The organism is Parasutterella sp. (assembly GCF_057870745.1).
The window spans coordinates 1-57,671 of record NZ_DBMALT010000008.1; the positions used below are offsets into that span (position 1 = coordinate 1).

Below are 57,671 nucleotides of genomic sequence, written 5' to 3' on the forward strand. Positions count from 1 at the left end.
ATGTTTATAGGAATTCTCGATTTGTAAAAACTATTCACATTTTGTTATGACTAGTTTAAAATCGGTCTGTTCTATACATGACGAACCGACAAATCAAAAGGAGAAAAAATGACTGATTACACCAAGCAGCTTGTCGAACAGAGACGTGAGCTTCATCAGTGGCCGGAAGAAGGCTGGACCGAATTCTGGACCACTAACTACATCGTCAACAAGCTGCGCTCCTGGGGCTATGAAGTCCTGCTCGGCACAAAGATCATCAATCCCGAACAGGTATTCGGCCGTAACGAAAAACTCGTTCAGGAAGGCATTAAGAACGCTCTGGCCCGCGGAGTTTCTCAGTCTTTCATTGACGAAACCGAAGGCTACACTGGCTGCGTTGCTTTGCTCGACACAGGCAAAGAAGGCCCGACAACTGCATTCCGTTTCGATATCGACTGCGTTTGCGTAAACGAAACCGATAATTCCGAACACAAACCGAACAAAGAAGGCTTCAGAAGCCAGCACGCCGGCTTTATGCACGCTTGTGGTCATGACTCCCATATCTCTATCGGTCTGACTCTGGCTCACTGGATTGCCGAGCGCAAAGACGAACTCAAAGGCAAGTTCAAGATCGTCTTCCAGCCTGCTGAAGAAGGCGTTCGCGGCGCCAGCGCCATTGCTGCTTCCGGCATTGTTGACGATGCTGACTACTTCCTCGGAAGCCATATTTCCTTCATGGCGGATTCTGGCGAAATCGTTGCTGCTCCCTACGGCTTGCTCTGCACATCCAAGTTTGACGTGACATTCAAAGGCAAACCTGCCCACGCCGGTAAAGAACCGAATGCCGGCCGCAACGCTCTTGCTGCAGCCTGCAACGCGGTTGTTCAGATGATGGGTATTCCTCGTCACGGCGGCGGTATGACTCGTATCAACATCGGTACACTGCGCGCCGGTGAAGGCCGCAACGTTATTCCGAGCTCTGCTCATATGGCTCTGGAAGTTCGCGGTGAAACCAGCTCCATCAACGACTACATGGTTGAAAACGTCAAGAACATCGTTGAAGGCATCGCTAAGGGCTTTGACGTTTCGTATGAAATTTCTCAGATGGGCGCTGCCGTTGATTTCACCAACGACAAAGAACTCTCCGACATGCTGATCGAAGTTGCTAAGACCGTTCCCGGGATCAACAACATTCGTCCGGACGGAAACTTCGGCGGTTCTGAAGACATTTCCGTTCTCGGTAGGCGTGTCCAGGCTCACGGCGGTAAAGCTGCATTCTTCATTTGCGGCGCTGACAGAGCTGCAGGCCATCACCAGGGATCTTTCGATATTGACGAAGGCGCATTCAAACAGGCCTTTGACATGTATGTCGGAATGGCTAAGAAGCTGAACGGTTAATCAGACTTAGACATAGAAATTATTTAGGTCCGGCCTCGTAAAGAGTCTGGGCCTAAATTTTTGCCTGTAACCGGACCAAAATGCGCCGCGGAGATCGATGGTAAAACAACCAGTTCCCTGTAACCAAACAGGACGCAGGTTGAGAGTATAGGTCAATCCAGGGCTTGTGATTATGGTGAATTCTTGCCCGTCACAGAAGGACGTAGGAAGGATTCTGAACAGACAAAAGAAAACGGGCGCTTAAGGCGCCCGTTTGAATTATGTACTCAGAAGAATCTGATTAGTTCTTCTTGAGGTGGTCAGGCCACCAGCTCGGGTAAGGAGCCGTCTGAGGAGTCTGCAGCCAGCCCGGAACGTAGTGAGCTTCGGGATCAAGTTTGGCAGCTTCTTCACCGGCGTTGTAGAAGCCCATGATTGTGAATGAACCCATGGCGATCATACCGACGATGAGGACGTATGTAAGCTTGCGGAGGAAGCTGCGTGTGGCGTTCGACGGACCGCACCACTTCATGCACAGACGATACAGACCGATCATGCCGTGAAGTTCAGTAACGATGAGGAACAGGAAAACAACCCACAGCCAGGAGTGATAAACCTCGAGACCGCTGCCGTAAGGTCCGATGCTGCCCGGATCCATCAGCATGGGGAGCATGTGCGGGAAGACCAGAGCGGTGAGGATAACACCGGTGATGAACTGAACCCACCACATTGTTGTGTCGGTGTGACGGAGCAGTTTGTAGTGGCCGCGCATGATGCGGAAGGCTTTGTAGTTGTTCGGGAACTTGCGGAGAGCAAGAATCGCGTGAATAACAACCAGGACGAAGATCACGCCGACGAATACGGAGTGCATCCAGAGGTGATCGACACCGTCAATGAAGTAGCCGCCGGTCAAAGAAACCAGAGACCAGAAAGTGTCTTTGCCAAGAAGGATGGAGCTTGTGAAGCCCATATGGCAGAAAAGGAAGAGACCGAGGATCAAGCCGGTAACGGACTGGAGAACGTCACACCAGGCATAAGCCTTGGATTTCTGTTTTGTTTCCACCAAGTCTTCGCCATCAATGATGGTCTTGGCAGAAGGTGTCACCTTGTAGAGGTGGGAGATGTCTTTGAAATCATCAGCCATGATAAACCTTAGAAATAGGATGAGTTAGCGTTTAACACTGAGCGTAATAATGCGCTTGAACGAACGACCTGTCTTCTAAAAATCAAGCTTTGACTGAAGAAGATAAAATAAAACCCTCATTTTTAATAAAAATACGAGGGTTTACACCTAAATTTTATTCAAGAATGCACTTATTTGGTGCCGAAAATTCTATCTCCTGCATCGCCAAGACCAGGAAGGATGTAAGCGTTCTTGTCGAGCTTTTCGTCTAAAGAGGCGACGTAGAGCTCAATTTCGGGATGAGCTTTCTGGAATGTTTCAACACCTTCCGGAGCAGAAACCAGAGCGACAAAAGTAATGTCTTTTGGTTTTACGCCGCGCTTAAGCAATGTATCGACAGCTGCGACCGCAGAGTTACCGGTAGCCAGCATCGGGTCACACAGAATGACGCGACGGCCTTCGAGTTTGGAGGGCAGCTTAACAAGGTATTCAACCGGTTTATGATCAGGGCCGCGGTATAAGCCGATATGACCAACACGGGCGGACGGCATCAAGTCCAGTAGTCCTTCTGACATACCTAAGCCAGCTCTCAGGATCGGAATGATTACCAGCTTTTTACCTTTGATGAAATTACCTTTGCATTTGCAAAGCGGAGTATCAATCGTACGAGTTTCGAGTGGCAGATCGCGTGTCACTTCATATCCGATCAGGTAAGTAAGTTCGCGAAGCAGTTGACGGAAAGAATTAGACGGGGTCTTCTTTTCACGCATGGTGCTGAGCTTGTGCTGCACGAGCGGATGGTCAACGATATGAAGTTTTGGGAAACGCGGATCAGTTTTCATTCATTCTCTCCTAAATATTCCCATCATTATGCGCCTATTGGAGTACCTCTATGAGTGCTCGGATGTTCGGTACGAGCAAATTCTTTCTCCAAATGAGCTGTGTTTTCACTTCTCCGATCACTGGAGGAAGTCCATAGATCCTAAGGAGATTTTTGGAAGAGAAGTTCTGATGTTTCCGTGTGTCAACTGGTAAGGGTATTTGTTATTTAAATAAAAGCTCCACTATCTAATTCGACTTTTAAAACCCATTCGAAGAATTATGGATCGAGATTCTTTTAAAGGCTCTGGCGTAAGATAATCCTTATCCAACAAAGAGTTGCAGACCTGCCTTGACCGTTACGATTTCTTTAACTTAAATAACTTGTCATCTTTACTGACAAAATCTTCAAGTACAAAAAGTCCTCCGGGACCGGCTGTCCTATCTTAAATGGTGAGCCTGACAAGCCTAATTTCGCGTCAGGTACATTAAAAAATCAAAGTGAATATGATTTCTCATTGGGTTTCTATCCTGCGCAGGAGGTTCCATCAGCAGCTGCCACGATGAGTAACCAACCTCCGAGCCTATTTTATTGCTCCTCATCTTTAGCGAAAATCGCAGTTGAAGGAAACGAGAAGATCTGAGAGGTTGCACGTAACAGCTTCTGTGCATATGCGCGCATATCTATTAAACTGACATAATCCTCTCTAAAAATTTATAAGGTCCCTTTATGCGCTATATCGTCCTCTTATTGGTCTTATTAGTCGGAGCCGGTTTTGTCTTTATTAATTGGCCGGCTGTAAACGCCCCCGCAGAAGTCAATCTTTTGATTACTACAGCTAAGGCGCCGATTACTCTGATGCTTCTTTTCTGGTTCAGCTTGCTTTTCGTGATCGTGATTTACATCTTGTTTGTCCAGCAAACCGGATCGTTTGCCACAATGCGCCGTCTGACAAAAGAGCTCCAGGAACAGCGCAAGCTTGCAACGGATCAGGAAGCTTCCCGACTTACCGATGTTAAGGCTGACTTTGAAAAGAAATGGCAAGTCTGGATGGAAGAACAAAAACAGATTCTTAGTCAGACCGAACAGCGCTTAACCGAACGCCAGAACAAGATCCTTGAAGCTTTCAAGGGTGCGGAAGATCAGATTGCTGCCGCCAATAAAGAATTGAATACTTCTATTTCCGGTACGCTGGATACGATGGACGACAAAATTACAAAGATTTTGATTGCTAATAAAAATCCTGATCAGCAATAGTCGCTGACAATAACAAGAAAGCGGGCTTCGGCCCGCTTTCTGTTTCTGAAGAGAACGTATTACTCGTGATAAGAAGTGACACGTTCCACTTCTTCGGCACTGCCTAAGAATACGGCCACTCTCTGATGCAGCTTCTCGGGCTGCAGGTCAAGAATATTCTGATATCCGTTTGTGGCTTTGCCGCCGGCCTGTTCGATAAGGAAAGACATCGGGTTGGCTTCATACATCAAACGGAGTTTGCCGGGTTTAGACGGATCGCGGTTGTCGCGCGGATACATGAATATGCCGCCGCGGCAGAGAACTCGATGAACTTCAGCAACCATGGCAGCTACCCAGCGCATGTTGAAATTCTTGCCCAAAGGACCAGAATCGCCGGCTAAAAGTTCCTGAACGTACTTCTGAACAGGAGCTTCCCAATGTCTCATGTTCGACATGTTGATCGCAAATTCCTGTGTCTGAACAGGAATACGGATATTTTCCTTCGTGAGGATGTATTCGCCCGTGCCGAGGTTTAGCGTGAACATGAAAACGCCGTTTCCGGTCGTTAAGGTTAGGATGGTTTGCGGCGAGTACATCACATAGCCGGCAGCAATCTGCTTGCGGCCCGGCGTGAGGAAGCTCTCATCGGTGATCTTTCCTTCGGGAGCCTTAGTAATGGAGAAGATCGTTCCAATCGGCGCGTTGATATCGATATTGCTCGAACCGTCTAAGGGGTCGAACATGATGAGATATTTGCCGCGTTTGTAAGCTGCCGGAGTGGGCAGGCAGTGGTCCATTTCTTCACTGGCCATGCCGGCTAAGGCACCGGTCCACTCAACGCCTTCCACAAAGATTTCATTTGTGATGACGTCAAGTTTTTTCTGGTGTTCGCCTTGAACGTTGTCTGTTCCGGCAAAGCCGAGAACGCCGGCAAGAGCTCCGTGGGTCACCTTATCGTTGATTTCTTTACTCAAGTCTGCAACCGCGTTGAGAAGATCGCAAAGCTGCTGATCGATGACGCCGTCGCTTAACTGTTTCGCTAAAAACTGCTGAAGGTTGATGGCCACTTTATAAATCTCCTTTTGAAAGATCGTTTGTGTTCTGCATTCTAAAAAATTCTAGACGGGTTCTGTCAGGGCATGCTCAATAATTTCTCGAACATTCGGAGAAAGATTCTTCTCCTCACTGACATATTTGAGCGCTTTGTACATGAGGCTGGACAAAGTCGGCTCGTAACGGCGCCAGTTTTCTAAAGCTCGAGCAAGGCGGGCTGCGACTTGGGGGTTGAATTTGTCGACGAACAGAACGCTGTCAACCCAAAGCTGATAACCCATTCCGTCAGGACGATGGAATTCCGGACCGCCTGTACGGAAGAATGTGCCGAGCAGGGCGTAAATGCTGTTCGGGTTGTGATCCTGATACTTCGGATGCTGAGTCAGGGCACGAATTAAATCCACGGTCGGACGCTTGCCGCGCTGAGTGCGGAGCTGAGTGCTGAGCGCCAGCCACTTGTTGTTCAGAAGCGGTTCAGACTTCCATTCAACGTCTGCCTTACTCAAGAGTTCTTCTCCGATCGGCAGGGAAGCCTGCACGGCAATATTGACGGCACCTAATCGGTCGGTCAGGTTGTTTGCATTCTTATAGAGATTGCGAACCTGCTGCATAGCCTTGGCATCCTGAGCATAAGCCAGATAGCTCAGGGACAGCAGCTTAAGCGCACGGCGACCTGCGTCCGCAGCATCCGGTCGATAAAGACCCGGTGTCTGGTTGTTTTTAACCTTGTCTTCAAAAGAGCCTCTTAGGCGTTGACCGATTCTGCGCTTGATCAAGTCGCAGGCCTCGCGAATGAGCGCTGGTTCGATCAAAACACGGTTCTCGGCGATGTAATTCTCGCTCGGCATTTCCAGAACTTTGGCGCGGTAAGCCGGAGACAGAGAGTCGTCGTTCAGGATGTCCTCAAAGGCGAAAAGATAGGACTCGGACGGCATTGCGTTCTGAGCTCCGCGTCTGCTCAGATCCGTGATGAACTGATCGACCATCTGGAGCGTGAGTTTTTCAAACGCATCGGCACGGTTGAAAAGATCGGAATCGTGGCGGGCTAAGAAAGCCAACTGTTCGCGGGTGTATTCGGTATTGAAGATGACCGGAGCGGAGAAGCCTCTTCCGATGGAGAGCAGTGGTTTTGTCGAGACATTGCGGAAAGTCCAGCTCTGGACTGCCTCGTCCAAAATCAGCAGACGAGACGTGCCGTCTGGGGAGTCTTCACCTTCGAGCTGCAGAGGAATATCGTTTCCAGCGTCGTCCAGAATGCCGATCTTCACGGGAATCATGAGCGGCTTCGGCGCCGGTTTGCCCGGGAAGGTTCGGTTGTTCTGACGCAGTGTCAAAGTAAAGGTTTTGGCGATTTCGTCCCATTTGGTTTCGACAGAGATGCGCGGAGTACCGGCCTGTGAATACCAGAGTTCGAACTGAGACAAGTCTTCATAATTCGATTCCGCCATGGCATTTAAGAAATCGTCGCAAGTTGCTGCGGTGCCGTCATAGCGATTGATGTATTCAAGCAAGCCGCGGCGGAAGCCGTCCTTGCCGAACAGTGTCTGATACATACGGACGACTTCAGCGCCTTTTTCATACACCGTAGTGGTGTAGAAATTATTGATCGAGCGGTAAGACTCTGGACGAATCGGATGAGCCATAGGGCCGGCGTCTTCCGGGAACTGAGAATTTCTCAGTACGCGTACGTCATCGATACGTTTTACCGCGCGGGAAGATTCGTCACCCAACATATCGGCAGAGAATTCCTGCTCTCTGAAGACGGTAAGGCCTTCTTTCAGAGACAGCTGGAACCAATCTCGGCAGGTGACGCGATCGCCGGTCCAGTTATGGAAATATTCGTGTCCGATGACGGCTTCAATATTGGCGAAGTCCTGATCGGTTGCGATGTTCTCATCAGCCAGAACATATTTGGAGTTAAAGATGTTCAGGCCTTTGTTTTCCATGGCGCCGAAGTTGAAGTCGTCGGTCGCCACAATCATGAAGCGGTCTAAGTCCAGGTCCAAACCGAAACGCTCTTCGTCCCACTTAATGGCTTTGACCAGACTTTGCATGGCAAACTCTGTTTTACCTTTGTTGGCCGGTTCCGTCCAAATTTGGAGCAAGGCTTCGCGGCCGTCGGACAAGGTGACTTTCTGCTCCTGAGCGACGAAATTGCCGGCAACCAAGGCAAAGAGGTAAGAGGGTTTCGGGAACGGATCTTCCCAGATGGCATAGTTGCGTCCGTCGAGCAGTTCTCCCTGTTCGACAAGATTGCCATTGGAAAGAAGGTCTTTGTAGTCTTTCGGCGCACGAATGACCACTCTGTACTTGGCAAGAATGTCGGGACGATCGGGGAAGTAGGTAATGCGGCGGAAGCCTTCGGACTCGCACTGAGTAATGTAGTTGTTCTTACTCATGTAAAGTCCGGAGAGCTCAAGGTTGTTGCGCGGATTGATTCTCGTGACGATTTCAATTTCCGTGCGTTCCTTAATGTTGTGAATAATGAGCTTTCCGGGACGCATGTCGTATTGCCCGGGGAAGGAATCTTCGCCCGCGATCTTGATGGAGACTAGTGTCAGGTCGTCTCCGTCCAAAATCAGATCGTCACTTTTTCTGTCTTCCTGCGGGACAGCAATAATTTTGGAAGTGACTTCTGTGCAGGTAGGGATTAAATCGAAAGAAAGGTCGATCGACTCGATCTGATGATCGGGAGCTGTGTAGTCTTTTCTAAAAACAATATTTGATGCGTTTTGTGATGCCATCTTTATGTTCGCTTTTTTGAATTCGACCATTTTAGCGCGGTACCTATTTTTACAAGGAAAAAGGCGCTGATGTTTGACGCATTGTCTTAATTCTTCACATATTTTTGCGCTCGGCAAAAACTGTTTTTAAGCCTCTCTGAGCGATAGCAATTAGAATGGGTTCACTTTTTAACCAAGGAGTTGCATATGTGCACTACTTTTATCGTCGGCGACAAAGCTACGGTTGACGGTTCTTTCTTAGTTGCAAGAAGTGCCGATAGCTCTGCGCTCAAGGCTCAGTTGTTCATCATTCATCCTGCTTGCTACTATCCTGAAGGCGCGATGTATCGCACCAAGGATCACAACGGCGCAACCGATTTCAGCTATCCGCAGCCTGTGCACGCTATGCGTTACACCTCGGTTCCCAACTGGCAGACAAAACTTCACGGCGCTGTCGGCTTTAATGAAGCCGGCCTCGGCGTGACCGGCACGGAGTCCATTTTCGCCCGTGACGACGCATTGGCCATCGATCCGTACAACAAAGAAACCGGTATCACTGAAGACGACATCATCGATATCATTCTTCCTCGCTGCCATACCGCGGCAGAAGGTGTTGAGCTCTTAGGCAAGATAATCGAAACACACGGCGCAGGCGAAGGTTTCGGCGTTGCATTTGTTGACGACAACGAAATCTGGTATCTGGAAACCGGAACCGGTCATCAGTGGATGGCCCAGAGAATTCCGGAAGATGTTTACTTCGGTTCCGGCAATCAGGGCCGTCTGCGTCTTTACGATCCGAACGCTTCCGAGTTCAAAGGCAGCCCCGACCTGATCGACTTTGCCATCAGACACGGCTTCTATGATCCGAAGAAAGGTCCGTTCGATTTCGCCGCTGCTTACACACGCAACGACGACCGTGACCGTGTTTACAACGATCCGCGCGTTTGGCAGATCCAGAAGCTCTTCAATCCGTCTGTGATTCAGCCCGTCGAAGACGGCCGAGAATTCGGCGTATTTATGAAGCCCGAACGCAAACTCTCCCTCGAAGATGCCAAGCGCGTGATGCGTGACCACTTCGACGCCAGCGAGCACGATCCGTACTCTCACGGCCTTAACGGCAATGAACCCTGGCGTCCCGTCAGTGTCTTCCGTACTTACGAAGCACACGTTATGCAGGTTCGTCCTTGGCTGCCGAGAGCTATCGGTGATGTGATCTACATCGCTTTCGGTATGGCTGATCTTTCCTGCTTCATGCCTTTCTATCAGGGCCTCGAACAGGTTCCGGGCCACTACGGTATCGGTACTTGCCAGGCTGACAGTGCCTCTGTTTACTGGAAGTTCCGTAAACTTCAGACGCTTGTCATGACCGACTATCCGACTTATGCTCCGATCGTGAAGAAAGCCTTCGGCGATCAGGAACGCGCCATGACGGCTAAGCAGGAACAGATGGAAAAGCAGTACGTCGAACTTATCAAGTCCGACAAGAAAGCTGCCACTGCGCTCCTGCAGAAGACCAACCTTGAGCTTCTAGCCGAATGCGAAGCCCTGGCTGAAGACCTGACCAACCAGATCTTCACGCTGGCTACTGAAAACATTCAGAAGGCTAACTTCTTTGCCAATCGTTCAAAGAAAGACTAAGTCTTTTGAGTAGCTAAAACAAAACGCCGCGATTCGCGGCGTTTTTTTATGGGCACAAAAAACGGAGCTCACTTTCGAGCTCCGTTTGTTCTAAGAATTATTTCTTAGCAGCGGCGTCAGCCTGTTCCCAAGCTTTGGCCGGATCAGGCCATTTGCCTGTAGCCTTAATGATTTCGTCAGCCATCTTGTAGTTGTGACCGGCGGTCTTATGGCACATTATGCAGTTTGTCGGTTTGTCGATGAAGCCGGCGTGCATCTTAGCAACCATCGGGTTCTTAGCGTTGTACATATCGGCTAAGTTGTGGCAACCGCGGCAGTTGCGGAAATTGTAAGAGACCATCCAGTCGTTTACAGCCTTAGAAAGTTCAGGACGTTTTTCCAGCCACATCTGCGGTGTGTTGAGTGTGCCGCGGAGTTCGCCGAAACCGGAAATAGAACCGGCTTTTGCTTTTGCGAACAGGAGTTCAACATATGCAACAGGTGTTAACGGACGATTTGTTTCATTTAAGAGGTGGCAGTCGGAGCATCCGGCTGTGTAACCTGACGGGGTTCTGGCGTGCTGGCCTTGTTTCCATGCATAGGTAACGCCGTCCATAGAGTGGCACCAGCCTGTGCAGAATTTATCGGTACCGGCCCACTGAACAACACCGACGAGACCTGCCGTACACAGAATGCCGACGACGATGCCTATCACGAGGATCCAAAAAGTACCCCATTTTCCGGTTTGAGACATTTTGTACTCCCTTTTTTCGCTTTCCAGGGTGAAATTAGAAAGCATGTTATTGGACTTAAGAATCAAGTAGAGACGGTGTAGCGCCGCTCTCACATTCATAATATTATCTTAAGAAAACGAAAAATGCTTTTCTACCTACCTTATGATTAGGTAAATACTCCTAAGGGTTTACCTTTAGAAAAACACTTTCCTGTTGTTTTTTGTCCAGGAAATTCAAGGGGTTATTCTTTCCACCAAATTAGGCTATCAGCCTAATAAGGCTATGACAACACTTTGTTCAGGAATCTGAATATAAACTTCAGATCCGATTTCTAAGCCGTGATTTCCGCGAATAAATCCGACGACGTTTAAGCCGTTAGGAAGTCTTAAGGTTACTTCTCCGCCTTTTTCTTTCTGGGGAAGACGGGAGACTTGTCCGAAGAGGAAACAGCGGCTGCGTTCCTCAGGTTTGTCTTTAGAAACGGTGGCGGCAGACGCCTTGAATAAAGCTAAAACGCTTTTACCAACTTGCAGATCCAAGAGCTGACGGCTTTCGAGCGTAACACTTGAGCGGAGGTATTGACCTTCGCAAACTTTCATCTTGACCTTGCACATCGACATTCCGCCGTGAATGTCTTCAATCACGCACGGAATGATGTTGCGGATACTCATGCGCAGGGCAACGGAGGCCAGCGCCGCTAATTTCGGCGATTCTCCGCCCTGAATGTCCTCCAAAATTTGGTTTCTGACTTTATTTAAGGCCGCTGAGGCTTCTAAGACAGCTTCGCCGGCAGCTGTGACGTGGGCTCCGCCGCCGGAGTTGCCGCCGACCGTTTTTTCAACAAGAGGTTCACCGGCAAGCGCGGACAAGGTTTCGATTGCCTGCCATGCCGCTTTATAGCTGATACCGGCGCTTCGGGCCGCTTCCGAAATACTTCCGTACTGCTTAATACGCTGAAGAACGTCGATTCTTTTATCCACAACATTTTGGGAAAGTGCGTCGGAAATATTCAGGGCCATTTCTTTTCCTTGTCTAAACGAATATTGTTATTTTATCGATATTCATGTTTAGAATAACGATAAAGTAGTTCTTATGCTTGGTTACATTATAGCTAACGAGGATGTTATGAAGAAAATAGTTGTCGGTCTCTCTGCTGTTTTAGCTCTTTCTGTTGCCGGCGTCTCCGCTGCGGAAATTAACGTTGCCGTTGCGGCGAACTTTACCGCTCCGATTAAAGAAATTTCCGCTATTTACGAAAAGGAAAGCGGAAACAAGATTCTTGCCTCTTTCGGCGCCACAGGCGCTTTCTACGCACAGATTAAAAATGGTGCGCCTTACCAGGTTTTGTTTGCAGCCGACGCTAAAACACCTAAGAAAATCGTAGACGAGGGACTCGGTATCGATGCCAAACCGTATGCTTTCGGAAAATTGGTTCTTTGGAGTGCTGCCGATAATTTTGTTAAGCAGGATCCGAACTTCATTCTCTCAGACGAAGTTAAAAAGATCGTTGTTGCAAATCCGAAGTTAGCTCCTTACGGTGAAGCTGCATACCAGACAATGGAAAAATGGGGCAATCTTAAAAAGGCTGAATCTAAATTTGTGACGGGCGACAATATCGGAAAGACATTCCAGTTTGCTAAAACCGCCAACGCGCAAGTCGGTTTCGTGGCATTGTCTCAAGTCTTTAAAAACGGCAAAATCACTTCCGGTTCAGGCTGGATTATTCCGGCAGACTGCTACAAGCCTATTCGCCAGGATTCCGTTATCCTGAATCCGGGTAAAGACAGCAAGGCCGTGGCAGACTTTATGAAGTTTATGGCGACAAGCCCGAAGGTTCAGGCGGTTATTGATTCCTACGGCTACAGCACAAAGTAATTAAGAAATAGGACCGACATGTTTACTGCGGAAGAACTGCTTCCTATTAAGCTGACGTTAGAGCTGGCATTGATTACGACTGTCTTCTTGCTTTTGGTGGCAACACCGCTGGCTTGGTGGCTGTCGCACACTCAATCAAAATGGCGGGCTCCGATCAGCTCAATTGTCACACTACCGTTGGTTCTTCCGCCGAGCGTCCTGGGCTTTTACCTCTTGGTGGCCATGGGACCGTCAGGTCCTCTTGGAAAACTGACAGAAGCTTTAGGCATCGGACTTCTGACATTTACTTTTCCGGGGCTGGTGATCGGCAGTATTGTTTATTCGATGCCGTTTGCCGTGCAGCCGCTGCAAGCGGCCTTTGGGTCGATCGGCAAGCGCCCCTTGGAAGTGGCCTCAACGCTGGGCGCAAAGCCCCTGGATGCCTTCTTTAATGTTGTTCTGCCTCTTGCCAAGCCCGGTTTTGTTACGGCGGCACTTCTCACATTTGCCCATACCATCGGGGAGTTCGGCGTTGTTTTGATGATCGGCGGGAATGTTCCGGGTAAAACGCAGGTCGTCTCCACGGAAATTTACAGTTATGTTGAGGCAATGGAGTACAGCAAAGCGCATTGGCTGGCCGGCGGCATGGTGGTCTTTAGCTTCTTTGTTTTGCTCGGCTTAACGCTTTTGAATCGCCACAACGAGCGCGTTATGCCTTAATTTTCTCGACTTCTAATCTGTATGTCTGATTCTTTAAGTTCCGCTTCTCTGCTGCTTCTTCGTGAAGACGGTTTCAGGCTGGAATGTTCATTTGAGTTCCCGAATTCCGGAATTACAGTTCTTTTCGGAGCGTCCGGCTCCGGAAAAACAACGGTTCTTCGCTGTATTGCAGGATTGGAGCGGGCAAAGGGTTTTGTTAAGGTCGACGGCGTTTATTGGCAAAACGACGAACAAAAACTTTTTCTACCGACTTGGGAGCGGCCTTTAGGCTATGTGTTTCAAGAGGCGTCGCTTTTTCCTCATCTGACTGCGAAGCAAAATATCGAATTTGCGGTTAAGCGCAGCAAATCGACGGATGCCCGCTCCCGTATGGAAGAAGCGATTGATTTATTGGGCATTTGCGGCCTTCTCGGGCGAAAGCCTGCTCAGCTCTCGGGCGGTGAGCGCCAGCGTGTGGCAATTGCGCGTGCTGTCGCAACAGAGCCCAAAATCATGCTTTTTGACGAGCCGCTGGCGGCGCTGGATTTCAAAAGGAAGTCCGAGATTATGCCTTGGCTTGAGAAGCTCAAGACCAACCTCAAAATTCCGATGCTTTATGTCACGCACTCTGCGGAAGAAGTACTGCATCTTGCCGACAATCTCATCGTGATGGAAGACGGCAGGATCAAAACTTCCGGAGCTTTGACTGATGTTCTTGCCAATATCAATTTGCCGATCAAAATCGGTGAGGATACAGGTGTTCTCCTAAAAGGCAAAATTGTCTCCAAGGACAAAGAATGGTCACTGATGACTGTTGACTGCGGCAACATCGCTCTGCATATCGGAGATAACTGCCAGCCGATCGGAAGTCCGGCGTCGTTGCGAATATTAGCCAGAGAGGTGGTATTTGCAAAAGAGAAGCCGAGCGGTCTGTCGGTTCAGAATGCTTTCGAAGGTGTTGTCGAAGAGATTTCGGTGCAGAAGGATTCCTCGGGTGCCCTGATACGAGCAAACTGCTCGGGACAGATCATCGTCGGTAAATTAACACGCAAAGCGCTCAGCGAATTAGACATAAAAGAAGGGAGCCAAATTTGGCTCCTCATCAAAAGTGTTGCGCTGCTTTCTGTTTAGTCTTCCAAGACCTTCACTTTGTAAGAAGTCGGTCTGCCATCATCGAAACTAAACGGAATAGTGATATTGGCGGTACCGCCGCCGGTAATGAGATCAACCTTCGGATCTGTCTTGTATTCGGCAGGTTCGAAGATTTTTTGTATTCTGGAGTTGCCTGCGCCTTCAAGAGTGAGCTGAATAACGGGCAGCTTCTGACTCCGCATATCCTGATTCTGGATCTGAAGCTTTAACTCCCACTGTCCCGGAGAAATGGCATTGACTTGGTTGGACAAGACGACCGGAGTTCTCAGAGGCGGGCAGTAGAGATAATCACAGCTTTGCTGAGAAAGTGTATTCAGAGGCTCTTTTTTCAGGATTTCGGGTTGCAGGAACAGCGTTACCTGCCATGCGGCAAGAATCACAAAGCACAGGCAGATAAAAAGCATGATGGAGCGAACGATTCCCGGAGTGCGGGACGGATCCGTCGGATATCCGAGGTCATCTTCGGGCGGAAGGATAACGCCGTCGCTGCCTTTGACGCCGAACTTCTCAATAGGGTCAGGAGCAGGTTTCGTCTCAGACTTCGTTTCTTTAGGAGTCTCTTCTTTTTTCAAAGGAGCGGAAAGTTCAGAAATATCCTTTGAGAGCGAAGCCATCAATGCCTTCGGATCTTTCGGACGTTCCTGAGGAGGCTGAGCCGCCGGAGCGGGTTCGCCCGGACGAACAGAAGCGGTCGGAAGCTTAAAGTCTTCGGGAAGTTTTTTCAGGTCAGCAGGGACGATTTTCGGAATATCTCTCTGCTTCTGATTTCCGCCCAGTGAAGGTTCGGACGGGAAGTTGTAGTGATTCGAATCTCCCTCGAATTTAGGTTCCATAGCCGCCTCTTTTCTAATTAGTGAATCTGACCGGCCAAACAAATCCAGCCGTCCATAGACTTCCAAACAGAAAGCGGAGAGTCAGGACGATAAGAGCCATAAACCTCGATCAATTCTTCTGCCTGTCTTTCCAAAATGCCGGAAAGAACGAGATAACCGCCTTTTTTCACGCGCGCCAAAAGTGCCGGCGCTAAGAGTCGAAGCGGATTGCTGAGGATGTTTGCCACAACGACATCGAATTTTTCGTCCGGCATATCCTTCGGCAGATAGAAGCTGGCGTCTGCCCGGTTCACTTCTGCATTATAGTCGGCGGCCTCGATGGCCTGAGGATCGATGTCCGTACCGAGCACTTTGGAAGCCCCAAGTTTCTTGGCGGCAACAGCCAAAATTCCGGATCCGCAGCCGTAATCCAGAACGGATTTTCCTTCCAAATTATGGTCATGCAGCCACTCCAGACACAGACGTGTGGTCGGATGTGTTCCGGTACCGAAAGCAACGCCCGGATCCAGACGGATATTGATGGCGTCGGGATTGGGCGGTTCATGCCAGGACGGAACGATCCAAAGATCGCCGGCAATCTGAGTCGGTGTGAACTGGGCCTGCGTGATGCGAACCCAGTCATTGTCCGGAACTTCCGTTCTGCCCTCGAGAACTGGTTTTTTAAGACCTTGTTCTTTGAGCGCAGCTTCTAATGCGCCTTCCATGTCGAAGTCGTCTCCGCAGAGGACTTTAAGACGGGAGCTGTCCCAAGCGAAATCATCAATCTCGATTCCCGGTTCTCCGAAAATCGGTTTTTCACGTTCGGTTTCGGCGTCCGCGTCCTCGATAGAAACCGAGTAGGCGCCCTTATCCATTAAGAAGTCGGTCAAAGGCTCGACTTCCTTTTTGTCCGTCAGCAGAGAGTATTCGAATAACATGAGTAACAGCCTTATTTCTTCACAGATTCGCGGTGTGCCAGCTTCTCTTCCAGATAGTGAATGCTCACGCCGCCCTGAAGGAACTTCTGATCGATCATCATTTCGCGGTGCAGCGGAATGTTGGTCGAGATGCCTTCAATAACGGTTTCGGAAAGTGCCGTGCGCATTCTGGCGATAGCCTGGTCACGGGTGTCACCGTAAGTGATGAGCTTGCCGATCATGGAGTCGTAATGAGGAGGAATGAAGTAACCGGGGTAGACGTGAGAGTCGACACGAACACCGGGGCCGCCGGGCTGATGCAGTGTTGTGATGCGGCCGGGGCTGGGGATGAAGCGATACGGATCTTCAGCGTTGATACGGCACTCAATCGCGTGACCCTTGATCTGAATGTCGCGCTGACGATAACGAAGTTTTTCGCCTGCGGCAATGCGAATCTGTTCCTGAACCAGATCAACACCGGTGACGAACTCTGTGACCGGGTGTTCCACCTGAATACGGGTGTTCATTTCAATGAAGTAGAACTCACCGTTTTCGTAGAGGAACTCAAACGTGCCTGCGCCGCGGTAGCCGATCTTGCGGCAGCCTTCGGCACAGCGCTCTCCGATCTTTTCAATCGCGCGGCGGGGAATGCCGATGGCCGGAGACTCTTCGATGACTTTCTGGTTGCGGCGCTGCATGGAACAGTCGCGTTCACCGAGCCAAATCGCATTGCGGAAGTTGTCGGCGAGAACCTGAATCTCAATGTGACGTGGGTTTTCAAGGAATTTTTCCAGATAAACCGTGTCGTTGCCGAAAGCGGCTTTTGCTTCCTGCTTGGTGGTGTTGACGGCGTTAATCAATGCAGCTTCGGTATGAACGACTTTCATACCGCGTCCGCCGCCGCCACCCGAGGCTTTAATGATGACTGGGTAGCCGACAGAGCGGGCAATCTTGATGATTTCCGAAGGGTCATCAGGCAGGGCGCCGCCGGAACCGGGGACGCAGGGAACGCCGGCGTCGATCATGGCTTGTTTGGCAGATACCTTATCGCCCATCAGGCGGATCGTTTCGGGACGCGGGCCGATAAAGACGAAACCGCTGGACTCCACGCGTTCAGCGAAATCGGCGTTTTCAGAAAGGAAACCGTAGCCGGGATGGATCGCTTCGGCATCAGTGACTTCGGCAGCACTGATAAGAGCCGGCATGTTCAAATAGCTTTGATGAACAGGGGCAGGTCCGATACAAACGGACTCGTCGGCGAGGCGAACGTACTTGGCATCCGTATCTGCAAGCGAGTGGGCAACCACCGTTTTAATGCCCATTTCCTTACAGGCGCGCTGAATGCGAAGTGCGATTTCTCCGCGGTTGGCAATCAAAATCTTACCGAACATAGGGGCTCACTGATTATTCGATGACGAAAAGCGGCTGGCCGAATTCGACCGGAGAACCGTTATCCACAAGAATTTCTTTCACTGTGCCGCTGACTTCGGCTTCAATTTCATTGAGAAGCTTCATGGCTTCAATGATGCACAGCGTGTCGCCTTTCTTAACCTGGGTGCCGACTTCTACGAAAGGATCGGCGCCGGGGCTCGGAGCTCTATAGAAAGTACCGACCATCGGGCTTGTTACCTGAGTACCGCTCGGGGAGTTAGAGGCCGGAGCGGCAGAAGGAGCAACAGGGGCTGCGGAGGGTGCAGGAGCGGCCGGGGCCGGAGCTGCCTGCGGGATCTCGATAATCGCCGGTGCGGCTTGAGCGGCTTGGGCAGGGCGGTTTACGATTCTGACGTGGTCGCCTTCTTCATTGATTTCGATTTCGGCGATGCCGGAAGCCTGAACTAAATCGATCAATGTTTTAAGTTTTCTCAAGTCCATAGAAATGCCTTTCTATATATAAATTAGGGAAAATTATTCTGCGGTAAGGAAATAGGCGGCGGCTGAGAAGTAGCCGTGGACTCCGAGGCCGATGATGCAGCCTTCGGCAATGTCAGACAGGTAAGAATGGTGTCTGAATTCCTCACGCTTAAAAATGTTGGATAAATGAACTTCGATAAACGGGATCTGTACAGACAAAAAGGCATCGCGAATCGCGATGCTGGTATGTGTGTAAGCGCCGGGGTTGATAATGACTGCTTCGATACCTTCTTTTGCTGCCTGCTGAATCCTATCGACTAAATCACCTTCGTGATTACTCTGGTAGGTTGTAAGTGTTCCTCCGGTGGATTCAACGAAGGCTCTTAAATCGGTTTCGATCTCGGCAAGCGTCGTCGTACCGTATTTGTCCGGCTCTCTGGTTCCCAAAAGGTTGAGGTTTGGACCATTTATCAAAAGTAGTTTTTTCATAGGCGAAGCCGCGGGCTAAATCGCGGCTAAATTGGTTTTCCGCCTAGTATAGACGCTATTTGCGCCTAATTCTTCAATAAGTTAGCCTAACTTGTTTCTGATTTCTAACGTTTTTCGTCAAAAAACGGCTTAGAAATTGCACGAAATTAAAAGAAGATAAGGCTTTATTTAGGGTAAATACCTATTTCTCTTCTGTGAGCGAAATCAGTCTTTCGAGTTGTTTGATATCGGCGGTTTTTGCGGTTTCATCCTCGATTTGCCAAGAATCAGGCGCTTTCTTTGTCAGATTTTTGATCTTTGCCCGATTCTCAAAAACCTTTAAGCGAACCCAAACAGCGAGTTGCTCACGGTCAAAATAGCCGCCTTTAATGATCGGAGCTTCGAAAATGATCTCTTCGACGGGTTCGTTCTTCTCGGGCCGCTCGTTCGGCAGAACCTCAATCTCAATTTCCCGATCAATTAAATCGATTTCAAGAGATTTCGCATCATCGCACTCAACTGCAATGTAAATGTCTGAATATTTGTCTGCGCACCCGTTCAGCACTCCTCGGATAAGAAGAGGTTTGTAATCACTCACTTCTTTCATGACGATTAACGCCGCTCTTCTAAGTTCCCAAAGGCGTTCCGCATGACCTTTTGGATCAAAAATGGCGTAATGCTCTCGCAGCGCGGATTCGATGGCGTCATCGTCCGGCAGCTGCGCACTTGAAGTGATTTCATATTCTTCGGCAAGTCTGCGTCTGGCTTCGCTCCAGTCGGGTACGCCTTCGGCAATGATTGCGGCGGCTTCTGCCGCGAGCCCTCGGGTGTCTTTGCTTCTCATATTAATTACGTCGGTAGGATTCTTCCGATCAGTCGTGGCACAATGCCACACATCAATTTAGCGAGGATTTTAACGTGCACATTCATATTCTCGGTATTTGCGGCACATTTATGGGCGGCATTGCCCAGCTTGCAAAAAGTCTTGGTATTGAGGTCAGTGGCTGCGACGCCGGAGTCTATCCTCCGATGTCCGATCAGCTCAAGCAAGCCGGAATCCATTTAATCGAAGGCTACGATCCGGAACAACTCGACGCCGGTGCTGACTTATATATCATCGGCAATGCGATCAGCCGCGGCAATCCTTTGCTTGAAGAAATTCTTAATCGCGGTTTGCCCTACACGTCCGGCCCGCAGTGGCTGCAAGAGAACATTTTGAACGGGCGCCACGTGCTGGCAGTTGCCGGTACCCACGGTAAAACCACAACGACTTCAATGCTGGTCTGGATTTTGGAAGACTGCGGATTGAATCCCAATTTTCTGATCGGTGGTGTTCCTCAGAATTTCGGACACTCGGCCCGTTTGACCGAATCGGAATACTTCGTGATCGAAGCCGATGAATATGACACGGCCTTCTTCGATAAGCGCAGCAAGTTTGTGCACTATCGTCCCCGCACGGTCATTCTGAACAACCTTGAATACGATCACGCCGATATTTTCCCGAATTTGGAAGCGATTGAGCGCCAGTTCCATCATTTGGTGCGCACGATCCCGTCCCATGGAAAAGTTATTTTCAACGAAGCCTCCGAAGCGCTTCATCGAGTATTGAAGATGGGCTTGTGGACACCGGCTGAAAGTTTCGGAACGTCTCCGGTCTGCGACTGGCGTTTGGTCGAGCATGAAGGCGCTCGATTGTTTGCCGGCGGCAAAGAAGTCGGACGCTTTGAGCTGTCTCTCCCGGGCGAACACAATCTGCTGAATGCTTCGGCTGCAGTTGCAGCTGCTGTGAATGCGGGGGTCTGCGCTGAAAGAGCAGTTGACGCGTTGTCCCGCTTCGAAGGTGTTAAACGCCGTATGGAAGTCAAAGGAGAAGTTGCTGGCATTAAGGTGATCGACGATTTTGCCCATCATCCGACAGCTATTGAGGAAACCATTAAAGCCGTTCGCAGCAAATATCAAACAGGCCGTCTCTTTGCAGTTCTCGAACCACGCTCCAATACGATGAAGCTTGGCACGATGAAGGCTCAGCTTCCGGGCAGTTTGATGCAGGCCGACAAAGTGTTCTGTTATCAAGGGGCCGCCGTGCAGTGGAATACGGCGGCCGCCTTGGCACCTCTCGGCGCAAAGGCTGAAGAATTTAAGGATCTGGAAGCCCTTGTGAAAGACGTCGTGGGACGGGCAGAGCAGGGCGATACGATTTTAGTGATGAGCAACGGCGGTTTCGGCGGCGTCCACAAGAAACTGCTGGACGGATTGAAATCTAAGTTCGGAGCTTAAATTCATGCGTCCTACTCTTTATCTGCACGGTTTTTTGTCGCACCCAAACTCTGCGAAGCCCAAACTTCTCAGAAAAGCGCATGAAAGGATCGGCAAGCCGTTTATTGCACCGGAACTCTACATGTCGCCGGAAGAAGTCGCTGAGTTTCTGTCCAAACTGATTAAAGAAGATCTCAAAGGAGGGCCGGTCGATGTGATCGGTTCTTCACTCGGAGGCTTTTATGCAGCTTGGGCAAAAGAGCACCTGCCGGTGGAGAAGGCTGTATTGCTCAATCCCGCGTTAGGTAATTGGGGAAGGGTTGATTTCCAGCCGGGCTGGCACAAGGTGAGCGGCCTTGACCGCGAAATGTATGTATGTCCCGAATTCATGATCCAGCTGGAAGGGATGCTGGTAAAGGATTTGAAGAAGTCGAAGGATTATCTTTCACTCATCAGTCTCAAAGACGAGGTTCTGGATCCTTCGCAAACTTTGGATTTTCTAAAAGATACAAAGATTGTGAAGATTCCTGACGGAGATCATAGAATTACGGACTTTGCGCCTCATGTCGAAGAGATCATGAGTTATTTAGCGGGATAGCCGCTTTTAGAAGGAAAATAAACGCGGCGCCTATTCCCATGGCGGGTAACCGTCCTCAGGCGCATCGGAATTTGTGTTTGAGCTTGTTTTGAGAGGCTTAAACTTTAGCGGGTATAAGCAATTAACAGTCAAAAACGTCAGTTGAAAGGACGCTATGAATTTATTTTTTGAAGAAGACGGAGCATTCAAAGTCGGAACAGAAATGTCCGGCACCGATTCGGCCTGCCAAGTTGAACTACCGACAGGAAAAAGAATAAAAGTTAAGCGCTCCCATATCTTCGTGACGTACAACAGTCCGTCACCGGCTGAATTTTTAGCTCGAGCCCAGCAGGAAGCCGAAGAAATCGATCTGGAAATTCTCTGGGAATTTGCACCGGATGACGAGTTCGACTTTAAATCCATCGCGGCCGAGTACTTCGGAGACAGCGTTACGCCGATACAGCAGGCAGCAACGATCCTTCGTCTGCACCCCAATCCGGTTTATTTCTATCGAAAAGGCCGCGGTAAATATCGTAAGGCGCCCGCCGAGACACTGAAGCTGGCTTTAGCCGCGATTGAACGAAAGAAAAAACTCGAAGAGCAGAAGGACGCTTACGTTCAGATGCTCATCGAAGAACATAAGGCGCCGGCCGATATTGCCAATAAGGCGATTGAGCTTCTGGTTCGTCCCGATAAGAACTCCATTGAGTGGAAGGCTCTGAATGAAGCGAGCGACAAACTCAGCTGTATGCCGCTGCGTTTGCTGCTCGATGTCGGTGCGATTCCGAATGCTTGGCGCTGGCACGTCGAAAGCTTCTTCATGATTAACTTTCCGAAAGGAAAGAATTTCCCCGAAAACCTCTCTAAGCCTCATCGCGAAGCACATGACGAGCTTCCTTTATCGGACGCCGTTGCCTTCTCTATTGACGATTCGGAAACAACGGAAATTGATGATGCCTTGTCTGTGACACCGTTGGAAGGCGGGAAGACTCGTGTCGGCATTCATATTTCCGCACCGGGCCTGGGCATTCAGCCGGGGTCGGACATCGACTTAGTCGCTCGGGAAAGGATGTCGACTGTCTACGCGCCGGGGCTTAAGACCACCATGCTCCCGAAAGAATGGGTTGCGGCTTTCTCCTTGGACGAAGGGCTGATCTGTCCTGTCGTTTCGCTCTACGCCGTGGTCGATAACGAAACACTTGCCGTTCTCTCTACAGATACACGCCTTGAACGCATCAAAATCGAAAGGAATCTGCGCTATGACCTGATCGCCGATAAGGTGACGGAAGAAGCTATTCAAGAGGGCAACCTTCCTGTTCCTTACGGCCCCGAGCTCATTTGGCTTTGGAAGTTTGCCAAGAAACTTCTGAAAGATCGCGAAGAAGTTCGCGGCAGACCGGAACCGGTGGGTCGTATCGACTGGTACTTCAGCCTGAAGGGAGAAGACGAGAATGCGGAAATCGAATTGAAGGGACGCCGAAGAGGAGATCCGCTGGATCTGCTCGTGGCCGAAATGATGATTTTTGCGAACTCGACCTGGGGCGGATGGCTGGAAGAAAGAGATGTGGCCGGTATCTATCGTTCCCAGCGAATGGGGCGCGTCAAGATGACAAGCGTTCCGGGGCCGCATGACGGTATCGGTGTTCCTTATTACGCTTGGTCGACTTCTCCGCTACGCCGTTACGTTGACATGGTCAACCAGCGTCAGATTATTGCGACCCTTAAAGGCGAAAAAGCCCCGTATCGCAATAATGACTCCGAGCTCTTCTCGATCATTTCTACTTTTGATTCCAACTACTCGGCTTTCAACGACTTCCAGTCCCGTATGGATCGCTACTGGTCGATGCGGTGGATTGAACAGGAAGGCATTAACGAACTTAAAGCTACGGTGGTTAAGGGCGACCTCGTAAGGATTGAAGGCCTGCCGATGGCTCAGCGCGTCCCCGGATTGCCTGAGCTTCCGCGCGGTCAGAGCGTCCTGATGAAGGTTTTGAATCTCGACTATCTGTCTTTAGTCATGGAATGCAGTCTTATTAAAGTGCTGAACGAAAGCCATGAGGAAGATTTAGAAGAGGAAGAGATCGAAGTTGAAGTCGGGACGCCGGAAGCTGTGCCTCCGGAAGAGCCTCAGACTGAAGGGGTTGAGCCTGGGAACGAGGGGCAGGCGTGATGGATAGAAAACCTCTCTTCTATCCCGTAAAGACATGAGGTAAGATTTAGAAAAGAAATCTTGAAAGGATTCATCAATATGAAGCAGGGTACCAAATTAGGAGTTATGGGTAATCCCATCGGACATAGTCTCTCTCCGGAAATCCATTTAATGTTTGCCAAGCAGTTCGGCGACGAGATTTCCTACGATAAAGTTGAAATCCCGCTCGGCGAATTTGAGAGCGCCATCGGCGAAATGATCGACGAGGGCTATCACGGACTCAATGTCACGATTCCTTTCAAGTTAGACGCTTTCCGCTGTTCTACAAAGTGTTCGTCTCAGGCTCGTCAGTCTCGAGCCGTGAATACTCTTACTTTCCAAAACAACAAGATTCTCGGTGAAAACACAGACGGCACGGGTTTCATTCGTGATCTGGAAGAGCGTCTGAAGTTCTTTGTAGAACACAAAAAGATTCTTATCCTCGGCGCCGGCGGCGGTGTTCGCGGTATTCTCCCGGCCCTGATGGAACGCATGCCCAAGACTGTGACCGTGGCTAACCGTTCTGTTGCTCGTGCTCAGGAACTCTGCGACGAGTTTGGGATTCAGAGCATCCTTTATGATGAGACCGGTTCCGAGTCTTATGACCTGATTGTGAATGCCACGCCGACAAGCCTGCAGAATAAAGCTCCTTTGGTTTCTCCGTTCGCATTTGACGGATGCGAACTCGCCTACGACTTGGTCTACGCCGCTAAGCCCACACCGTTCATGGAACTGGCTAAACAGGGCGGCGCAAGACACGCTTCCGACGGTCTCGGGATGCTGGTTGAACAGGCGGCCGATTCCTACGAAATTTGGATGGGCCATCGTCCGGGTACCCAAGACGTTTACGCAAAACTTCGCGAAACTCTGGATAAAAGTGCAAAATAAGGGAGCAAACCGACAGGTGTAACCTTGAGCACAAACAATCCTTCTTCTCAGCTTCACGACCCTGACTATGACGTCGCAGTAAGAGACCCTGAGGCAGCAGCCCGGGGTCTGGCGCTTGTACAGCAGCTGCTCGACGAAGGGGAAGATGCGGCCGATCGCAAGGATCTAAAGGTCGGCGAAGAGATCAAAAAAGAGCTTCGCGACACGCTGTCGGAACTTCATCCTGCCGATATTGCCTACATCCTGGAAGCTCTTCCGCTCGATGAACGTCTCATCGTGTGGGACTGCGTGCGCTCCGGACGCGACGGCGAGATTTTGGTTGAAGTCAATGAAGGTGTTCGTGAAACCCTGATTGACGCCATGAACCGCGACGAATTGGTGGACGCTGTCGAAAGCCTGGACACCGACGAAATCGCTGACTTGGTCGAAGACTTGCCGCCTGACGTCGTGGCGGAAGTTCAGGAAGGTCTGTCACACGAAGAAAGGGCTCAGCTGCGCGCGGCCATGAGCTATCCGGAAGATACGGTCGGTGCCCGTATGGACTTCGAAATCGTATCAATCCGTCAGGAAGTCACACTCGATATCGTGCTTCGTTACCTTCGCCGGTTAAAGAAGCTCCCTGACCATACCGACCAGGTATTCGTGATTGACCGAGAAGAGCGCCTCATGGGTACTTTGCCGGTTGACCGCATTCTGACGCATTATCCGGAAGACGCTGTTAAAGATGTCATGCTGACGGAAGTCCTGCGGCTGTCTCCGCTTGAAGACGTCAGTGACGCAGCTCAGGCCTTCGAACGTTACGACCTGGTGAGCGCTCCGGTTGTTGACGAAGCAGGCCGTCTGGTGGGACGTCTCACCGTGAACGAAGTGGTGGACGTGATCCGTGAAGAAAGCGATGAAGAGGCTTACGGTGCGGTCGGTTTGGATGACGATCAGGATATTTTCGATTCAGTTTGGTCATCTGCGAAAGCCCGCTGGGTTTGGCTCGGAGTGAACCTCTTTACGGCCTTCTTTGCTTCCCGCGTGATTTCCGCCTTTGACGGAACGATTGAAAAGGTTGTTGCATTGGCAGCCTTAATGCCGATTGTCGCAGGTATCGCCGGCAACTCCGGCAACCAGACGCTTACGCTGCTGGTTCGTTCTTTGGCGACCGGTCAGATTACCGAAGCTAACCAAAGCGATGTGGTGAAAAAAGAAGTTTTGGTGGCTTTGGTCAATGGTTTTATTTGGGGCATTATTGCCGGTCTCTTTACCTGGGGGCTCTACTACGATTCTCCGGACGGCATGAAGCTCGGCTTTACCATGCTCTTGGCCATGATGCTGAATATGCTCATGGGCGCGATTGTGGCTATCCTCGTTCCGATTACGCTTAAGAAACTCGGCCGAGATCCGGCCATGGGCGGATCGGTACTCCTGACATTTATTACCGATTCAGGCGGTTTTTTAATCTTCCTCGGTCTGGCAACCTATATATTCGGATAATCAAGACTCAACGTTGAGAATCTGAATGAAAGCAAAAATCTGCGCTTCTTTGTGCCTACTTTCTGCTGCGGTTCTTTTATCCAATGCGCATGCAGAAACTCCCTCCGACGTTTTGCAAGCGATTCCCCATACAGAAGAGCTTCTCAATGTCGTTGTAGTTTCACGCCACGGTGTGCGTTCTCCGACTCAATCTGCAGAAAAACTGCACGGTTGGTCAGATAAGAAGTGGCCGGCTTGGCCCGTTGCTCCTGGATTGCTCACATCTCGCGGTTTTTATCTTGTCAAAGCCACGTGGAAACTCAATCGCAGTCGCGCTCCTTTTACCTACGGGGTCTGTCCGAAGCCGGAAGACGTTCAAATCATTGCAGACGTTGATGAACGAACACGCAAAACAGCCGAGGCTTTAAATGAGGGCCTCTATCCGACCTGTGGTTATAAAGTTAAGGTCACGAGTTCCGAACATTCAGCGATTTTTTCTCCGCTGAAGGCGAAAGTCTGTCGAATTGACGATCCCAAAGAGCTCGAAGAAAAACTCACCCAAAAAGTTGTCGGGATCAACGAAAAGTTTGCGGCTCAAATGGCTGGGATCTCGAAACTAACGGGACATGAGTTTACGGGGCCGATGCGTGCAAAGGTCAGTAAATATAAAGTTGGCTTTAAGGGAGCACCGTACGATTGCTCGAGCATTACCGAGATCTTTGCTTTGGAGTGGGGCCAAAATCCTGAAAAGAAGGTCGCTTGGGACCAATTGGATTGGAACGGAATACTGCGTCTCATGCCGATACGCGTTGCTGTATTTTCTGCGCTTAATCGAGATATGGAAGTTGCTCGTTACAAAGGTTCGGCTTTAGCGAACAAGATTATTGAGAGCCTCGATCACGGTCCTAAATACACCTATCTTATCGGGCATGACACGAACTTGGCTAACCTCGGCGAAATTTTTGATTTGAACTGGAAACTTCCTGGAAGAGATCAGAACGAAAATACGCCGGGCGGTTATCTGACCTTTGAGAAATGGTCCGTTAACGGACAGCCGGAAATCCGTGTGTTTTATTCGGCGTTATCACCCGAACAAATTCATGCAGAGAGGGTGACTCAGCCAACCGATGATTTCGAGATTCTTCCCCGCGGAACGAAGTTCGATGAATGGAAGACGACATATGGCCGCAGACTTCAGTCGAACTGTATAGCGGACGACAAGTACGAAAATCGAAAATAATCAACTGACTTAACTTAGGAATACTCCTGAAAATGTATCACGAGATACATTTCAGGAGTTTTTTGTGTATCGGATGATACTGACAGCCGAGGTGCAATTACCGCACAATAACACTTAACAAGACCGCCTTAAACCACGATTCAGACGGACTTGATAACAAAAAACACACCGCCGCAAATAGCGGCAAACTACACTCAAAACACGGAGAAAACAAACATGAAAAAGCTGATTGCTGTTGCAGTGCTTGCTGCATTCTCTTCTCTTCCTTATGCAGCTGAAAAAAACATCATAACAGACGTCGTCGTGGTCGGTCAGGGTGCCGCCGGCACCGCCGCCGCATTCGCCGCAGCCGAACAGGGCGCTAAAGTCATCGGCCTTGAAAAGAAAGGTATGGTCGGTGGAACTGGTAACTTCTCCGAAGGTATTTTCGCTGTAGGTTCCAAGATGCAGCGCGACTACTACATTCCTCTTACCAAAGACGAAGCCTTCAAGAAGATCATGAACTACGGTCACTGGCGCAGCAATGCCCGTCTGGTTCGTGCCTTCGTCGATAAATCTGCAGATACAGTCGAATGGATGCAGAAACACGGAGTTAAGTTCGAAAAACTGACCACCAACTATCCGGGCGGCCTCTACACATGGCACATTTATCAGGGCCGCGGCGCTGGCTGGATTAACGCCCTTCAGAAGAAGGGCAAAGACGAATACGGCATGCAGGTTCTCCTGAACACTCCTGCTGAAAAACTGATTTTCGGCAAAGACGGCACAGTTGCCGGCGTTGTTGCTAAAGATAAAGACGGCAATACGCTCAACATCCACGCTAAAGCCGTGATTATCGCTACCGGCGGTTTTGCTGACAATCCCGAAATGATGAAGAAGTACACACGCTTCCCGAACACTGACGGTATTGCTCAGACCGGTAAGAACGGTGTCGGTATCCAGATGGCTTGGTCTGCCGGCGGCGGTAAAGAAGGCTTAGAAGTTCAGCAGTCCTATCGTCCGGGCCCCCGTGCAGTTTCCACAACGAACCATGTTTCTGCTACTGCCAAACAGCCTCATCTTTGGCTGACTCCGAACGGCGAACGTTTCTGCGACGAAACCATTATGGGCGACTGGCCCGCTGCCGGTAATGCTCTTGAAAGAATCGGCGGTCAGATGTGGGTTGTCTATGACAACAAGAACCTTGACTCTATGAAGCACGACGGTATTGTCCAAGGTGTCGGCGTTATGGTTCCGATCGGAGCAAAACTGACTAACTTCGAAAAAGAATGGCCGGCTGCAGAACAGGCAGGCTGGGCTGTTAAAGCTAATACGCTTGACGAACTCGCCAAAAAGACAGGTATGGATACTGCTGTTCTGAAAGCCAGTGTTGAACAATACAACAAGGCTGCCGAACAGCGCCATGACGCTCTGTTTGCTAAGGATCCGCAGTACATCTTCCCGGTCAAACAAGGCCCATACTACGCCATCAAGAGTGTAGCGTCCTCTTTGGGAACTCTGGGCGGTATTAAGGTTAACGACCGTCTGCAGGTTGTCACAGATAAAGACAAGGCTATCCCGAACCTCTACGCAGCCGGTTCCGATGTCGGCGGTATGTACGGTGACTCTTATGACTTGCTAATGGCAGGCTCCACAATTGGTTTCGCAGTTAACTCCGGCCGTATCGCTGCTGAAAGCGCCGTTAAAGATCACAACCTTGGCAAAAAATAATCCTTAGTCAGTACTAAGGACTAGTAAGAAAGCCGCCTTCGGGCGGCTTTTCTGCGCTTAGGCTTCAGGAAAATCTGGAATGAAGATACTTTCGGCCAAAGGATGGTTCTTTCTCCGTTCAAAATTTTTGAGCGCCAATTCCGGAGCAGTATTTGCGTAGCAATAGACACAGCCGTGCAGGCAAGTGTTATACATTCCGATATCTTTGCTTTCTACACATCCGCATTCTTCGCGCTGTCTGGGATCCTTCTTAATCGTGATGATCTTTTTCTTTTTGGTCGGGAGAGCACTGAACAAATCCAATTGATCGATCTCAAACGACTTTTCAGTTGGTGCTTTTGTGAGGTAGTAGGTTACTGCCGGATCATTACCGAAAAGCTTGAGCATGAGCTGAGCATCAATGCATTTACTCGGCAATATTCCGTGATGAGACAGATCAAATTTCTCAGCGCAGACGCAAATTTCCAAGTCCCAGCCGCGCTCCTGCCAATAAGAACGAATCTTCGAAAGGTATCCTGCAAATTCTTCAACTTGTTCGGCTGAGGATTCAGCATCCTCAATAGAAGCTGAATCGTATTGAGCAGCAAAATGCTCAGAATCCTTAAGGAGGTTTCTTTGAACCTTTTTGTACGACTTGATGTCAATGAAACTAAATACCAGTCGATGGGTGCAGCCTTTAAGCTCTTTGCTGATTTTGAAAATCCTGGTAGCTACTTCTCTTGGCGTAAGCGCTTTAGTAAATAGCACAGGATCGAAACGCCATACGACTCTTTCCGGCCCGATCACAGAGGCCAGCTTCTTGAAGGTTCGAATGCGGCTCTCAACAGACGGTACATTCGGCTCAAGATTTTCCTGGTGATAGTCGTTCAGCGTGAATTGAAAATAGTAATGAACACCGGCCGCATCGAGCTGCGGACGATAAGGAATAAAAGGTTTAGGATTCTTGCTCCAAAAGACGATAACTTTGGTTTTTTCGAAAGAAACGTAAACCGGCTTTTGATTGAACGGATTGAACCATTTAACGTAGCCTCGGCCGCCGTTAAATCTTGATACGAACCATTTCGGAAAGTAAGCCGGAATGTCCGTCGAACGGCTGGCCGAGACAATTACTGGAGCAATTGCCTTCACTTTAGTACCGTTATCGGTGACAATATCAACTTTTTCTGCCGGCATCTGGTGCTCTTATTCCTAGCCTTCTTAATCTGATTAGTAATGTCGATTATCGATTACTTTACGTTGGAGTCTCGGCGGATTCAATACCTCTAAAGACAACGCTCGCTTCGGATCACTTCGGTTAACACTTATCTAGGAGACCAAATTACAATGGCCTCGTAAGAAAATGAGGAAACCATGACACCACTGATAGCCGCGAGAAGATACTTTTGGGGAGCGTACAGCTTTTCCACTCTCGGACGATTTGTCCACGGCATGGCACTGTCGTGGGTTGTCTGGACTCAGACGCATTCTCCACTTTGGCTGAGCGCGATTGCCTTATTGTCCGCGCTGCCTTCTTTACCGCTGGCACCGGTGGCCGGTTCCATGGCCGACCGTTTTCATCGGCACCATATTCTCTTAATTACACAGACTATCGGCTGTGTCATTGCAGCACTCACAGCATTTCTGTCTTTTTCCGACCATCTCAATCCTTATAACTTGGCCGTATTGGCATTGATTTTCGGTATCGTGACCTCTATCGACGGCCCGTCTATGCATTCCATGCTGGTCGAAACTGGAGAGACGGTTTCTCAAGCTGTGGCTCGGCAGTCACTGGTGATGAACGTGGCACGCTCCATTGCACCGATGTTGGCGGTTTTCATTATTGAAAGTTTTTCTGCTACCTGGTGTTTCGCGATGAATGCGATCTGCTTCATCCCGATGATCGCTGTGATGGCAGTTGTCAAAATACCGAATCGAACAACGAGCGAAGAGCGCGAAGAAAGTGTGGGCGTGACATCTCGCCAGCTCTTCATGACTTATCCCATTCTTCGAGAAGTTTTGCCTCAGGTGGCATGCCTCTCTATTTTGGTGATGCCTGCTGTAGCTCTTCTTCCTGCAATTTCGCTGAAGGGCAGTGAATTGATGAGCTTCGGCTCTATGTCCTCCGGTTTGGGATTCGGCGCAGTCGCTGCGGCCGTCCTTATGCAGAGAAACCGCCGCATTATTCATCATGTGACAACAGTCTGGACGGGGGGCTGGGTCACGTGTATTGCCTTTGTCGTACTGCCGGCGCTGGAGACCGTTACTTCACAGTGGCTCTGCGCTTTAGTAGCGGGCGGTGCCCTGACTTTTGCCTTGGCGGCAGCAAATAATCTTGTGCAGTGTAAGGCGCCGGATATCTACCGCGGGCGTTTTTCGGCGATGTATTTGGCAGTGATGCTCGGGCTGGTGCCCGTCGGGCAGCTGATATTAGGGTTCGCCTCCGAGCATTTCACGGCTGTCGTCGCCGTACGCGCTTGTGCCGTGATTGCCATGGTCCTGATGGTGTTGTTTGCTTTCCTCTTTTCAATCTCTAAAGCGGAAGAAACGGTGGGACCGGACTAATCCGTCCACCAGTCGTAGATGTTTTCAAAGAGCTTAGCTTTAACGTAGACGTTGCGGCCGCTCTTATACAAGAGTCCTTTACTGATCCAATCGGAGAAGATTCGGCTCACTGAGACACGAGTCAGATTGACGACGGCTCCGTACTGCTCATTGGTCAAATCCAACGGAATTCGGTTCCACTCGGTATCCGAGATCGGGACGTCATAGTTGATCAAGAGCACTTTGAGAAAGCGTCTCAAACGCTCTGCCGGCTCCAGCGTGAAATTAGCAACCATTGCTTCAATAGAGCATTCCTGCTTACGCGTTACATGCGCGGCTTCCTTGGCGGCAAACTCACTGTTATTTTTCATCAGGTCGGTTAAAACATGCGGCTGCATAATCAGCACTTCGCACGGTCCGATCGCACGAGTTGTGACATTTACCCGATCCCCTGTGATGACGGAAAGGTCGCATGCTGAGCATCCGGGAATCAATAAACTCAAAACGCTCGGATGACTTTTGTAACGATCTGCAACATAGTAAGCTGCGGCCCCTTTGGTGATGAGGTAGAGCTTGGAGGGTTCGCCTTTGCCCTTGAGCAGATGACCCGGCCGAATAGAGCCGGGAACCCCGTATTTGCGGAATAATTCCTGCGTCTCGGGTAACTCTTTAGGCGGAACCCAGGGGTGGGTTTTGAAAATTTGTCGCATATTTAAGTACTTAATGGGTGCATAATCATTTTTGCACTGGCGAGAAGTTTTTAACAGTCAGTCACGTATTAACACCTAGTAAACGATAGACAAACAAATCTGTCAAAGGCACTATTACGGGATGACTAAAAACCAGCAGTTTAAAAAACAAACACATAGAGGCGCTTTTTCCGTCCTACGCGCTTGTAAGGAAGAACCTGTTTTCCGGGGCAAAAAGGTTGCTGCGTCCATGACGCTGGCATTGGTCTTTTTGTTGGGATTGGGCTCGCTCGACACACAAAATGCATTGACAGTTTCTTCTCCGAAGACTGTTGCCGACTCTAAAACTCCCCAGGCCGAGCCTCCGCTGAAGGTTAAATCTTTGAGCTACTCCAATTTCGAACGCGAAGATTTGACTAAGCCGTTCGAAACCGAGGAGCAGGTCATTGATCGAATGGAAACCAATGCCGCTCGTTTTATCGCAGAGCATTATCGCGTAGATCGCGAAGATGCGGCTGAAATTGTAGAGCAGGCGTTTATTTCCGGTAAAAACCACGACGTTGACCCTTTGTTGATTTTGGCAGTTATTGCGACTGAATCCTCTTTTGACCCGAAGGCTGGCAGCTCTGTCGGTGCGAAAGGTCTGATGCAGGTTCACGCCAAAGTGCATGCCAAACGCTTCAAAGAGTTCGGCGGTCTTAAAGCCGTTCATGAAGTGGAAGCCGGAATTGAAGTCGGTACCCAGATTCTTAAAGAATATCTGAATAAGACCGGCTCTCTGAAGGGCGCATTGAAGTACTACGTCGGTGCTGCTAAGCATTCTCACGACGGCGGGTACAGCCGCAAGGTTCTCTCTATGAGAAACCATCTTCGTCTGGCTGCCAGCGGTCAGGTAGAAGCGGCAAAGATTCAGGCTCGTGCGCCGAGCAAGTTCCCTGAGAACTACAGAGACGGTCCGGTTTTTGCGACCTACGGCGCTAACTTGGCCCGTGCGATGACCGAAAGTTACAAGCCGAAACAGACGTCCGGTTCTTCCGAAAGCGGTTCGGCCTAATCTAAAGGCTTAACGAAAGTCGCCCCACAAAGTTTGAGCAAAGGAGGCGGCAGCAATAGCTGCCGTTTCTGTTCTTAGGACCCGGCTGCCGAGCTTGCGGCTATAAAAGCCGTCGTCGACCAATATCTCGATTTCTTTAGGTGACAAACCGCCTTCAGGTCCTATAGCAAAGGTGACCGCCGCGGGTACTTCTGAAGAATCGTAAGTTTTACCGACTGGACTTAAAACGAACTTGAGACCTTCAGCATAGGCTGCAGCTTCTTTAAGACTTGTACAGAAGCGGATGTTGGGAAGATAGTTCTCCCCGCATTGCTGACAGGCAGAAACTGCAATTTTGTTCCATCGCTCAACTCGTTTTACAGCTTTTTCTCCGGTAAGGCGCACTTCGCCGCGATCTGAAGGGAAAACGGCAATCTCGGCATAGCCGAGTTCGCAAGCCTTTTCAATAATCCAATCCATTTTTTCGTTGGCAACGAGCGCCTGCATGAGGACAAGCTTCAGCCCCCGAGGCTGCATGATGACTTCCTGAGGAATTACTTCTGCGAAATCTGTTGCAAAACGGATCGTCCCTTTAACAGCACAGCCTTTTCCATTGAATACTTCTACCGCGTCACCCTGCCTCATGCGCAGAACCCGCATCGCATGGTGTACGGCTTCGGGCGGCAGAACAAGCGGTGCTTCAGTGTCAGCGGAATTGAAAAAATAGTAAAAGCGGGGCATGTTTTGTTAAAAGTGCTTTCAGAGGAATACAAAATGATAAAGCAATTGGCGGATTATTAAGGAAAATAAGGAGGGTTTTTCGGCTAAACAGCTGATTTCGATAAGGGCTTAGAGTTGGTAGAATTACACTGATTATTAAGCCCGGATTTCGGGATTTTTCTTATTTAGACCATATTGACTATGTCCTCTTCCGTCTCCAGTAAGACAATGGCCAACGCCGTTCGCGCATTGGCCATGGATGCAGTCCAAAAAGCAAACTCCGGTCACCCCGGAATGCCGATGGGTATGGCAGACATTGCTGTCGCCCTTTGGACTAAACACCTTCGTCACAATCCTTCTGATCCTAAATGGCTCGGCCGCGACCGTTTTCTTCTTTCCAACGGTCACGGATCTATGCTCCAGTATGCATTGCTTCATCTGGCAGGCTACGACCTCACAATTGATGATCTGAAGAACTTTCGCCAACTTCACAGCAAGACGCCGGGACACCCCGAAATCGGAGTGACGTCAGGCGTTGAAACATCAACCGGTCCGCTTGGACAAGGGATTGCCAACGCTGTCGGGATGGCTTTGGCTGAGAAAATGCTGGCGGCCGAATTCAACGAAGAGGGCTATGACATCATCAACAACTACACCTATGCATTCTTAGGTGACGGCTGCTTGATGGAAGGCATTTCTCACGAAGTCTGCTCTTTGGCCGGTGTTTGGAAACTCAACAAACTCATCGCTCTGTACGATGACAACGGTATTTCCATCGACGGCAAGATCGAAAACTGGTTCGGCGAAAACGTTCGCGAGCGCTTCGAGTCCTATAACTGGAACGTGATCGGTCCGATCGACGGCCACGACATCGAGGCTGTTTCCGAAGCTATTGAAGAAGCTAAGAAATCCGACAAGCCGACATTGATCGACTGCAAGACGGTTATCGGATTCGGTTCTCCCAACCGCGCAGGCACAAACAAAGCGCACGGTTCTCCTCTGGGAGACGAAGAGCTTGCTGAAGCTAAGAAAGCTCTGGGCTGGGAATACGCTCCCTTTGAAATTCCTCAGGAAATTTACGAAGCATTCGACGCTCGTCAGGCCGGTGCCGAAATGGAAGAGGCATGGCTTGAAAAATATCGCCGTTATGCAGAAGCCTTCCCGGCTAAAGCGGCTGAATTAGAACGCCGCATGAAAGGCCAGCTGCCGGAAAACTGGGATGATGTGATTCTTGAAGCCATCGTCAATGCAGCCGGCGAAGCCAAGACAGTCGCGACCCGCAAGGCCAGCCAGATGGCTTTGAACGCTTACGCACCGCATCTGCCCGAACTGCTCGGCGGCTCTGCTGACCTCACAAGCTCCAACCTGACCAACTGGGAAGGGGTTCAGGCCATGAGACCCGATACTTATCTCGGACGCCATATTAACTACGGTGTCCGTGAATTCGGCATGTGCGCCATCCTGAACGGCATCGCTTTGTACGGCGGATTCATCCCGTACGGCGCTACCTTCCTTACCTTCGCAGACTACGGCCGCAATGCACTGAGAATGGCCGCACTGATGAAGCTGCGCTCTATCTTCGTCTTTACACACGACTCCATCGGTGTCGGTGAAGACGGTCCGACACATCAGCCGATCGAACAGACAGAAAGCCTGCGCATCATTCCGAACATGGATGTCTGGCGTCCTGCCGATACCTGCGAAACACTTACAGCCTGGGCCTGCGCAATTTCCCGCCAGGACGGTCCTTCTTCCCTGATCTTCAGCCGTCAGAACCTTCCGTTCGTTGAACGCGACGAGATCAATGTCGATGACATGGAAAAGGGCGGCTACATCATGCTTGAAGCTCCGAACGGTCCTTCTTCCGTTGAAGTGACCTTGGTTGCTACCGGCAGCGAAGTTGCCCTGGCAGCAGAGGCCCGCAAGCAGCTTTTGGCGATGAACATCCAGACACGACTCGTTTCTATGCCCTCTACGACAGTCTTTGATCGTCAGGACAAGGAATATCGCGACTTCGTCTTAGGCGAAGGCAGACCTGTTGTCGCCATCGAAGCCGGCAGAACCGACGGCTGGTGGAAGTACATCCGCGGCGCCGGTACTGTTATCGGCCTGGATCATTTCGGCGAGTCTGCCCCCGCTTCCGAACTCTTTAAACTTTTTGGTTTCACCGTCGATAACGTTGTTGAAACTGTTCAGCAAGTTCTTTCTCAAGGAAAATAAACATGACCATTCGAGTTGCTATTACCGGTTACGGCCGCATCGGTCGAAACGTCCTCCGTGCTTTTTATGAAGAAAATAAATGGCCGGACGTCAAGATCGTTGCCATTAACGATACTGCAAAACCCGAAGCCACCGTTCATCTGACCAAGTTCGACACAACACACGGCAAGTTCAACGGTGACGTTTATTGGGACGACGGTCATCTGGTCGTGAACGGAGACCGCATTTTCATGTGCTCCGAACGTGATCCGAAGAAGCTTCCTTGGAAAGATCTGGACATCGATATCGTTCTCGAATGCACCGGTGCATTCCGCGATAAAGAAGGCGCAATGCAGCACATTGAAGCCGGCGCCAAGAAAGTTTTGATTTCCGCTCCCGGCAAGGACGTTGACGCCACCGTTGTTTACGGCGTGAACCAGAATGTTCTCAAGGCAAGCGACGTCGTTGTTTCCAACGCTTCCTGCACAACCAACTGCATGTGCCCGTTCGTTAAGCCTTTGATGGACAAACTCGGCATTGTTGACGGCATGATGACCACCATCCACGCTTTCACAAACGATCAGGTTCTCACCGACGTTAAGCACAAAGATCTGCGCCGTGCTCGTGCCGCTGCCGACAACATCATCCCGACAAAGACCGGTGCCGCTAAAGCCGTCGGTGTTGTGATTCCCGAACTGAAGGGCAAGCTGGACGGCTACGCCATGCGCGTTCCGACTCTGAACGTTTCCGTTGCCGACCTTACTTTCAACGCCAAGCGTCCGACAACCGTTGAAGAAGTCAACAAGATCATTCTTGAAGCTTCCGAAAGCCCTGAACTCAAAGGCATTCTCGGCTACAACGAACTGCCGCTGGTTTCTTCCGACTTCAACCACACTTCCTTCTCCTCTATCTTCGATGCCACCCTGACTAAGGTTATCGACGGTACGCTGGTGAAGGCTGTTGCTTGGTATGACAACGAGTGGGGCTTCTCCTGCAGAATGCTCGACACCGCCGTTGCAATGTACAACGCGAAGTAATTCTTAAAAATAATTGATCAAACCCCGCTTCGTCGGGGTTTGGTCTAACAGGAAAGAAGATCCATGAAAGTCAAAACACTTGAAGAATTGGTCAATGAAGGCGCGCTTGAAGGGAAGCGTGTTTTTATTCGTGCCGACATGAATGTTCCCCGCGATGCAGAAGGCAACGTTACTGACGATCATCGCTTGAAAGAATCCATGCCTGCCGTGAAGATGGCTCTGAAAGGCGGGGCCGGCGTGATGGTTTGCTCTCACTTAGGTCGTCCTAAGGAAGGCGAACTCACCGAACAGGACAGCCTGGCAAAAGTTGCCGAAACTTTCGGCAAGATGCTCGGCATGCCGATCCGTTTTGAAAAAGAATGGCTCGACGGCGTGGACGTTAAGCCCGGTGAAGTCGTAATTCTTGAAAACTGCCGCGGCAACGTCGGTGAGAAGAAGAACGATCCCGAACTCGTTAAGAAGATGGCAAAGCTTTGCGATATCTACGTTAACGACGCTTTCGGAACGGCTCACCGTGCTCAGGCTACTACTGACGGTTTGGCCCGCGAAGCTGAAGTCGCCTGTGCCGGTCCTCTGCTGGCCAAAGAAATTAAGGCTTTGACTAAGGCGGTTGCCGAAGCCAAGCGTCCGCTGGTTGCTATCGTCGGCGGCTCTAAAGTTTCCACCAAGCTGACTATTTTGAAGCATCTGGCTCCGCTGGTTGACACTTTGATTGTCGGCGGCGGTATTGCCAATACTTTCCTTCTGGCTCAGGGTCATCACATCGGTACTTCTTTGGCCGAACCTGCACTTGTCGGTGAATGCAAAGAAGTCATGAAGATCATGAAAGAGAAAGGCGGTCATCTTCCTCTTCCGGTTGACGTTGTCGTGGCACATCATATCGGTTATGACGCCGGCTTCAGAATCTGTGATCTTGACGATATCGAAGCAGACGAAATGATCCTCGATATCGGTCCGAAGACCAGCAAGATGCTCGCTGAATACCTGAAAGATGCTAAGACGATCATCTGGAACGGTCCGGTCGGCGTTTTCGAAATGGACAACTTCAAAGAAGGTACCCGCGACCTCGCTGAAAAAGTTGCTGAAGCTACTGCTAACGGTGCTTTCACGATCGTCGGCGGCGGCGATACGATTGCTGCAGCCAAAGCCTTTAACGTGGCAGAGAAAGTTTCCTATATCTCCACCGGCGGCGGTGCTTTCCTTGAGTTCCTTGAAGGCAAGACATTGCCTGCCATCGCAGCGCTTCAAGAAAGAACGAAATAATCTTTTCCTCTGATGCAGCAGGGCCTGTCGATTTCAAAATCGGCAGGCTTTGTTTTTTGACAAAAGGATTGCCTGATTTTGGACTTAATAGAAATAGGAAAACTTTTAAACGTGACAAAACAAAAGCCGCCATCAAAACTGAGGCGGCTTTTTGAACAGATTTCTGTCCTAGCAGGTTAATGCTGTTTTAAAACGTACTTTCTCCAAAGCTGAACAAGAAGCGCGCAGGAGAAGGGAACCAGAGCGGCAAGGATACCGACAACCAGAATCAAAGAAAGATTGTTCTTGATGAACGGGATGTTGCCGAAGAGGTAGCCGGAAAGAACGATGCCGCCGACCCACACAATGGCACCGCCGCCGCTGTACAGCTCAAAACGCAGCGGATTCATCTTGGCAGCACCGGCAACCAACGGGGCAAATGAACGGACGATCGGTACGAAACGGGCGAGCACAATCGTTTTGCCGCCGTGTTTCTCGTAGAAGTCATGCGTTTTTCTCAGGGCATCTTGGTCAATCCAGCTAATGGAGCCGTCGTAAATCTTATTGCCGAGCCAATTGCCGATATAGAAGTTCGTTGTGTTTCCGAGGATCGCACCGAGAGAAATGATGACGATGAGGAGCCAGGGATTCAAAGCACCTGCTGCGGCAGCCGCACCGGCGATGAATAGGAGAGAGTCACCCGGGAGAAAGGCACAAATGACGATGCCGGTTTCGCTGTAGAAGATCATGAAGAGCACAAGATAGACCCACCAGCCGTAGGTTTGTGCAATGTACATGATGAAGTGATCCGCATTGCGGAACAGTTCCAAAGTAAGTGTCAGAAAGTCCATTTTCTTTTTCTGTAGTCAATGGATCGAAATTGTAGCGGAATTGTTGAAAAGGACACTGAAAAAACAAGTCGGAAATTAGAAGTCTCTCTGTTTTGCTTTGGAAAAGAAATGGTTAACCTTCACCTCGATCCTGTAGGAAAGAAGAAAGTTTTCGACCATCTCATAGAAATCGGCAAGATGTCTTCCACAGGTCATATCGGTACGCATCTTGACTGCTGCACCTGTGCACCTGAGAAACCTGAGTATGAGATTTCAGCGGTAGTTTTAGCCTGCAAGGACGGCATGCCAGATGTCGAGACGTTGGCAGAACTCGGCACCCTCGAAGGTAAAGCACTTGTCCTGCACACGGTAAATCACGAGACAAACGGCTATGGATCTCCGGAATACTTCAAGAAAGAAACTTTCGTTTCTAAAGACACCTTAGAAAAAATCTTTGAACTCAAGCCGCTTTTCGTCATCATTGATTCCCACGGTTTAGGTCAAAGCGGTCCGACTCACGTCTCAATAGATAAGAACTGCGAAGCGCATCACTGCCATGTGATCGAAAATGCCGACCTTTCTTCTTAGAAAGACGAAAAAGAAATCAAAGTCCGGATCAACGTCGATATTGACAATCCGTCTACCGGACAGCCCTGCACGGTGGTTCGTTTGGACTAAGTTGGCAAACTAAAAACGCCGGTGTGTCAGAAAATACATCGGCGTTTTGTTCGTGAAGATAAGGATCAGTTTTTCGGATCCGGATGCTGTCTCCACTTCTTAACGATATAACCGATCACAAAGGGAGCCAGACCGAGAACGATACCACCGACAAGGATGAGAGAAAGATTGTCTTTGATAAGGGGAATGTTTCCGAAAAGATGTCCGGCTGAGAGAATGATGCCGGCCCAAAGAACAGCACCTACCGTTCCGCTGACCTCGAAGTTCAGTCGATTCATTTTTGCGGCGCCGGCAACCAGCGGAGCAAAGGAGCGAATGATCGGAACGAAACGAGCAAGGACGATCGTGAGCTTTCCGTGTTTGGCAAAGAAGGCTTGAGTCTTTGCCATCTGCTGCTGATCAATCCATTTAATAGAGCCGTCATAGATCTTATTGCCAAGGTAGTACCCTATGGCGTAGGCCACGGTGTTCCCGAAACAGGCGCCGAGGGCTATGGCGAAGAACGCACCAAACGGGTCGAGGATGCCGGCTGCACTGGCAGCGCCCGAGACAAAGATAAGCGAATCGCCGGGGAGCAGGGCGCAAATGACGATTCCGGTCTCTAGAAAATAGACCGTAAAGAGAAATAGATACACATAGATGCCGTATTCCGCAGACATATGAGCAATGAATTGATCGCTGTTGCGGAACATTTCTAAGAATGCGGTAAATAAGTCCATTGTTTTCCTCGACTATTGAACTTGATTGTAGAAAAGGCATTAGGACGCATAGAACCGAATTGCCCAAAGTAGTCTGAGGATTCGGCGAGTGGAGCTCTTGCAGGCCGATCGCGACTGCTATAAGGTTAGAAAACATGCTCTCACCGTGAAGAGACGAACAGAAAGACGAATCACATGGAAGACACAACATTGGAAGCAAAGCGTCCTGAAAGAAAAATTCAGGAGCTCTCGGATCAGTTAATTAGTCAGATTGCAGCCGGTGAAGTGGTTGAACGACCCGCGTCCGTTGTTAAGGAACTGGTCGAAAACGCCATCGACGCCGGTGCCGACTCGGTTGAAGTCCGCATCGAAGGCGGCGGCATCAAGCGCATCGTTGTCTCGGATAACGGCTGCGGTATTCCGAAGGATCAGCTTGCTTTAGCTGTTAAGCGGCATGCAACAAGCAAGGTTTCCAATCTGGATGAACTCGAAAGTGTGAGCTCGCTTGGGTTCCGCGGAGAAGCGCTTGCCTCGATCGCAAGTGTCTCTGACATGAAAGTGATTTCCAGAGTTGCCGGGGAAGATGCCTTTAGCATTGCCGACGGGGAGATATCTGCAGCGTCCGGCAATAAGGGCACACGAATTGAAGTTGCTGATCTCTTCTATAAAACTCCGGCACGCCGCAAGTTTTTAAAGAGCGAAGGCACGGAGGCCGCTCATTGCCAAACGGTAATTGAGCGCATTGCTTTGGCCTATCCTGAGGTTGCCTTTTTGTTTGTCGCAAACGGGAAAGCGATTATCAATCTTCCGGCCTCTTCTATTGAAGAACGATTGACGCGTCTGATGCCCCGAGACTTTAGAGATGCCCACCGCGCATTGGATGCCAAGGCGCCGGCTCTTCGGCTTTACGGCTGGGTGTGTCTTCCAACCGCTGCACGCAGCCGTGCCGACTGTCAGTATTTCTATGTCAACGGCCGATTCGTTCGGGATAAGGTTTTGTCGCACGGCGTTCGGATGGCTTACCAAGACGTGCTGCACGGATCGAGCCAACCCAGCTATTGCCTTTTCCTTCAGATGGATCCGCACAAGGTTGACGTGAACGTACACCCGACCAAGAGCGAGGTGCGCATGAGAGACTCTCAGGCTGTTCATCAATTTATCTTCCATGCAGTTGAGGAAGCCCTAGCCAGGACGACCATTGTGGATCCTTCTAGCGGAGAAATTATGGACACGGCTCTGCCGTCCTCTCCGCGAGATGCCTCTGCTCAGGCTCCTGCCGAGGCTCCGGCGGCCGCTCCTTCAGTCAATCCGTCTCAGTTCAAGTATGCACAGCCTAAGCCTTCGAGGGCGAATACAGAAGCTTATTTGGATTTCTCATCCCCGCGGCCTAAGAGCTTCCAGAACTCCTTTCCGACGACGATTGCAGCTATGAAGGTGGATCAGGCAAGCCTCTCCACAACGAATATCACATCCAAACCTGCAGTAGAAGTACCGAAAGGACTTCAGCCGCTCGGACGGGCTGTCGGACAAGTCTGCGGAACGTTCATTATTGCTGAGAACTCAGCCGGCATGGTTTTAGTTGATATGCATGCCGCTCATGAACGTATCCTTTACGAGCGTCTCAAGAAGAGTTTTGATGAGCGCAAGATGCCGATGCAGGATATGCTCATTCCTCTTGTCTTTACCGTAACCACTGAGCAGATGGCGACCTTTGAAGATGCTCGTGAGGAATTGGAGCAGCTGGGATTGGAATTAAGTGCTGTCGGGCCGAACCAGCTGAGCCTTCGAAGCGTTCCTCAGTTGATGATCAATCAAATTTCTCAGGCCGGCCCAACGATTGTGCGTGAGGTGCTCGATGACTTCCGTGAATATGGGAAGAGCACGGCAATGACGGAGAAGCGCAACGAAGTCCTCTCTCGAATGGCCTGTCATGCTGCGGTTCGCGTGAATCGCATTCTGACGATAGAGGAAATGGACGCGATTCTGCGGCAAATGGAACAGACGGATCGCGCAGACGAATGTAATCACGGACGTCCGACCTGGGTTCAGCTGACCGCTAAAGAGCTAGACAGTTTCTTTATGAGAGGTAAGTGAAGATGTCGAATTCTCAGGCCATTTTATTGTTGGGCCCGACGGCCAGCGGCAAGACTGCATTGGCGCTTCGCTTAGCCGAAGAAGTTCCCAGTGAGATCATTTCGATCGATTCTGCCTTGGTCTATCGGCACATGGATATCGGTACGGCTAAGCCGACAAAAGAAGAGCTAGCAGCGGTTCCGCATCATCTCATCGACATCATTGAACCGACGGAAAGTTATTCTGCGGCTGATTTTGCACAGGACTGCGTAAGACTTGTTGAGGAAATCCGAAATCGCGGAAAAGTACCTCTGATTGTGGGCGGAACCATGCTCTATGCCAAGGCCGTTAGAGAAGGTCTTTCTCCGCTTCCGGCAACCGATCCGGCGGTTCGCGAAAAGATCGGTGCAGAACTGAGTGAAAAAGGCTTGCCGGCCCTTTATGAAAGGTTAAAAGAGGTTGATCCTAAAACCGCCGATCGTTTGGCGCCGGCAGATACCCAGCGCATTACAAGGGCTCTGGAAGTTTTTGAGATGACAGGTAAACCGATCTCAGAACTTACGGCTCAAAAAGGAGAGCCGCTTCTGAACCTCAGCTCCTACGCGCTGCTTCCTCCGGACCGAGCAGTGCTTCACGCGAGGATTGCAGAACGTTTTGAGCTGATGATTAAAAACGGCTTCTTAGAGGAAGTAAAAAATTTAATGGCTATGCCGGGCATGCATGCCGACCTTCCGAGTATGCGGTCGGTCGGGTATCGTCAGGCATGGAACTACCTTTCTGGTTTGGCGACCTTTGATGCGTTCAAAGAAGCGGGAATTGCTGCAACCAGACAGCTGGCAAAACGCCAGATGACATGGATGCGCTCTATGCAGAACACGCAGCTGCTCAATCCTGATGAAAAAGATGCTTCTTTGGCCGTGCTCAAAAAAGAAGCCGAACAAATTTTGTCCGGCTTGCAAAATTAAGTTTTAGTGGCTTAGAACTTCGGGAAGAGTTTGTCTTCTTTAGAGGTCAGACCTTTCAATAAGGCTAAGCCGCCTGTTCCGTGTCTGCCGAGAACAGAAACATTGGCGAGGTGTTTTCCGTTTCCGGAAATGAACACAATCGCGTGCATCTTGTTGTTGGCACTGACATAAGTAAAGCGATAAGCATTCTGTCCCGGAATCTGAACCGGATTGCCGAGAACTCTCATTCCCTGCTGCTTGTAGTTGTTTGCCATGATTTGAGCGGCTTCTTTCGGAGCTTTGTCCGAAGGAATGACGGTGATGAGCACGCCTTCCCCTGCCTTACGGCTGGCGAATAAAGTTGCGAAGGTATTCGGTGGGACAGAGCCCGGCTGCATTTTCTGCTGAGCCCAGTCACCGGTCAGCGGTAAAGAAAAGTAGGGGCAGGTGAAATCAGCAGCGGTTGCAGGAAGGCAGACAAAAGTTGCGCAGGCGGCAACGGCTGAAGTGAAAGCGAAAAATTTTCTTCTTAGCACGATGATCATCCTTAGGATTGTTTGTAACAAAGTATTTCTCATTTTAGTGCTTTTAGCATGAAAAAAGCGCCGGATGACCGACGCTTTTAGAACAAACACTCAGAGGTGCTAATTACCTGATGCAACGTTCAAAACATTGCCTTCCAAGTCTTGTCGGGAGCCGTTGTTGAGTTTTGCGCGTTCCTTATCGCGGATCTCTTCTGCACGCTCGCCGACCCAGTAATTGGCGTTCTTGATGCCGAGTTTTTCCGGGTGGAAAACCGGGTCAAGACCGATAGCAAGCTGCTTTTCATAGTCGCGCAAGCAGAGGAATGCCTTCTTGTTCAGCAGCAAAATGGCGATGATGTTCAGCCAAGCCATCAGACCGACGCCGATGTCGCCCACGGCCCATGCCAGATCCGCCGTTTTAACGGCGCCGAAGATGCAGGAGCCCATGACAAACAGCTTGAGGATGAAGAATAAGAACGGACGGTGTAGTTTTCTATTGATGTAGGAAACGTTGGTTTCTGAAATGTAGTAATAAGAAAGGATCGTTGTGAAGGCAAAGAAGAACAGAGCGATGGCAACGAATGCCTGTCCGAATCCGGGCATTAAGCCTTCAACCGCAGCCTGGGTGTAGGCAGGACCTGTGGCGACGTCTTTCAGACCGATGAACATCGGGGCATTGTCGGGACCGACAACGTTATAGCTTCCGGTGATGAGGATCATGAAAGCAGTGGCAGAGCAAACGAGCAGCGTGTCAACGTAGACAGAGAAGGCCTGAACCAACCCTTGTTTTGCCGGGTGGCTGACGGAAGCTGCGGAAGAAGCGTGAGGGCCGGTACCTTGGCCTGCTTCATTAGAGTAGATGCCGCGTTTGACACCCCAGGAGACTGCCAGACCGATGATGGCGCCGAAAGCAGCGTCTACACCGAAGGCGCTCTTGACGATGAGCACAAGGACGTCGTCCAGCAGGTCAACGTGCATGAATACGATGACTAGAGAGAAAATCACATAGGCCTGAGCCATGAAGGGCACGACCAGTGTTGTGAAGGCTGCGATTCTCTTTAAGCCGCCGAACACAATGAAGGAGAGCAGAGCTGCGATGAAGCCCGCGGAAATTGCCGGAGCGATGCCGAAGGCGTTTTCCATGGAGGTTGCAATTGCATTAGCCTGCACGCCGGGAAGGAAGAGGCCGCAGGAGAAGATGGTAACAATCGCGAAGAGCCAGGCAAACCACTTGATGCCTAAGCCGCGTTCAATGTAGAAAGCAGGGCCGCCTCGGTATTCACCGTTGATTTTTTCTTTATAGACCTGACCGAGTGTGGATTCGACGAAAGCAGAAGAGGCGCCGAGGAATGCAACCATCCACATCCAGAAGATGGCGCCGGGGCCGCCGAACGTAATGGCAGTTGCCACGCCGGCGATGTTGCCCGTACCGACACGACCTGCAAGGGTCATGGACAAAGCTTGAAAAGAGGAAACACCGGTGACGTTGTCTTTCGGCTGAAAGAGCAGCTGCCACATATGTTTAAGATGTCTGAGTTGTAAGAAACCGCCGCGCAGAGAGAGGAAAAGACCGGCGCCGAGGCAAAGGCAAACCAATGCCGGGGACCAGACAATTCCGTTGACGGTATTAATAAATGATTCCATTTGGCCAAACTCCGAAGGCTTTAAAGTTATTGCATAAAAATAAGGTACCGCAAATTAAATCAAGTTCACGACACAAAAATTAGTTTTTTTTTGATTTTTCAAATAAAAATCCCGCAAAAATTTCAATTATCTCGGTTTTTTTGCGTTATATGGACAAAACAAAAGCCGGGCGGACCCGGCTTCGGTCGAGAGCTGAATTGGATTCAGCTCCGAAATGTTACAGCAAATTAATGCTGGACTTTCTCAAGGATCGGTTCGGAAACGCCCTTCATGCCGACAAGAGTCAGAGCGGTCAGGAAGGCGACCTGAGGACCTTGGAAAGCGTCTTTGGCATTCCAGCGTTCGGACAGAGCATGGTTGTTTTCTTCCGTGCCGCCGGCGCCGAGCGTCGTAGCCGGCAGGCCGTAGAAAAGAGGCACGTTCTGGTCTGTTGCGGCCAGTGTGTATTTATCCAAAGAAATGCCTAAGGACAAGAGAGAACCGTAAGCAGCCTGGATGACGGAGGCGTCATCGGCGTTCATGCCGGCAGGACGGTCACCGATCTGTTCGATCTTCAGGGAGACCATGCCGTCGCCTTCAAGACCCCAGCGCATATTTTCTTCGTCGCAGGCGGCTTCAATGGTTTCAAGAACGGTCTTAACGAAAGCTTCGAGCGCAGGCTGATTGAAGCTGCGGATGTCGAGTTCGGCTTCAGCGCGTGCGGCAATGGCGTTGACGCTGGTACCGCCCTTGATCACGCCGAAGTTGAAGGTGCACTTCGGATCGGTCGGAACTTTGAGTTCGTCAACACGGACGATAGCGCGGGACAGGCCGTGGATAGCAGAGCCGACGATACCGAACTTGTGGAGGCTGTGGCCGCCGGGGCCTTCGAAAATAATGCGGAAGCGTTTGCAGCCGACGGCGCCGCGCAGGATGCGGTGAACGTTGGCGGAGTCGATAGCGATCATGCCGTCATAGTCGTTCTTTTCTTTGAAGAGCGCTTTGCAGCCGCGTAAGTCGCCGTTGCCTTCTTCACCTAATGTGCCGACGAAGACGATGTCGCCGACGGTTTCAATGTTGTTTTCGTTCAGGCAGCGGATAACCTGCAGCATGGAGGCTAAACCGGCCGCGTCATCGGAGATTCCGGGTGCGGCGTAGACGTCTCCGTCTCTGTGAACTTTGCAGTCGGTACCGGCCGGAAAGACGGTGTCGATATGGGCGCCCATGACGAGCGTAGGACCGCTGCCAGTGCCCTTTCTGCGGCCGATGACGTTGCCGATGGCGTCCTGTTTGACATCCGTCAAACCGTACTGTTTGAACATGCCGAGAAGAACCTTTGCTCTTTCTTCTTCATGGAAGGGAGGGGCGGGAGTTTCAGTCAAAATGATCTGGTCGGCAATGCGCTTTTCCTGCTGCTTGACGGCCAGTTCGAGGGCTGCCTCGACCTGAGCGTTAGAGCGCAGGGTTTTGATAATGTCTTGTGTTTTTTCTGTGCAGACGGGACGCGGATCGGTCATATCTTTCCTTTGAGGTTGTTCGATAAAAAGCAGGGCGCCTTGAGTCACCCATAATCCTCAATTGTTTCAGAAAGTTGCAATTATGGGAAGGTGGGAAAACAACAATGGATAAGCGAGGGAAAGTTTCTGAGAAATCTTTGGAGAAATGATTAGAGAAGCATCTGCGGGCCGAAATAAAAAGAGCGGAGTCCTTTCGGAGCTCCGCTCGGTACTGCAAGCAAAACTTTTTAGAGGGCAGAGATACGTTCGATCTGCTTGCCGGGATCGACAACGATGGCCTTCATGCCGCGTTTTTCAATGGCGTCCTTGCCGTGTTCGGTACAAATGACCGTTGCGCCCTTGGAGACCAATTCTCCGTTGAAGAGAACCTTGCGGCCTTCAATAAAGGAAGCCACCGGCATCTGTGTTGCGAAGTCGTACACTGTGATGTCTGCGTCTGCGCCGACAGAGAGGTGACCTTTGTTTGCCAGACGAAGCATACGAGCCGGGTTCAAAGAGGTCTTCTGAGCAAACTCGCTGAGACTCAGAATATCGAGTTTTACGAGAGATAAGCCCTGAGAGAGGATGACGTTGCGAGGAATGCAGCCGCCGTCCGTGGAGATCGCATCAACGACGAAGGAGCCGTCGTCGCGTTTGGTCTGAGCCAAGGCGATACGGGGCAGCGGAGGATTGATATTGAAGCTTCCGCCCACATTCGTGTCTGCAGCTTCCCAGCGGCGAAGTGCTTCTTCACCGGTCATCAGATCGGAGTAACCGCCGGCGTCATAAACCACGAAGGCTTTTCCGGCTAAGAGTGCGGCTCTCACACCGTCTTTGTCTTCTGTGAAGCCGAAGGCTCTCAGGCAGTTGCCGGTCACTTTGGACTGGATCTTGCCGTCCTTATCGCATGTCAGACGAGTGCCGTTCTTCGGAGAGACATAGCTTTCGCAGAAGATGTTGGGATTAGCTTTGAGCAGATCAATTGCAATGGCTGTTTCTTCCATGGCGTCTTTGATGGCGCCGCGGCAGTAAGCATTGATATGAGCTAAATGCATCGGATAGCCGTCAGCCATCTTGACTGCTTCAATCATGCCGTTGATGTTGGAGCCGTTCTTAGTTGTACCGGCATGCCAGGCAACGTAGGCTCTGCGTTCGAGAGCGGTGCGGATCAGCAGAGAAGAAACTTCCGGTTCGAGCGGATAGTGACCGCCGAGGAGTTTGACGCCAAGCGCGCCTTCTTCCAGAGATTTATCGATCAAGTCGATCATTTCCTGCTGGGAAGGATTGGCATCTTTGAAAGTGAAGGGAGGAGAGGCAAACTGGAGAATTGCCATGTTAATGCCGACGCCGTATTCAGGAACGTTGTCGAGGATGTTGTCCAGAGGACCGGCCATGTCCAGACAGGTCGTGACACCGTTCATTGCCAGCATTCTCGGGCCAAAGGGAGAGCCCCACATTTCACCGAGGTGGACATGGCTGTCAATAATACCGGGCTGAAGGGTTTTGCCGGTGAAGTCGATGACTTCTTTAGCTTCTTCCGAAATGTCGCGCTGGACCTTGGCAATTTTGCCGTCCTGAATGGCGACATCGGCAATGCCGTTGACGGAATTCAGGGGATCGACGACCCAAGCATTCTTGAGAAGTAAGTCGTACATGTTTTCTCCTTAGGATTAATTGATCAAAGGCAGATCAATATGTTTTGAAGATCTCTTTAATTTTTTCCTGATCGGGCCCGAACTTCTTAAGGCTTAACTGAAGCAGGATTCTTGCTTTTTGAGGATTTAAGGTTCCTGAGGGAATAATACCGTTGAGTTGCCACCGCGTCATCCCCTCCGTTACAGGGCCGCTGCCGGTTCGGCTGGAGCGGACGCAGATGACATCTTTAGCCTCCTGAAGGACGGGTTCGAAAACCAAAGGAACCGAACCGTTGCCCGTGCAGCTCAAAACAATACCGTGGAAGCCCTTGTCAACGGCCGCCTCGAGCAAGTCCGGGTTTTGGTCGGCGCAGCAAAGAAGTGCACAGACTCTCGGATATTCGTCAGCGGTGTCTGTTTCTCCGACTTCGAAGCAGGACCGCAGTGTATGCGGCTTGACGGATTCGGTCAGGAAATCAATCTGATCCCCGATGATGTATCCGAGCGGGCCGCTGTTCGGAGACTTGAAGGTTTCTACGGCAACGGTGTTGGTTTTGACGACGTCACGTGCTCCGTGAATCGTGCCGTTAAGCGAAACGAGAACGCCTTTACCGGCCGCTTTAGGAGAACCCGCCAAACGGACGGCATTTAGAAGGTTTAAAGGACCGTCGGCGGAAACCGCTGTAGCCGGTTTCATGGAGCCGGTAAAGACAACAGGTTTCTCAGTCTTTAATGTCAGATTCGCAAAGAATGCGGTTTCTTCCATCGTGTCGGTGCCGTGTGTTACGACAAAACCGTCAAAGTTTTCCTTGGAAAGTTTGTTGATCAGACACACGAGCTCCAGCCAGTTGGAGAGCTTGATGTTGCTCGAACCGATATTGAAAACAGAGAAAGTAGCGATTTCAGCGATGTCATTAAGCTCAGGCAGAGCCGTCACAATTGTATGAATGTCGGCATCCGTGATGCTGTAGCCCGTCATTTGCGTTGCATTTGCACCGCTGCTGACGATGGTGCCTCCGGTTCCGATGACGGCGATTTTCGTTTTTTTCATAGCGGTCTCGTATGTCCGAAAAATAGAGCGCGGAAAGGAAGCCCTTCCCGCGCCGGGGAGAGCTTCTTACCTCATAAAGATGGCAAGAAGAATAACTGCAACAACCATCGGAAGGAAGGTTCTCTTTGCAACGTCAAAAGGATTGGCCTTAGCCAAGCCGGCAACAAGAATGGTGATGCCGGCAATCGGGGAAGCCGTGCGGCCGGCAGCGCCTGCTAAGAAAGCCAGAGAGCCGAGGCTGTGGATCTGCATACCGAATTCCTGAGCATGCGGAGTGACGGCACTGTTGAAGGCCATGGCGCCTGCGTCGCCGCTGCCCATCAGAACGGAGAGGACGAATGGTCCGATCGAGCCGCCCCACTGTGCAATTTCCTTGGACTGAACCATCAAAGCGATGAGGCCTTTAATTAACCCGGAAGCGGTTAAGCCCGCAGCCAGCACGCCGGCGGCAATGATGATGCCCATGATGCTGCCGTAGGAGTCGCCCATACCTTTGAAGAACTGCTTGGAGAACTGCTGCGGGTCGCACATAGCAACGATCAGGCAGACAATCGTACCGATCAGCATGGCTGGTGCAACGCCCATCTTGACCGAGGGAATCCAGAACGTGAACACGAGCATGAGGATGATCGGGATCAGCGGAACGAAAGCCTTGATGGGGCTCGGCTTAAAGGAGGACGTTTCTGCATCGGCGGCAGGGTTGGCTTCCGCCATTTTTTCGCCTTTGTTGTCGCCCAAAACCCAGCAGACAATGCACAGGCCAACGGCGCCGACCACACCGATCATCAGGGAGTAGATGCCGTGATAGCTGATCAGGTCCATGATGGACATATGAGCCATGTCGGAAACATAGGCGTTGTGAGACAAGCCCGGAGAAAGTAGAGAACCGGTGGTGCCCATCAGGACGGCTGCTGCAGCGGCGGCCGGTTTGAAGCCTGCTCTAAGCAGCAGAGGAATCAAGGTCGTACCGACAACGGCGCCCACACCGGCAGCTGAGGGAATAGCGATGTTGATCGCAAAGGTAAGCAGCGAGGTGATCGGAATCATCAGGATGCCGAAGTTGCGGATCGGACGCGTCAGATAATGCACTAAGGAACGGTCGCACTCTGTATAGGTAACGCAATAGGCAAATCCGGTAGCCGAGCAGATGGCCGTGATCAAAGCACCGTTGGTCATGGTTTTGGCAAAGGCGTTTAAGCCGGCCATTGGGGCGAGGGAAATACAGCAGAGAATGAAACCGCCTCCGAACAGCACCATACGGGTTTCGTACTGTTTGATCAGCATGTAGCACATGACGATCAGGACGAGGATGGCAATCCAGCCTGTGATTGGCATAGTTTTCTCCTTTTTATGGGAATTTTGGTTGGAAACCTCTTTGTGGTTTGAGGCTATACCAATATTTTAGGATCAGGCTTCGGAAACCGAAGAATAAAATCTATGCCGCGTTGGAATACTTTATGATTTGTAATTGTCTTTTATTTGTATGAAATTAAAGGATATTTGCCCTATCCGACCGTAAAATCTTCTTTGACCCAAGGTGCGAATTTGAGACTTTCGGGAATAATGTTTTCTTGAACGAATTGCTTAGCAATGTCGGCAATGATCTCGGATTCCACGACAAATTCCTGTTCCCGGCCGATTAAATACACTTCTCGGCTAAAACTGGGTTTTTGCATTTCTCGGACGATGAAATGAGGATGCATGTGAATGTTTTCCAGGACGGTAGTCGGCCGAGAAAATCCCCAGCCGATGCCCTGGGAGACGAGCGTCACTAGAAGTGAATTGGTGTCGACGGAGATTTTGTCCGGAAACCTGAGGCCGTGTGTTTTCATGAACATCTCATTGATTTCTCCGGCGCCGCTTTCGTTCCAGTAGCGAATGAGCGGCAGTCCGCAGACGGCAAGGCGCTGCCAAGTCCAGTTTTGATTAGGGTCTTTTTCAAAAGATTTGGGAAGGATTAGCACAGAAGGTTCATGAAACAGCAGCCTTCTGAAAACATGCGACGGCTCGGTGGAAACGTCGTTCGTGATAATGAGATCGAGCTTTCGCTCAATCAGTCTTTGTATCAGGACATTGGCGCTGGCCGTCAGCATGACGACCTGAGACAGGTTGGGCAGAAGATTTTTGAGGATCGCCACGCCCAGATTTAAATGAAGACTTTCTAAGATCCCGATACGCAGGATCGGCTTAATGTAGTTCTTGCTTTGCAGCGAGGACAAAGAGCGTGTCATCTCGCCTTTGAGACCCCGAAGCTGTCGGTGCAGCAGATGGGCTTCCGGGGTGAGTGTCAGCGGCCGGGAGTTGCGGATGAACAATTCAAAGCCGATGGAATCCTCAAACTTCCGAATGATCTTCGAAACAGCCGATTGAGTGATGCCGAGAGCGTGGGCAACGGCAGAGAAGCTTCGAAAATCACAGCACATGAGAAAAACGCGGGTCTCATTGCTCAAGATGGACTCTGTAATGGGTTTGCTCATGTTTATCCTTGAAACCGGTTTCTGTTTCTTTTCAGTGTAATGAAATTAAAAACAATTGAGCCTCCCGAAGGAGGCTCAATTAGCGAGAATACTAATGCTTAGCGCACAGCGCAGGCGGCTTCGCCGGCCGGCAGCGCTTCAATGACACCGATGCGATAGACGGTTTCGCCGGCAGCTTTCAAAGCTTTCTGAGCTTTTTCAGCATCTTCAGCGGCAACGATGACGGCCATGCCGATGCCGTTATTGAAGACACGGTACATTTCGTGGTCTTCAATATGACCTTCCTCCTGGAGCCAGTCAAAAACGGCCGGACGCTTCCAGGAACCTGCCTTGATCACGCACTGAGTGCCTTCGGGCAGAACGCGGGGAATATTCTCAAGCAGTCCGCCGCCGGTGATGTGGGCCATGCCTTTAATGGTCACGCTCTTCATGGCTTCAAGAACCGGCTTGACGTAGATGCGTGTCGGTTCCATAACGGCGTCTGCCAGAGTCTTTCCGTCGGAAAGCTTGGTTGTCCAGGGTTTGCCGGAAACTTCAACAACTTTGCGGATTAAAGAGAAGCCGTTGGAGTGGGGACCGCTCGAAGCCAGTCCGAGAACGACGTCGCCCGGTTTGATGCGGCTGCCGTCAATAATTTGGCTCTTTTCGACAATACCGACGGCAAAGCCGGCAAGGTCGTATTCACCGGCCGGATACATGCCCGGCATTTCGGCCGTTTCGCCGCCGATCAATGCGCAGCCGGCCAGTTCGCAGCCGTGTGCGACGCCTTTGACAACGCGTTCGGCAACGTCGACATCAAGATGACCGCAGGCGAAGTAGTCAAGGAAGAATAAAGACTTAGCGCCCTGAACCAGGATGTCATTGACGCTCATGCCGACCAAGTCCTGGCCGACGGTGTCGTGACGATTCAGCAGGAAAGCGAGTTTGAGTTTGGTACCCACGCCGTCCGTTCCCGTAACGAGAACCGGTTCCTTGTAATCTTTAGAAATTTCAAACAAGGCACCGAAGCCGCCGATGGAACCGAGTACCCCGGGAATCAGGGTCTTTTTGGCAAAGGGTTTAATGCGTTCAACTAACTCGTCGCCGGCATCAATAGAAACGCCGGAGTCTGCATAGGAAAGAGGTTTTGTCATCTTTAACAGCTTTGAGATTGAAGATTGGGAATTGCTCAATTCTAGAGGAGAAAAAGCCGCTGAACGGCATTTCAATTCCGCGCATGAGGATAACAGCTAACAAGACGTTTTCTCAAAGACTGTGTAACAGCACGCAAACGAAAAGCCGGCAGTAAGCCGGCTCTTTGAAGCTAAAAAGGATGGTTTAGTAATGTTCAGCGGAAATGATCTTGTGCGCAAGAGCTTTGGCGCTCATTGCGCCGAACGGGCCGCGGCCGTCGGATAAGAAGATTGCAGGCGTCCCCTGCAGTCCGAGATAATCGGCCAGCGCGATGTTTTGTTCAATCATCTCTTCCGAATATTCATTCGGCATTCCGGTGGGCATCTGATCGTATTTCATCCAGCGAACCAAGGCGTCTGCCTTGTCGGCGCTGGAGTAGATGCACCCGGCGATTTCTTTGGATTCTTCGCTTAAGAACGGCCAAATGTAGCAGTAGATGGTGACGTTCATTAAATTGGCGAGCGTTTCGCGGCTGAGCCGTTTGCAGTAAACACACATCGGATCCATGAAAACAGCGAGCTTACTCACACCGTTGCCTTTCACTACCTTGATTGCGTTTTCTTTAGGCCATCGTGATTCATTAAATGTCATTGTCATGGAAATTTCTCCGATCGAGTACGGCCTAGGATAAACCCGAGGAAAAGGCGACGGGGTATACCTGTTTCGTTTTGAGTAGCAAGCAGAATGATCTCAGTCTTATCGAGAAACCTTTAGAATCCGAAAAGTAAACAAACAGACTGATGCAGGTTAACGATTTGGTTGAATCCGAGAAAGACAAGAAGGAACAAATAAGGGGCCAGCTTCCTTTGGATTTTTTCCCTGAAAAACAGCCGACTCTCTCTAATTTTATTGTGGGGTCGAACAGCGAAGCTGTGGCCGTGATTTCCGAGCTGAAGGAAGGACGCGGACCGCAGTTTACTTACCTTTGGGGATATGAAGGTGTCGGCAAAACACACCTCGTACGCGCTTTGGGCAAACAAAGCGAGGGCGTTCCTGCTTTCGACGAAAACCGCACAATCTACGCCGTAGACAATGTTCAAGATCTGACGCCGGAACAACAGCAGGAGCTGTTCGTTCTTTACAACACCGTGCGCGAGCATCCCGGAACCCATCTTGTCGTGACTGCAGACCGCAGCCCGAAAGATTTTGAACGTCAGGGCTTCCGTAAAGACCTTACCAGCCGCTTCAGCTGGGGCGTTGTTTTTGAGCTATCTCCGCTGTCTGACGAACAAAAGCGCCAGGTTATTTTGGAGGCGGCGTCTCAGACCGGCCTGAAAGTGGCGCCGGAAGTTCTGAACTGGATCGAGAATAATTTTCCGCGCGACATGCACACGATGAGTAATCTGCTTCACAGCTTGGACCGTTATGCCATGTCAGCCAAGAGAGCCGTGACCATCCCCTTGATCAAAGAATGGCTCGAACGCAATCAAGATACAAAGGAAGATCGGTGAAATACGCGTTTTTTGATTTAGACGGCACCTTGATTCCCGTCGACAGCTCAATCCTGTGGGCCGAAACCTTGCTTTCCCACGTCGGCAAAGATGAAAAGCAGCTTCGCGCCGAACGAATTCAATACGACGTCGACTATAAAAACGGCTGCCTCGATATCAATAAATTCGAAGATTTTGAAATGAAGCTGCTGGCGCGTTTCCCGCGTCGCGAACTCGATGAACTCCGAGTTCAGTATCTAAAGCGGGACATCATGCCGCACGTACTGCCCATCGCAGTGGATCTCGTCAAAAAATACCGTGAGGCCGGTGCTAGAGTTGTGATGATTACTGCCTCGTACCGTTACGCGGTGGAACCGATTGCCGAGCTTTTGGGTATCCGCGATCTGATCTGCGCCGAGCCGGAGGAAAAGCCCGACGGAGAGTTCACAGGCCGCTGGATCAGTGAAAACTTTGCAACGCAGAAGGTTGTCAATGCCGAACGCTTTATACAAAAGTGCGGAGGCTCGACAGCCGATCTTAAAGAATCGGCATTCTTTTCCGATTCCATGAACGATTTTCCGCTGCTCGAACATGTGGCCCGTCACGGAGGAAAGGCAGTAGCAACGAATCCCGATGACCGGTTAAGAAGTACGGCTCAGGAGAGACATTGGGAAATTCTAGAATTATTCAGCGAACATAAGCTGTTCTAAAAGCTTCTGTCCGTACGGAGTACGAGAGTTGGTTAAAGAAAAAGAGGGCTTCAAAGCGAATGTGCCGACAAAAATTCGGAAGAAAGCTCATATTGTTCCGAGAGAAGAAAACGGAATTGACCTCTTGGCCGTGAGCCCTTTTGCAATATCCGTCTGCCAAAAGCTTCAGGACGCCGGATATAAAGCTTTTATTGTCGGCGGCGCCGTACGAGATTTGCTGATCGGAGCCAAACCGAAAGACTTTGATGTCGCCACCGATGCGACCCCGGAAGAAGTCAAAAAAGTCACAAGACGCGCCATCATTATCGGAAGACGATTCCGCCTTGTTCATGTCAACAAGGGCGCCGAGACGATTGAAGTGGCGACTTTCCGCGGCTTTGCTAAGCAAGGCGTGACAAAAGACGAGGACGGCGTCATTACCAACGACAACGTTTTCGGCGAGCAGTATGAAGATGCCGCCCGCAGAGACTTTACCGTCAATGCGATGTATTTCGACCCGATCAGCGGCGACCTTTACGATTATCACCACGGATTAGACGATATCCGCGAGAGAAAAATCCGCATGATCGGCGATCCGGCCACTCGCTACCGCGAAGATCCGGTTCGCATCCTTCGTGCGATACGAATTGCTGCCAAACTCGGTTTTACGATCGACGAGAAAACCGCCGCTCCGATGCACTACATGCAGACGCTGCTGCTCTCGGTTCCGAGTGCACGTCTGGCAGATGAATTCTCAAAGATGGTTTTAAGCGGATCAGCCGTTGCCTGCATGGAGCTCATGAACCGCTATGACATCAGCATTCCGATTCCGCTTTTTGATGTTTTGAAGCGCACCTTTGATCTTCCCTTTGTTCGTAAGGGGCTGGAGCGCTGTGATGCTCGTGTCGCGTTGGGCAAATCAATTTCCACCAGCTTTCTTTTCGCTGTTCTGCTGTGGCATGAGATGAAGGAAGAAGTGGCTAAATCTACCGGTAAAACATCCGGACAGATTTACGAAGAAGCCGCCAAGAACGTGGCTGATAGTTATCGCTGGGATGGACTGCAGTCTCGTTATGTTAGCGACATGGCCATCATCTGGAAGCTTCAGCCGAGATTTTTAGTCAGAAGCCGCCGCGCTGCAATGAAACTTCTTCAGCATCCGCGTTTCCGTGCTGCTTATGACTTCCTTTTGCTTCGCGCTTCCAGCGGCGACGCCTCTCATGAACTTGCCGACTGGTGGACGGCCTACGAAGGCGCAACGGACGAAGAGCGCCTGGAAATGAGTAAAGAAGCCGAGCAGCAGGACCGCAAAGAGCGCGAACGTCTGCGTCAGGAAAGAGCCGCCGAAGGTAAAGAAGAGGGCGCGGAAAAAGATAAGAAGAAACGCCTACGAAGGCGCAAAAAACGCTTTGACAGAAGCAAGCCGTCCAAATCGGAGAAGGTTCCCTCTGATAAAGAAAAGACAGCTGAGTAAGCCATGATGCAGCAGGTGTTTATCGGGCTCGGCGCAAATCTCGGCGAGCCCGAATCTACATTAAAGGAAGCAGTTCTCCGAATTGCCGATATTCCGGGTGTCCGCTTCGTTCAAGTCTCCTCACTTTATAAAACGGAACCCATTGACTCGAGCGGTCCGGATTACACCAATGCCGTCCTGGAGATAAAGACGGAACTATCTCCCCGATTATTGCTGACACAACTTTTAGCAATTGAATCGGACTTGGGGCGTGTGCGCCCGGCGGGCGTCCATAATGCGCCCCGGACGATTGATTTAGACCTTCTTGCCGTCGGAGAGCAGTGCTCCGAAGATCCTTTTGTTCTCCTTCCGCATCCGCGCATGACGGAGCGGGCCTTCGTGTTAGTTCCTCTTGCAGAGATAGCGCCGCAGTTTAATATTGCGGGAAAAGGTCAGGTTCAAGCCTTTTTGGCTTCTACGGCTGACCAGCGAATTAACCGATTTAAATCTGCCGAGGAGTGGTTCGGCAATTTAGGAGAATGCAATGGATCAGAAAACGGAACGCAAGCCCGTTAGACTCAGCACCATCAAGAAGATGTACGAGGCAGGAGAGCCGATCGTGATGCTCACCTGCTATGACGCAACTTTCTCTTCCGTTGAAGATGAGGCCGGTGTAGACATCAAACTCATCGGAGACTCTCTCGGCATGGTGATGCAGGGACG

The 57,671-nt window shown here is 50.5% G+C and carries 52 protein-coding genes (1 of these 52 running past the window's edge); 26 read left to right on the forward strand and 26 right to left on the reverse strand.

Translation table 11 applies throughout. From position 1 onward, the window contains the following. Positions 1 to 108: 108 nt before the first annotated feature. A complete protein-coding gene (locus ACZND6_RS03390) occupies positions 109 to 1,377 on the forward strand; it encodes an amidohydrolase (RefSeq protein ID WP_293737006.1) in 1,269 nt (422 codons plus the stop codon). Between the two features lie 280 nt (positions 1,378 to 1,657). Here the strand turns inward: ACZND6_RS03390 and ACZND6_RS03395 are convergent, their stop codons facing one another. Both ACZND6_RS03395 and upp read right to left on the reverse strand, forming a co-directional pair. Then, a complete protein-coding gene (locus tag ACZND6_RS03395; RefSeq protein WP_008863660.1) occupies positions 1,658 to 2,500 on the reverse strand; it encodes a fumarate reductase cytochrome b subunit in 843 nt (280 codons plus the stop codon). Between the two features lie 170 nt (positions 2,501 to 2,670). After that, positions 2,671 to 3,321 carry a uracil phosphoribosyltransferase gene (upp, locus tag ACZND6_RS03400; RefSeq protein WP_293737005.1) on the reverse strand — a complete coding sequence of 217 codons (651 nt, stop codon included), beginning with the start codon at positions 3,319 to 3,321 and terminating at the stop codon, positions 2,671 to 2,673. Positions 3,322 to 4,028: 707 nt separating this feature from the next. Between upp and ACZND6_RS03405 the strand changes: the two genes are divergently transcribed. Further along, entirely contained in the window at positions 4,029 to 4,556 is a 528-nt protein-coding gene (locus tag ACZND6_RS03405) for a LapA family protein (protein ID WP_008810639.1), read from the forward strand. A 59-nt stretch (positions 4,557 to 4,615) separates the two neighbouring features. Here ACZND6_RS03405 and ACZND6_RS03410 read toward each other — a convergent pair whose 3' ends face one another. Further along, on the reverse strand, positions 4,616 to 5,602 hold the full coding sequence (locus ACZND6_RS03410) for a class 1 fructose-bisphosphatase (protein ID WP_293737004.1): 987 nt from the start codon (positions 5,600 to 5,602) through the stop codon (positions 4,616 to 4,618). A 51-nt stretch (positions 5,603 to 5,653) separates the two neighbouring features. Further along, entirely contained in the window at positions 5,654 to 8,332 is a 2,679-nt protein-coding gene (pepN, locus tag ACZND6_RS03415; protein ID WP_489524392.1) for an aminopeptidase N, read from the reverse strand. 186 nt (positions 8,333 to 8,518) lie between these two features. Between pepN and ACZND6_RS03420 the strand changes: the two genes are divergently transcribed. Further along, on the forward strand, positions 8,519 to 9,949 hold the full coding sequence (locus tag ACZND6_RS03420) for a C69 family dipeptidase (protein WP_293737002.1): 1,431 nt from the start codon (positions 8,519 to 8,521) through the stop codon (positions 9,947 to 9,949). Between the two features lie 97 nt (positions 9,950 to 10,046). Here ACZND6_RS03420 and ACZND6_RS03425 read toward each other — a convergent pair whose 3' ends face one another. Both ACZND6_RS03425 and ACZND6_RS03430 read right to left on the reverse strand, forming a co-directional pair. Next, the gene (locus tag ACZND6_RS03425; RefSeq protein WP_244862375.1) at positions 10,047 to 10,682 is read right to left on the reverse strand and encodes a cytochrome c3 family protein; all 636 of its coding nucleotides are present in this window, start codon (positions 10,680 to 10,682) and stop codon (positions 10,047 to 10,049) included. 246 nt (positions 10,683 to 10,928) lie between these two features. Next, positions 10,929 to 11,681, reverse strand: a complete 753-nt coding sequence (locus ACZND6_RS03430; RefSeq protein WP_293737001.1) for a TOBE domain-containing protein — start codon at positions 11,679 to 11,681, stop codon at positions 10,929 to 10,931. Positions 11,682 to 11,787: 106 nt separating this feature from the next. Between ACZND6_RS03430 and modA the strand changes: the two genes are divergently transcribed. The 3 genes from modA to modC are packed head-to-tail and all read left to right on the forward strand — an operon-like array spanning position 11,788 to position 14,346. Next, positions 11,788 to 12,537: a molybdate ABC transporter substrate-binding protein gene (gene modA, locus ACZND6_RS03435; protein ID WP_293737000.1), complete on the forward strand. Its 750-nt coding sequence runs from the start codon at positions 11,788 to 11,790 to the stop codon at positions 12,535 to 12,537. 18 nt (positions 12,538 to 12,555) lie between these two features. Beyond that, positions 12,556 to 13,236, forward strand: coding sequence for a molybdate ABC transporter permease subunit (modB, locus tag ACZND6_RS03440; RefSeq protein ID WP_489524393.1), 681 nt, complete (start codon positions 12,556 to 12,558; stop codon positions 13,234 to 13,236). Between the two features lie 21 nt (positions 13,237 to 13,257). Continuing rightward, positions 13,258 to 14,346 carry a molybdenum ABC transporter ATP-binding protein gene (gene modC, locus ACZND6_RS03445; RefSeq protein WP_489524394.1) on the forward strand — a complete coding sequence of 363 codons (1,089 nt, stop codon included), beginning with the start codon at positions 13,258 to 13,260 and terminating at the stop codon, positions 14,344 to 14,346. On the opposite strand, the gene ACZND6_RS03450 is transcribed toward modC, so the two are convergent. From ACZND6_RS03450 to ACZND6_RS03475, 6 genes are all read right to left on the reverse strand, one after another. Continuing rightward, positions 14,343 to 15,200: a DUF3426 domain-containing protein gene (locus tag ACZND6_RS03450; RefSeq protein ID WP_489524395.1), complete on the reverse strand. Its 858-nt coding sequence runs from the start codon at positions 15,198 to 15,200 to the stop codon at positions 14,343 to 14,345. The genes modC and ACZND6_RS03450 overlap by 4 nt on opposite strands. 17 nt (positions 15,201 to 15,217) lie before the next feature. Next, positions 15,218 to 16,117: a 50S ribosomal protein L11 methyltransferase gene (gene prmA / locus ACZND6_RS03455; RefSeq protein ID WP_008810649.1), complete on the reverse strand. Its 900-nt coding sequence runs from the start codon at positions 16,115 to 16,117 to the stop codon at positions 15,218 to 15,220. 11 nt (positions 16,118 to 16,128) lie between these two features. Continuing rightward, entirely contained in the window at positions 16,129 to 17,487 is a 1,359-nt protein-coding gene (gene accC / locus ACZND6_RS03460) for an acetyl-CoA carboxylase biotin carboxylase subunit (protein WP_008863667.1), read from the reverse strand. A gap of 13 nt (positions 17,488 to 17,500) precedes the next feature. Then, positions 17,501 to 17,968: an acetyl-CoA carboxylase biotin carboxyl carrier protein gene (gene accB / locus ACZND6_RS03465; protein ID WP_293736996.1), complete on the reverse strand. Its 468-nt coding sequence runs from the start codon at positions 17,966 to 17,968 to the stop codon at positions 17,501 to 17,503. A gap of 33 nt (positions 17,969 to 18,001) precedes the next feature. Further along, positions 18,002 to 18,436, reverse strand: coding sequence for a type II 3-dehydroquinate dehydratase (gene aroQ / locus ACZND6_RS03470; RefSeq protein WP_008810652.1), 435 nt, complete (start codon positions 18,434 to 18,436; stop codon positions 18,002 to 18,004). 181 nt (positions 18,437 to 18,617) lie between these two features. Next, positions 18,618 to 19,259 (reverse strand): hypothetical protein, encoded by a 642-nt coding sequence (locus ACZND6_RS03475; RefSeq protein WP_418572269.1) that lies wholly within the window; start codon positions 19,257 to 19,259, stop codon positions 18,618 to 18,620. A 74-nt stretch (positions 19,260 to 19,333) separates the two neighbouring features. On the opposite strand from ACZND6_RS03475, the gene mpl reads away from it, so the two are divergent. From mpl to ACZND6_RS03510, 7 genes are all read left to right on the forward strand, one after another. Next, positions 19,334 to 20,692 (forward strand): UDP-N-acetylmuramate:L-alanyl-gamma-D-glutamyl-meso-diaminopimelate ligase, encoded by a 1,359-nt coding sequence (mpl, locus tag ACZND6_RS03480; protein ID WP_293736993.1) that lies wholly within the window; start codon positions 19,334 to 19,336, stop codon positions 20,690 to 20,692. Between the two features lie 4 nt (positions 20,693 to 20,696). After that, positions 20,697 to 21,269, forward strand: a complete 573-nt coding sequence (locus tag ACZND6_RS03485; RefSeq protein ID WP_293736992.1) for a YqiA/YcfP family alpha/beta fold hydrolase — start codon at positions 20,697 to 20,699, stop codon at positions 21,267 to 21,269. Between the two features lie 154 nt (positions 21,270 to 21,423). Then, on the forward strand, positions 21,424 to 23,418 hold the full coding sequence (locus ACZND6_RS03490) for a ribonuclease catalytic domain-containing protein (RefSeq protein WP_418941169.1): 1,995 nt from the start codon (positions 21,424 to 21,426) through the stop codon (positions 23,416 to 23,418). 78 nt (positions 23,419 to 23,496) lie between these two features. After that, positions 23,497 to 24,324: a shikimate dehydrogenase gene (gene aroE / locus ACZND6_RS03495; protein ID WP_418572273.1), complete on the forward strand. Its 828-nt coding sequence runs from the start codon at positions 23,497 to 23,499 to the stop codon at positions 24,322 to 24,324. 24 nt (positions 24,325 to 24,348) lie between these two features. Continuing rightward, positions 24,349 to 25,806: a magnesium transporter gene (gene mgtE, locus ACZND6_RS03500; protein WP_418572275.1), complete on the forward strand. Its 1,458-nt coding sequence runs from the start codon at positions 24,349 to 24,351 to the stop codon at positions 25,804 to 25,806. Between the two features lie 25 nt (positions 25,807 to 25,831). Further along, on the forward strand, positions 25,832 to 27,025 hold the full coding sequence (locus tag ACZND6_RS03505; protein WP_022100427.1) for a histidine-type phosphatase: 1,194 nt from the start codon (positions 25,832 to 25,834) through the stop codon (positions 27,023 to 27,025). Positions 27,026 to 27,241: 216 nt separating this feature from the next. Next, on the forward strand, positions 27,242 to 28,735 hold the full coding sequence (locus ACZND6_RS03510) for an FAD-dependent oxidoreductase (RefSeq protein ID WP_418941168.1): 1,494 nt from the start codon (positions 27,242 to 27,244) through the stop codon (positions 28,733 to 28,735). Between the two features lie 57 nt (positions 28,736 to 28,792). Here ACZND6_RS03510 and ACZND6_RS03515 read toward each other — a convergent pair whose 3' ends face one another. Then, positions 28,793 to 29,908 carry a DUF1848 domain-containing protein gene (locus tag ACZND6_RS03515; RefSeq protein ID WP_489524396.1) on the reverse strand — a complete coding sequence of 372 codons (1,116 nt, stop codon included), beginning with the start codon at positions 29,906 to 29,908 and terminating at the stop codon, positions 28,793 to 28,795. A 177-nt stretch (positions 29,909 to 30,085) separates the two neighbouring features. Here ACZND6_RS03515 and ACZND6_RS03520 point away from each other — a divergent pair, with 177 nt between their 5' ends. Beyond that, positions 30,086 to 31,276 carry an MFS transporter gene (locus tag ACZND6_RS03520; protein ID WP_293736986.1) on the forward strand — a complete coding sequence of 397 codons (1,191 nt, stop codon included), beginning with the start codon at positions 30,086 to 30,088 and terminating at the stop codon, positions 31,274 to 31,276. Here ACZND6_RS03520 and ACZND6_RS03525 read toward each other — a convergent pair. Continuing rightward, complete coding sequence (locus tag ACZND6_RS03525) at positions 31,273 to 31,965, reverse strand: Crp/Fnr family transcriptional regulator (RefSeq protein WP_293736985.1); 693 nt, start codon at positions 31,963 to 31,965, stop codon at positions 31,273 to 31,275. The two genes, ACZND6_RS03520 and ACZND6_RS03525, sit on opposite strands and share 4 nt — an antisense overlap. Positions 31,966 to 32,086: 121 nt before the next feature. Between ACZND6_RS03525 and ACZND6_RS03530 the strand changes: the two genes are divergently transcribed. Then, positions 32,087 to 32,998, forward strand: a complete 912-nt coding sequence (locus ACZND6_RS03530; RefSeq protein ID WP_293736984.1) for a transglycosylase SLT domain-containing protein — start codon at positions 32,087 to 32,089, stop codon at positions 32,996 to 32,998. A gap of 9 nt (positions 32,999 to 33,007) precedes the next feature. Here the strand turns inward: ACZND6_RS03530 and ACZND6_RS03535 are convergent, their stop codons facing one another. After that, a complete protein-coding gene (locus ACZND6_RS03535) occupies positions 33,008 to 33,718 on the reverse strand; it encodes a 16S rRNA (uracil(1498)-N(3))-methyltransferase (protein ID WP_293736983.1) in 711 nt (236 codons plus the stop codon). 180 nt (positions 33,719 to 33,898) lie between these two features. On the opposite strand from ACZND6_RS03535, the gene tkt reads away from it, so the two are divergent. From tkt to ACZND6_RS03550, 3 genes are all read left to right on the forward strand, one after another. Continuing rightward, positions 33,899 to 35,917 (forward strand): transketolase, encoded by a 2,019-nt coding sequence (gene tkt, locus ACZND6_RS03540; protein ID WP_293185860.1) that lies wholly within the window; start codon positions 33,899 to 33,901, stop codon positions 35,915 to 35,917. 2 nt (positions 35,918 to 35,919) lie between these two features. After that, entirely contained in the window at positions 35,920 to 36,933 is a 1,014-nt protein-coding gene (gene gap, locus ACZND6_RS03545; RefSeq protein WP_046448451.1) for a type I glyceraldehyde-3-phosphate dehydrogenase, read from the forward strand. A 63-nt stretch (positions 36,934 to 36,996) separates the two neighbouring features. Then, complete coding sequence (locus ACZND6_RS03550) at positions 36,997 to 38,196, forward strand: phosphoglycerate kinase (protein ID WP_293185856.1); 1,200 nt, start codon at positions 36,997 to 36,999, stop codon at positions 38,194 to 38,196. A 176-nt stretch (positions 38,197 to 38,372) separates the two neighbouring features. Here ACZND6_RS03550 and ACZND6_RS03555 read toward each other — a convergent pair whose 3' ends face one another. Continuing rightward, the gene (locus ACZND6_RS03555) at positions 38,373 to 39,026 is read right to left on the reverse strand and encodes a VTT domain-containing protein (RefSeq protein WP_370748533.1); all 654 of its coding nucleotides are present in this window, start codon (positions 39,024 to 39,026) and stop codon (positions 38,373 to 38,375) included. Between the two features lie 108 nt (positions 39,027 to 39,134). On the opposite strand from ACZND6_RS03555, the gene ACZND6_RS03560 reads away from it, so the two are divergent. After that, entirely contained in the window at positions 39,135 to 39,593 is a 459-nt protein-coding gene (locus ACZND6_RS03560) for a hypothetical protein (RefSeq protein ID WP_293736981.1), read from the forward strand. Positions 39,594 to 39,748: 155 nt separating this feature from the next. Here ACZND6_RS03560 and ACZND6_RS03565 read toward each other — a convergent pair whose 3' ends face one another. After that, entirely contained in the window at positions 39,749 to 40,402 is a 654-nt protein-coding gene (locus ACZND6_RS03565; RefSeq protein ID WP_300873902.1) for a VTT domain-containing protein, read from the reverse strand. A gap of 174 nt (positions 40,403 to 40,576) precedes the next feature. Between ACZND6_RS03565 and mutL the strand changes: the two genes are divergently transcribed. Further along, positions 40,577 to 42,475 carry a DNA mismatch repair endonuclease MutL gene (gene mutL, locus ACZND6_RS03570; RefSeq protein WP_293736979.1) on the forward strand — a complete coding sequence of 633 codons (1,899 nt, stop codon included), beginning with the start codon at positions 40,577 to 40,579 and terminating at the stop codon, positions 42,473 to 42,475. 2 nt (positions 42,476 to 42,477) lie between these two features. Further along, entirely contained in the window at positions 42,478 to 43,419 is a 942-nt protein-coding gene (gene miaA, locus ACZND6_RS03575; RefSeq protein WP_293736978.1) for a tRNA (adenosine(37)-N6)-dimethylallyltransferase MiaA, read from the forward strand. An 11-nt stretch (positions 43,420 to 43,430) separates the two neighbouring features. Here the strand turns inward: miaA and ACZND6_RS03580 are convergent, their stop codons facing one another. The 9 genes from ACZND6_RS03580 to ACZND6_RS03620 all read right to left on the reverse strand — a co-directional run bounded on the left by ACZND6_RS03580 (position 43,431) and on the right by ACZND6_RS03620 (position 53,973). Beyond that, complete coding sequence (locus ACZND6_RS03580; protein WP_293737048.1) at positions 43,431 to 43,943, reverse strand: Tat pathway signal protein; 513 nt, start codon at positions 43,941 to 43,943, stop codon at positions 43,431 to 43,433. Between the two features lie 99 nt (positions 43,944 to 44,042). Then, positions 44,043 to 45,566: an alanine/glycine:cation symporter family protein gene (locus tag ACZND6_RS03585; protein WP_293736977.1), complete on the reverse strand. Its 1,524-nt coding sequence runs from the start codon at positions 45,564 to 45,566 to the stop codon at positions 44,043 to 44,045. Positions 45,567 to 45,793: 227 nt separating this feature from the next. Further along, entirely contained in the window at positions 45,794 to 47,110 is a 1,317-nt protein-coding gene (locus ACZND6_RS03590; RefSeq protein WP_293736976.1) for a M20/M25/M40 family metallo-hydrolase, read from the reverse strand. Positions 47,111 to 47,289: 179 nt separating this feature from the next. Beyond that, the gene (locus tag ACZND6_RS03595; protein ID WP_293736975.1) at positions 47,290 to 48,696 is read right to left on the reverse strand and encodes an amidohydrolase family protein; all 1,407 of its coding nucleotides are present in this window, start codon (positions 48,694 to 48,696) and stop codon (positions 47,290 to 47,292) included. 34 nt (positions 48,697 to 48,730) lie between these two features. Then, on the reverse strand, positions 48,731 to 49,726 hold the full coding sequence (locus tag ACZND6_RS03600) for an asparaginase (protein ID WP_293736974.1): 996 nt from the start codon (positions 49,724 to 49,726) through the stop codon (positions 48,731 to 48,733). A gap of 66 nt (positions 49,727 to 49,792) precedes the next feature. Next, entirely contained in the window at positions 49,793 to 51,061 is a 1,269-nt protein-coding gene (gene dcuC / locus ACZND6_RS03605; RefSeq protein ID WP_293736973.1) for a C4-dicarboxylate transporter DcuC, read from the reverse strand. 170 nt (positions 51,062 to 51,231) lie between these two features. Next, positions 51,232 to 52,203 carry a LysR family transcriptional regulator gene (locus ACZND6_RS03610; RefSeq protein WP_293736972.1) on the reverse strand — a complete coding sequence of 324 codons (972 nt, stop codon included), beginning with the start codon at positions 52,201 to 52,203 and terminating at the stop codon, positions 51,232 to 51,234. Between the two features lie 98 nt (positions 52,204 to 52,301). Continuing rightward, positions 52,302 to 53,336, reverse strand: a complete 1,035-nt coding sequence (gene purM / locus ACZND6_RS03615; protein ID WP_293736971.1) for a phosphoribosylformylglycinamidine cyclo-ligase — start codon at positions 53,334 to 53,336, stop codon at positions 52,302 to 52,304. 184 nt (positions 53,337 to 53,520) lie between these two features. Continuing rightward, positions 53,521 to 53,973, reverse strand: a complete 453-nt coding sequence (locus tag ACZND6_RS03620; RefSeq protein WP_008810687.1) for a DsbC family protein — start codon at positions 53,971 to 53,973, stop codon at positions 53,521 to 53,523. A gap of 143 nt (positions 53,974 to 54,116) precedes the next feature. Between ACZND6_RS03620 and ACZND6_RS03625 the strand changes: the two genes are divergently transcribed. The 5 genes in view from ACZND6_RS03625 to panB are tightly spaced (at most 28 nt apart) and all read left to right on the forward strand, a layout consistent with a single transcriptional unit that may run on beyond the window. Beyond that, positions 54,117 to 54,827 (forward strand): HdaA/DnaA family protein, encoded by a 711-nt coding sequence (locus ACZND6_RS03625; protein ID WP_039895822.1) that lies wholly within the window; start codon positions 54,117 to 54,119, stop codon positions 54,825 to 54,827. Next, positions 54,824 to 55,516 carry an HAD family hydrolase gene (locus ACZND6_RS03630; protein WP_293736970.1) on the forward strand — a complete coding sequence of 231 codons (693 nt, stop codon included), beginning with the start codon at positions 54,824 to 54,826 and terminating at the stop codon, positions 55,514 to 55,516. Before ACZND6_RS03625 ends, ACZND6_RS03630 begins: the two co-directional genes overlap by 4 nt. A 28-nt stretch (positions 55,517 to 55,544) precedes the next feature. Continuing rightward, complete coding sequence (gene pcnB, locus ACZND6_RS03635) at positions 55,545 to 56,969, forward strand: polynucleotide adenylyltransferase PcnB (RefSeq protein ID WP_293736969.1); 1,425 nt, start codon at positions 55,545 to 55,547, stop codon at positions 56,967 to 56,969. Between the two features lie 3 nt (positions 56,970 to 56,972). Continuing rightward, the gene (gene folK, locus ACZND6_RS03640) at positions 56,973 to 57,524 is read left to right on the forward strand and encodes a 2-amino-4-hydroxy-6-hydroxymethyldihydropteridine diphosphokinase (protein WP_293736968.1); all 552 of its coding nucleotides are present in this window, start codon (positions 56,973 to 56,975) and stop codon (positions 57,522 to 57,524) included. Continuing rightward, a protein-coding gene (gene panB, locus ACZND6_RS03645; RefSeq protein ID WP_022100202.1) for a 3-methyl-2-oxobutanoate hydroxymethyltransferase crosses the window boundary here: on the forward strand, positions 57,493 to 57,671 show its start. It continues 634 nt past the right edge of the window; 179 of the gene's 813 nt are visible here — the first part of the coding sequence; it begins with the start codon at positions 57,493 to 57,495; its stop codon lies off the right edge, out of view. The genes folK and panB overlap by 32 nt, the downstream gene beginning before the upstream one ends.

Bases quoted from the DNA above. Each gene is read 5' to 3' on its own strand.
- ACZND6_RS03390 (WP_293737006.1), top strand. From the start codon at position 109: ATGACTGATTACACCAAGCAGCTTGTCGAACAGAGACGTGAGCTTCAT.
- ACZND6_RS03395 (WP_008863660.1), bottom strand. From the start codon at position 2,500: ATGGCTGATGATTTCAAAGACATCTCCCACCTCTACAAGGTGACACCT.
- upp (WP_293737005.1), bottom strand. From the start codon at position 3,321: ATGAAAACTGATCCGCGTTTCCCAAAACTTCATATCGTTGACCATCCG.
- ACZND6_RS03405 (WP_008810639.1), top strand. From the start codon at position 4,029: ATGCGCTATATCGTCCTCTTATTGGTCTTATTAGTCGGAGCCGGTTTT.
- pepN (WP_489524392.1), bottom strand. From the start codon at position 8,332: ATGGCATCACAAAACGCATCAAATATTGTTTTTAGAAAAGACTACACA.
- ACZND6_RS03420 (WP_293737002.1), top strand. From the start codon at position 8,519: ATGTGCACTACTTTTATCGTCGGCGACAAAGCTACGGTTGACGGTTCT.
- ACZND6_RS03425 (WP_244862375.1), bottom strand. From the start codon at position 10,682: ATGTCTCAAACCGGAAAATGGGGTACTTTTTGGATCCTCGTGATAGGC.
- ACZND6_RS03430 (WP_293737001.1), bottom strand. From the start codon at position 11,681: ATGGCCCTGAATATTTCCGACGCACTTTCCCAAAATGTTGTGGATAAA.
- modA (WP_293737000.1), top strand. From the start codon at position 11,788: ATGAAGAAAATAGTTGTCGGTCTCTCTGCTGTTTTAGCTCTTTCTGTT.
- modB (WP_489524393.1), top strand. From the start codon at position 12,556: ATGTTTACTGCGGAAGAACTGCTTCCTATTAAGCTGACGTTAGAGCTG.
- modC (WP_489524394.1), top strand. From the start codon at position 13,258: ATGTCTGATTCTTTAAGTTCCGCTTCTCTGCTGCTTCTTCGTGAAGAC.
- ACZND6_RS03450 (WP_489524395.1), bottom strand. From the start codon at position 15,200: ATGGAACCTAAATTCGAGGGAGATTCGAATCACTACAACTTCCCGTCC.
- prmA (WP_008810649.1), bottom strand. From the start codon at position 16,117: ATGTTATTCGAATACTCTCTGCTGACGGACAAAAAGGAAGTCGAGCCT.
- accC (WP_008863667.1), bottom strand. From the start codon at position 17,487: ATGTTCGGTAAGATTTTGATTGCCAACCGCGGAGAAATCGCACTTCGC.
- accB (WP_293736996.1), bottom strand. From the start codon at position 17,968: ATGGACTTGAGAAAACTTAAAACATTGATCGATTTAGTTCAGGCTTCC.
- aroQ (WP_008810652.1), bottom strand. From the start codon at position 18,436: ATGAAAAAACTACTTTTGATAAATGGTCCAAACCTCAACCTTTTGGGA.
- ACZND6_RS03475 (WP_418572269.1), bottom strand. From the start codon at position 19,259: ATGAGAAGCAAAGACACCCGAGGGCTCGCGGCAGAAGCCGCCGCAATC.
- ACZND6_RS03485 (WP_293736992.1), top strand. From the start codon at position 20,697: ATGCGTCCTACTCTTTATCTGCACGGTTTTTTGTCGCACCCAAACTCT.
- ACZND6_RS03490 (WP_418941169.1), top strand. From the start codon at position 21,424: ATGAATTTATTTTTTGAAGAAGACGGAGCATTCAAAGTCGGAACAGAA.
- aroE (WP_418572273.1), top strand. From the start codon at position 23,497: ATGAAGCAGGGTACCAAATTAGGAGTTATGGGTAATCCCATCGGACAT.
- ACZND6_RS03505 (WP_022100427.1), top strand. From the start codon at position 25,832: ATGAAAGCAAAAATCTGCGCTTCTTTGTGCCTACTTTCTGCTGCGGTT.
- ACZND6_RS03510 (WP_418941168.1), top strand. From the start codon at position 27,242: ATGAAAAAGCTGATTGCTGTTGCAGTGCTTGCTGCATTCTCTTCTCTT.
- ACZND6_RS03515 (WP_489524396.1), bottom strand. From the start codon at position 29,908: ATGCCGGCAGAAAAAGTTGATATTGTCACCGATAACGGTACTAAAGTG.
- ACZND6_RS03520 (WP_293736986.1), top strand. From the start codon at position 30,086: ATGACACCACTGATAGCCGCGAGAAGATACTTTTGGGGAGCGTACAGC.
- ACZND6_RS03525 (WP_293736985.1), bottom strand. From the start codon at position 31,965: ATGCGACAAATTTTCAAAACCCACCCCTGGGTTCCGCCTAAAGAGTTA.
- ACZND6_RS03530 (WP_293736984.1), top strand. From the start codon at position 32,087: ATGACTAAAAACCAGCAGTTTAAAAAACAAACACATAGAGGCGCTTTT.
- ACZND6_RS03535 (WP_293736983.1), bottom strand. From the start codon at position 33,718: ATGCCCCGCTTTTACTATTTTTTCAATTCCGCTGACACTGAAGCACCG.
- tkt (WP_293185860.1), top strand. From the start codon at position 33,899: ATGTCCTCTTCCGTCTCCAGTAAGACAATGGCCAACGCCGTTCGCGCA.
- gap (WP_046448451.1), top strand. From the start codon at position 35,920: ATGACCATTCGAGTTGCTATTACCGGTTACGGCCGCATCGGTCGAAAC.
- ACZND6_RS03550 (WP_293185856.1), top strand. From the start codon at position 36,997: ATGAAAGTCAAAACACTTGAAGAATTGGTCAATGAAGGCGCGCTTGAA.
- ACZND6_RS03555 (WP_370748533.1), bottom strand. From the start codon at position 39,026: ATGGACTTTCTGACACTTACTTTGGAACTGTTCCGCAATGCGGATCAC.
- ACZND6_RS03560 (WP_293736981.1), top strand. From the start codon at position 39,135: ATGGTTAACCTTCACCTCGATCCTGTAGGAAAGAAGAAAGTTTTCGAC.
- ACZND6_RS03565 (WP_300873902.1), bottom strand. From the start codon at position 40,402: ATGGACTTATTTACCGCATTCTTAGAAATGTTCCGCAACAGCGATCAA.
- mutL (WP_293736979.1), top strand. From the start codon at position 40,577: ATGGAAGACACAACATTGGAAGCAAAGCGTCCTGAAAGAAAAATTCAG.
- miaA (WP_293736978.1), top strand. From the start codon at position 42,478: ATGTCGAATTCTCAGGCCATTTTATTGTTGGGCCCGACGGCCAGCGGC.
- ACZND6_RS03580 (WP_293737048.1), bottom strand. From the start codon at position 43,943: ATGATCATCGTGCTAAGAAGAAAATTTTTCGCTTTCACTTCAGCCGTT.
- ACZND6_RS03585 (WP_293736977.1), bottom strand. From the start codon at position 45,566: ATGGAATCATTTATTAATACCGTCAACGGAATTGTCTGGTCCCCGGCA.
- ACZND6_RS03595 (WP_293736975.1), bottom strand. From the start codon at position 48,696: ATGTACGACTTACTTCTCAAGAATGCTTGGGTCGTCGATCCCCTGAAT.
- ACZND6_RS03600 (WP_293736974.1), bottom strand. From the start codon at position 49,726: ATGAAAAAAACGAAAATCGCCGTCATCGGAACCGGAGGCACCATCGTC.
- dcuC (WP_293736973.1), bottom strand. From the start codon at position 51,061: ATGCCAATCACAGGCTGGATTGCCATCCTCGTCCTGATCGTCATGTGC.
- ACZND6_RS03610 (WP_293736972.1), bottom strand. From the start codon at position 52,203: ATGAGCAAACCCATTACAGAGTCCATCTTGAGCAATGAGACCCGCGTT.
- purM (WP_293736971.1), bottom strand. From the start codon at position 53,336: ATGACAAAACCTCTTTCCTATGCAGACTCCGGCGTTTCTATTGATGCC.
- ACZND6_RS03620 (WP_008810687.1), bottom strand. From the start codon at position 53,973: ATGACAATGACATTTAATGAATCACGATGGCCTAAAGAAAACGCAATC.
- ACZND6_RS03625 (WP_039895822.1), top strand. From the start codon at position 54,117: ATGCAGGTTAACGATTTGGTTGAATCCGAGAAAGACAAGAAGGAACAA.
- folK (WP_293736968.1), top strand. From the start codon at position 56,973: ATGATGCAGCAGGTGTTTATCGGGCTCGGCGCAAATCTCGGCGAGCCC.